The sequence below is a fragment of the Microbacterium sp. 22195 genome (assembly GCF_052056515.1).
Lineage (GTDB): Bacteria > Actinomycetota > Actinomycetes > Actinomycetales > Microbacteriaceae > Microbacterium.
The window spans coordinates 1-57671 of the sequence record NZ_JBQEPE010000008.1 but is presented as its reverse complement, the minus strand read 5'-3'; the positions used below and the strand labels follow the sequence as shown (position 1 = coordinate 57671).

Below are 57671 nucleotides of genomic sequence, written 5' to 3'. Positions count from 1 at the left end.
ACGTGTGGACCGCGAACGTTCCGGCCAAGTTCCTGCAGCACCACGAGATCACCCGCTGGACGGACGAGGCGATCGATCTCGAGGACGGCGTCCGGGTCACCGGCACGGATGCGGCGAGCCGGTCGATCACGGTCGACGGCGCCGAGGTGCTGCATGGTGCGAACTACCTGCTGCCGTGGGCCTCGAAGGACGGCGGCGAGGTCGACAAGCTCTACCACTACAACCCTGCGGGCGGCAGCACCACGTGGACCCTCACGAAGGAGTTCGCGGGCAACGCCACCATGCAGCTGTTCTCGCTCGGCGACGGCGGGCGCACCAAGGTCGCCGACGTCCCGGTCGTGGACGGCAAGGTCACGATCGACGCGAAGGCGGGGCAGCCCTACGTGCTGGCCGCGGGCGCCAAGGCCGATGCCGGCAGCAGCCTGCCCAAGAAGGTGCGCTTCGGTGAGAGCACCCCCGTGGTCGACCCCGGCTTCAACGAGACGACGCTCGCCGCCTGGAACCCGGCCGGTGAGGTCACGATCGAGCGCGACGGCCTCGGCCGTCGCTCGGCGAGGATCGGCGCAGGCGAGGCATCCCTCAGCCAGCGCCTCGGCGAGCTGCCCGCGGGCGAATACACCGCCAGCGCGTGGATCGGCATCGACAAGAACAAGACCCGAGACGTGAAGCTCGGCGTCCAGGTGCCCGGCGGCACGGATGCCGGGATCGCGATCGACTCGTCGAACGCGCAGAACTACGTGGCCGCCGACGAGTGGCACGGCACCACCATGCAGCGCCTGAAGGTGCCGTTCACCGTGCCCGCCGACGGGACCCGCCCCACGCTGACGTTCAGCGCCGGTGCCGGCGACGCCGCCGTGCGCATCGACGACGTGCGGATCATCAAGGCGGCCGCCCCGAAGCTCGGTGACGGCGTCATCGCCCGCGAGGACTTCGAGGACGTCGACGCCGGATGGGGGCCGTTCTACAAGGGCGCGGCCGGTGGCAGCACCGACCCGCGCACGCACATCGCCAAGCGCAACGACTACACCCAGAAGGGATGGAACGGCCGCAAGATCGACAACATCCTGAACGGCGAGTACTCCCTCATGGCGCACGACGAGAACTCCGGCATCGTGTACCGCACGTCCGAGTACTCCGTGCCGTTCCAGGCCGGGCACCGCTACCGCGTGTCGTTCGACCACCAGTCCACCAGCGCGGGCGAGTACGCCTGGGTCACGGGGTACGACGCGGCGAACGGTCCCCGGGTCACGCAGCGCACGTCGATCGGCGCGGTGCACGAGACCACGCGTTTCGAGCAGGTCATCGACGCCAGCGCCTGCGGCGACACCTTCGTGGGCCTCGAGCGCACCGGCGGCGGCAGCGCGGACATGATCCTGGACGACTTCCTGGTCGAGGACCTGGGAGCCTACGACGCGATCCCCGCCTGCGCGCAGGTGAGCGGAGAGCTCGGTGCGGACGTGATCCAGCAGGGTGAGGCCACGCCGTTCACGACCACCTTCATCTCGGACGAGGGCGCCCCGATCTCGGATCTCGCCGTGTCGCTTGAGCTGCCCGAGGGCTGGACGGCCGAGGCCGTGACCCCGGCGACGGCGGCGACGCTGCCCGCCAAGGGCACGCTCACCACGAACTGGAACCTGTACGCGCCGGCGGACGCCGACGGCTCGTACGACATCACGGTCAAGGGCGCGTACAGCACCACGGTCGAGCCGATCGGGACGCGGACGGCGACGGGCACGGTGACGGTCAAGACGCTGCCGGCTCCGCCGACGAAGACCGTCTACGCCAGCGACCACGACTGGGTCACCTCCAGCAACGGCTGGGGGCCGGTCGAGCGCGATCTGTCCAACGGCGAGCAGGGTCAGGGCGACGGCACGCCGCTGAAGCTCAACGGGGTCGTCTTCGCGAAGGGTCTCGGTGCGCACGCGCCGAGCAGCGTGAAGTACTTCCTCGGCGGCAACTGCAGCGCCTTCACCGCGAAGGTCGGCGTCGACGACGTGCAGACGTCACGTGGATCGGTCGTGTTCTCGGTGAAGGTCGACGGCAGGACCGTCGTCACCTCGCCGCTGATGAAGCCGACCAGCGAGACGTTCGATCTCACCGCCGACGTGACCGGTGGCCAGTTCGTCGAGCTCGTCGTCGGTGACGGCGGCGACGGCAACGGCAACGACCACGCCGACTGGGCGGACGCCACGTTCACCTGCGCGCCGTGACGGTGGCCCGACGGGGCAGGTGAGTCGTGGGGAGCGGATGCTGCGGATGCAGCATCCGCTCCTTCACGTCACGCGCGCGGCGCGGCGGTGGACGAGCGGATGATGAGCTCCGGATGCAGGTCGGGCACGTCCTCGAGGTCGCGGCCCTCGATGTGCGCGATGAGGCGCGACGCGGCGGCGCGGCCCATGCCTTCGAAGGGCTGCCGCACGGTCGTCAGCGCCGGCGAGGCGAAGGCGGCCAGTGCGATGTCGTCGACGCTGACCACCGAGACGTCCTCGGGGACCCGTCTGCCGGCCTCGTGCAGCGCGCGGATCAGGCCGAAGGCCATCTCGTCGCTGGAGACGAACACGGCGGTGGCATCCGGGATCGCGGCGATGGTGCGCCCGGCGCGATAGCCGGACTCGGGCGTCCAGTCGCCGGGGATCACCGGCGGCGGGGTGATGCCGCGCTCCATGAGCACCTGCTCCCACGTCTCGCGGCGCTGGCGGGATTCGAGCCAGTAGTCGTCGGCGGGCACGTGCCACACGGTGGAGTGCCCGAGGTCGAGCAGATGCTCGACGGCCAGCCGTGCGATCGCGTGCTGGTCGACGATGAGCGGTGCGTCCATGTCGAGCGAGGCGCGCTCGGTGCGTGTCGAGGGGGTGCGCTCCGTGCGCATGCGCATCGCCGGGGAGTTCAGCTCGACCGGCAGGCCGAGCACGATGCCCTCGGCACCCTGCCGCTCCAGCCGGTCGAAGGCCTGCACGAACGCGTCGGTGGAGGCGTGGTCGGGGACGGCCGCCATCGTGACCGTGTAGCCGTTCGCCGCGGCGGCCTGCTCCACGCCGGCCCCGAGCGCGGCGGAGGAGTACCGGTCCGTCGAGACGAGGATCATGCCGAGGATGCGGGTGCGGCCCGAGGCCAGTGACGCGGCGGCGGCATGGATGCGGTAGCCGAGGGTCTCGACCGCCGCGTGCACGCGCCGTGCGGTCTCGGGGCGCACGTTCTGCTGGCCGGAGAGCACGCGCGAGACGGTCTGCGCGCTCACCCCGGCGGCACGTGCGACGTCGAGCTGATTCGGGGCCCGATCGGGGCTCGGGCGTCGTGGTGACATGGAACGATGGTAGCGGCACAACCGCATGATCCTGCGGTAGTTCTCGGGTTCGAATGGGATAGTGTGAACGCAAACATCCGCATCTCGGGAGACGTATGACCAGCTTCGCCGCACCCTCGCTCACCTGGCGCGACGGCCGCCTCTTCCGCGACGGCGAACCGCACCGCATCCTCTCCGGCGCGGTGCACTACTTCCGCATCCACCCCGACCAGTGGGAGGACCGGCTGCGTCGTCTGGCGGCGATGGGCGCGAACACCGTCGACACGTACATCGCGTGGAACTTCCACGAGCGCGTCGAGGGCGAGTTCGACTTCACCGGCTGGCGCGACGTCGCGCGCTTCATCCGCATCGCCGGCGAGGTCGGCCTCGACGTCTACGTCCGCCCCAGCCCGTACATCTGCGCGGAGTGGTCCAACGGCGGCATCCCGTTCTGGCTGTCCGGTCGGGTGCGCGCGCTGCGCTCGTCGGATGCAGGCTTCCTCGCCGCCGCGGATGCCTGGTTCGACGCGCTCATCCCTCAGCTGGAACCGCTGCAGGCCGTGCACGGCGGGCCGATCCGCCTGATCCAGGTGGAGAACGAGTACGGCTCCTACGGCAGCGACCAGGCGTACCTCGCGCACCAGCGCGACGCGCTGGTCTCGCGCGGGATGGTCGAGATGCTCACCACTGCCGACGGCACCACCGCCGACATGGTGCGCAACGGCAGCATCCCGGGAGTGATGGGCACCTTCACCTTCGGCACCGGCGTCCCCCTCGCGCAGGAGCTGCGCCGCGACGATCACCACCTGATGTGCAGCGAGCTGTGGGGCGGCTGGTTCGACCACTGGGGCGAGCAGCACCACGTGCGCTCGGCCGCGAGCATGATCGGCACCGTGCAGGAGCTGCTCGACGCGGGCGGGTCGGTCAGCGTCTACATGGCGCACGGCGGCACGAACTTCGGGCTGTGGGCCGGCGCCAACCACGACGGGGTGATCCAGCCCACCATCACGTCGTACGACTCGGATGCCCCGATCGGCGAGGACGGCTCCCTGAACGACAAGTTCCACGCGCTGCGCGCCGCGTTCGCCCCGGTCCAGGCGGGCGGGCTTCCTGAGCTTCCGGATGCCCCGGAGCATCAGCCCGCCGCATCCGCCCCGCTCGTGCCGACCGCCTCGCTGCTGGAGGTCGTGCGCGCACAGCCGGTCGTCGCGACCGCGCCCCAGCCGCTCACGTACGAGGAGCTGGGCGCGGAGGACGGCCTGGTCGCCTATGAGTCGGATGTCGTGTTCGAGGCCGACACGGTGCTCACGCTGCGTGAGCTGCGCGATCGCGCCACGGTGTTCCTCGACGACGTGCGCCTCGGCACGATCGAGCACGACGGCGAGCAGAGCCTCGCGCTGCCCTCGGCGGGTGGCGCCGGGCGGCTCACGATCGTCGTCGAGAGCCTCGGGCGCATCAACTACGGCCCGCTCACGGGGGAGCGCAAGGGCATCCTCGGCGGCGTGCTGATCGGCCGCCGGTTCCAGCACGGCTGGGAGCACCGGATGCTGCCGCGCGACGTGGTCCCGGGGCGTTCCCTCCCGGTTCCTGAGCGAGCGAAGCGCCCTTCGTCTCGCTTCGCTCGCTCAGGAACCGACGAAGGGCGCGACGGCCTGGCCACGGCATCCCTCACCGTCTCCCGACCGCTCGACGCGTGGATCGCACTGCCCGGCTCCGCGAAGGGCATGGTGTGGCTGAACGGCTTCCTGCTCGGACGGTACTGGGAGCGCGGCCCGCAGGTCACGCTGTACGCCCCCGGGCCGCTGTGGCGTGAGGGCGAGAACGAGATCGTCGTGCTCGAGACCGACCGCCTCGGTGCCGCCGTCGAGATCCGCGAGAGCGCCGACTACGGCCCGCGCGAGGAGTTCGTCGGGTCATGAGCGCCGTACTGCGACCGACCCCCGCACAGCTGGCGTGGCAGCGTGCGGGAGTCGGGATGTTCCTGCACTTCGGGCTGAACACCTTCGCAGGCCTGGAGTGGAGCGACGGCACGCTCGACCCCGCGATCTTCGACCCGACGGATCTGGACGCCGGCCAGTGGGTGGACACGGCGGTGGAGCTCGGCGCGGCGTACGTGGTGCTCACGGCGAAGCACCACGACGGCTTCTGCCTGTGGCCCACCGCGACCACGGACTACTCCGTCGCGTCATCACCCTGGCGGGACGGACGCGGCGACGTGGTGGCGGAGGTCGCCGACGCGTGCCGGCGGCGCGGCATCGGCTTCGGCGTCTACCTGTCGCCATGGGATCGGCATGCGCCGGAGTATCCGGACGCGGCCGCCTACGACGACCTGTACGCCGCTCAGCTGACCGAGCTGAAGACGGGATACGGTGCGCTGACCGAGGTGTGGTTCGACGGCGCCGGATCCGATGGTCGCACCTACGACTGGGCGCGGTACATGCGGGTTGTGCACGAGCACCAGCCCGACGCGATGATCTTCAACATGGGTGAGCCGACCATCCGCTGGGTCGGCAACGAGGACGGCCTCGCGTCCGACCCGGTCGAGTACGTCACCGACCGCATGGCTCTGAACCAGTACGTGACCGGCAGCGATCAGCTGGCCGAGCACGTGTACGCGCCCCCGGAGTGCGACGTGTCGATCCGGCGCGGATGGTTCTGGCATCCGGACGACGCACCCAAGAGCGTCGCGCACCTGATGGCGATCCATCTGCAGTCCGTCGGCCTGGGTGCGAACCTGCTGCTGAATCTGCCGCCGGACATCTCCGGTCGGATCGACGCGGCCGACGTGGATCGGGGCCGCGAGTTCCGTGCCGAGCTCGACCGCCGCTTCGCCCATCCGGTGCACGCGGCTCTGGTCCAGCAGGAGCGCGGATGCTGGATCGCGACGCTTCCGGAATCGATCGAGGTCGGCCAGATCGAGCTGCGCGAAGCCGTCGAGAACGGCCAGCGCATCACCCGGCATGAGGTCGTCGAGGGCGGGCGCGAGCTCGTCGCCGGCGGCACGGTCGGCATCCGCCGCATCCATCGGGTCGCTCCCGCGACGCTGTCGAGTTTCGAGATCCGCACCGACGAGGACGCCGAACTGCTCGCGGTGATCGTCTACCCCGCGGACGCCACCCTGATCACTCCCGAACTGCCCGACGGCTACGAGGCCTCGACCGAGCCGCCTGAGTGAGCCACGCGCCCCGGATCCCCCCGAACTCGCCGGTCTGAGGCGCCCGGCTCGCAGGAATAGGGAATCCTCCCGATGCCCGCCCTCCCCCTTACCGAGGAGTGTAGGGATGCATCGAAAGGGGACATCCCATGAATCTGGACACCTTCGGAACCTACCGGGTCGCCGTGTTCGAGCTCGAGCGCGCGACCGAGCTGGCGGAGCGTCAGCGCATGATCGCGGAGCGCACGGGCGTCGTCGCGAAGGACGGCGTCTGGCGGCGGATGATGCGGCGGCTCGCCGCGCATCGCACCGCGGCCTCGACCGCCGACTGCCCGGCCGGCGCCCGCTGCGCGCTCGCCGACGCCTGACGCGAGGCGCGCGTGACCCTCGCAGCAGGTGCCCCGTCCCCGACCTCCCCCGCCCCGGCCGCGCGGAAGGTCGTCGGGCGAGGCGCACGGCCGGCATCCGCCGCACCGGCCCCCGACGTCGGTGGTGGATGGCACGATGAAGGCATGTCCCTCATCGCCTCGACCGCCGAGATGGTGGGTCGCGACGCCGAGCTCGAACTGCTCGGCGCCGCGCTGCGTCGTGCCATGGCGGGGGAGACCTCCGCCGTGCTGGTCGCGGGCGAGGCCGGCATCGGCAAGTCGCGGCTGCTGCGCGAGTTCCGCGCACGCACGGGCGATGATGCGCTGATGCTCGCCGGATGGTGCCTGGACTACGGGTCCACTCCGGCTCCCTATGGTCCGCTGCCTGCGATCCTGCGCGCCGCGCTGGCGGCTCTCGGCGACGACGCGGCGCAGGCCGCCGGTCCCGGCAGGGATGCACTGCGGGTGCTGCTGCCCGAGCTCGGCCCGGCGCCGGCCGATCGCACCTCGGGCGCCGAGGGTCTGCGCGAGGCGATCGCCAATGTGCTCGAGGCGGCCGCCGCGCGGCATCCGCTCGTCATCGTCGTCGAGGACCTGCACTGGGCCGACGACGCCACCCTCACCGCACTCGCCTTCCTGCTGCGCGCTCTCGCCGGCCACCGCATCCTGTTCGTGTTCACCTGCCGGGTGGACGAGGTGCGCCGCGGCGGCTCGGTGCGCACGTTCCTGGTCGAGGCGGAGCGCGCGCGGCTGCTGGAGCGCATCGAGGTGCAGCGCCTGGACCCGGTCCAGGTGCGCGCTCTCGTCGAGGCGCTGAACGGCCCCACTGACGATGCCGGCTTCGCCCGGCTGCTGGAGCGCTCCGAGGGCGTGCCGTTCTTCATCGAGGAGCTCTCCTGCGAGGCATCCGGCCCCCTGCCCGACTCCCTTCGCGACGTGCTGCTGGTGCGCTTCGACGCCCTCGGCGAGGACGCCAGGCGCGTGGTGCGGGTGATCTCCGCGTCGGATGCCGTGGTCGACCACGATCTGCTGACGGAGCTCGCCGGGCTCGACGACGACCGGCTCGACGCGGGCATCCGTGCCGCCGTCGGCGCAGCGATCCTCGCCGTGCGCAGCGACCGGGGCTACGGCTTCCGGCACGCGCTGCTGCGCGAGGCCGTGCACGACGACCTGCTGCCGGGTGAGCGCTCTCGACTGCACCGCGCCTATGCCGAGGCGCTGGAGCGGCGCGCGGAGCGAGGGGAGTGCGGCCTGGAGGCGGCGCTCGCGTTCCACTGGCATCAGGCGCACGACGCGCGTCGCGCACTCGGCGCGGCCATCGCCGCGGCGGAGCGGGCGCGCGCGAGCTTCGCCTTCTCGAGCGCGGTCCGCTTCGGCGAGCTCGCGCTGGAGCTGTGGGACCAGGTGCCGGATGCCGAGGAGGTCGCCGGCCGGTCGCACCTCGAGCTGCTCAAGGGTCTCGGATCCCTGCTGCGCAACGCAGGACACGACGAGCGGGCGATCGCGGTCGTGAATCTCGCCCTCGACGAGGTCGACGACACCACGCCGCCGATCGTGCGCGTGAAGCTCCTTCGCGACAAGGCGCTGTACGTGCAGAACAGCGGGCGCCCCGGCGCTGCCGGTCTCGTGCGCCAGGCGCTGGCGGCGATGGACGACGGAGTCGACGACGAGCGGCTTCGCGCCGTGCTGCTGAACCTGCTCGCGGGGCGGCTCATGGTCGAGGGGGACCTGGCGGCGGCGGTGGACGCCGGCGAGCAGGCGCTGCGGATCGGGCGCGAAGGCAGCTTCGAGAACGTGATCTCGGTGGCGGCGAACCTGATCGCCAGCAGCCGGCTGCATCTCGGTGAGGTCGACCGGGGGCTGGAGCTGTACGAGCTGTCGTGGGAGCACGCCCGCGACACCGACGCCAAGCTGCGCTACTGGGTCAACCACTCCGACTCGCTGAGCACGCTCGGGCGCTACCGTGAGGCGCTGAGCGCCGCGGAGCGCGGGGTCGAGCACGCCCGCGAACTCGGGCTGGAGCGCTCCAGCGGGTCGATCCTCACCGAGAACATGGTCGAGCCGCTGCTGGAACTGGGTGAGGTCGACCGTGCCGAGGAGCTGCTGTCGAAGGACCTCACGCTGCGCAGCTTCCGCATCTTCCGGGTGTACACCACGGCATCCCGCATCCGGGCACTGGTCTGGCGGGGCCGGATCGACGAGGCGAGCGCCCTGCTCGAGGAGTGGCGTCCGACGTTCCTGGCGGCGGCCGAGGTGGAGCGCCAGGTCTGGTACTCGATCATCGACGTCGAGATGGCGATCGGACTCGCCTCGGGCCGGCTCTCCGACGCCGCGCAGGCCCTCGAGCGGATGCTGGACCACGAGACCCCGCGACTCGCTCACAGCGCGCGGCGGCTGCTGGACGGGGCGCTGATCGTCGCGGGGATGCGCGCGGCCGGCGATGCCGCCAGGGCGAGCGCCCTCGCCGAGCGGATCCGCGAGGCGTGGTCGGAGCACCATGCGTACTTCGAGGACTGGGGCGTGCTGGTCGAGGGGCTGCTGAACGGTGACGCGGTCTCGCTGCGCGAGGCGATCGCGGTGGCGGATCGCATCGACGGGCCCGTGATGTTCCGCTCGGCGCTGCGGCTCGAGCTGGCGCGGGCTCTCGTCGCCGTGCAGGGCGATCGGGGCGAGGCCGCCGCGGCGCTGACCGAGGCGGCGTGCATCGCCGAGCGCACCGGGCATGCCCGGCTGCGGCGGGAGGCGAGGGAGTTCGCGGAGGCCAGCAGGCTGGGCGCCTCGCCGGCCCGGGGCGACGGATCGGAGCTCACCGAGCGGGAGCAGCAGGTGCTCGAGCTGATCGCCGAGGGCCTGAGCAACCGGCAGATCGCCGAGCGACTGTTCATCAGCATCAAGACCGTGAGCGTGCACGTCTCTGCAGTGCTCCGCAAGCTCGGCGCGTCCAGCCGCACCGAGGCCGCGGCCCGCCACCGCGCCTGAGCGCGCTCGAAGAATCTCAGGGCCACGGGAATACCCCCTGGGGGTATTTGGTAGTACTCTGATGGAAGTACCCTGCGGGGGTACTCGAGACACAGAGGAGACGCCATGACCACCACCGAGTTCCAGGTGACCGGAATGACCTGCGGACACTGCGAGATGTCCGTCCGCGAAGAGGTTGCGAAGATCGCCGGTGTCGACAGCATCGACGTGAGCGCCCAGACCGGCCGCCTGGTCGTCAGCTCGGCATCCGCTGTCGACTCCGACGCCGTGATCGCGGCCGTCGACGAGGCCGGCTACCGCGCCGTCGCCGCCTGACGTCCTTCCGAACGACACCTTCAGCCGATCCAGCCCCGACCCGAGGAGCATGACATGACCATCGCAGAGCCGTCCCGCATCGATCTCGAGATCGGCGGAATGACCTGTGCGTCCTGTGCCATGCGCATCGAGAAGAAGCTGAACAGGCTCGACGGTGTGACCGCCACCGTCAACTACGCGACCGAGAAGGCGCAGGTCGTGGTCGACGGGCCGCTCGACCCGACCCTGCTGATCACGGCCGTCGAGAACGCCGGCTACACGGCATCTGTGCCCGTGCCGCCCGCCGATGCGGACGGCGCGGGCACCGAACCGGACGCCGAGGGCCCCGAGCTGCGCGCGCTGCGACACCGCCTGATCGGGTCGGTCGTGCTGAGCGTGCCGGTGATCCTGCTCGCGATGATCCCCGCGCTGCAGTTCACCTACTGGCAGTGGGCGTCGCTGGCGCTCGCCGCACCGGTGATCGTGTGGGCGGCCTGGCCGTTCCACCGGGCCGCGTGGGTGAACCTGCGCCACGGCGCGGCCACCATGGACACACTGATCAGCCTCGGCACCTCGGCCGCGTTCCTGTGGTCGCTGTACGCACTGTTCCTCGGCACCGCCGGGATGCCCGGCATGACGCACGGGTTCTCGTTCGCGCTCGAGCGCACCGACGGAGCAGGGAGCATCTACCTCGAGGTCGCCTCGGGCGTGACGATGTTCGTGCTCGCCGGGCGCTACTTCGAGAAGCGGGCCAAGCGCCAGGCGGGGGCGGCGCTGCGGGCGCTGATGGAGCTCGGGGCGAAGGACGTCGCGGTGCTCCGCCCCTCGCCGGGCTCAGGAACCCAGGTCGAACGCCGCATCCCGATCGCCGAGCTGCGGGTCGGCGACGAGTTCGTCGTCCGTCCCGGCGAGAAGGTCGCGACGGACGGCGTGGTCGTCTCCGGGACGTCGGCGGTGGACCAGTCGATGATCACCGGCGAGTCCGTCCCGGTCGAGGTGTCGGCGGGGGATGCCGTGACCGGCGCCACCGTGAACGCCGGCGGGCGCATCGTCGTGCGAGCCACCCGGGTCGGCGCCGACACGCAGCTGGCCCAGATGGCGCGTCTCGTCGAGGACGCGCAGACCGGCAAGGCCGAGGTGCAGCGCCTGGCAGACCGGATCTCGGGGATCTTCGTGCCCATCGTCATCGGCATCGCCCTGGTGACGCTCGCCGCCTGGCTGCTGCTGGGCTTCCCCGCATCCATGGCCTTCACCGCCGCGGTCGCGGTGCTCATCATCGCCTGCCCGTGTGCTCTGGGCCTGGCGACGCCCACGGCGCTGCTGGTCGGCACGGGTCGCGGCGCGCAGCTGGGCATCCTGATCAAGGGCCCGGAGGTGCTCGAGTCCACCCGCCGCGTCGACACGATCGTCCTCGACAAGACCGGAACGGTCACCGAGGGACGCATGTCCGTCGTCTCCGTCATGCCCGAGCAGGGCACGGTTGCCGCGGAGCTGCTGCGGCTGGCCGGGGCGATCGAGCACGCCAGCGAGCACCCGATCGCCCGGGCGATCGCATCCGCCGCGACCGACGAGGCGGACGCCGAGCTCCCGGCCGTCGAGTCGTTCCAGAATCACGAGGGTCGCGGGGTCACCGGCGTCGTCGAAGGACACGCCATGCTCGTCGGGCGTCTGTCGCTGCTGGAGGACTGGTCCGTGCATCCGTCCGCCGAGCTGCTGTCGGCGAAGGCGGATGCCGAGTCCGCAGGGCAGACCGCGATCCTGGTCGCCTGGGACGGTGCGCCTCGCGGCATGATCGTCGTCGCCGACGAGGTCAAGGCGACCAGCGCCGAGGCGGTCGCGCAGCTGAAGGCGCTCGGGCTGACGCCCGTGCTGCTGACCGGCGACAATCAGGCCGCCGCCCGCCACATCGCCGCACAGGTCGGCATCGACGAGGTGATCGCCGAGGTGCTGCCGGCCGACAAGGTCGCCGTCGTGGCGCGGCTGCAGGCCGAGGGCCGCGTCGTCGCGATGGTCGGCGACGGCGTCAACGACGCCCCCGCCCTCGCTCAGGCCGATCTGGGCATGGCGATGGGCACGGGCACGGATGCGGCGATCCAGGCATCCGACATCACTCTCGTGCGGGGGGACCTGCGCGCGGCATCCGACGCCATCCGCCTCTCGCGCCGCACGCTCGGCACCATCAAGGACAACCTGTTCTGGGCGTTCGCGTACAACACCGCGGCGATCCCGCTCGCGGCGCTGGGCCTGCTGAACCCGATGCTCGCAGGAGCCGCGATGGCCTTCTCGAGCGTGTTCGTCGTGGGCAATAGCCTGCGTCTGCGCTCCTTCCGCTGAACGGCGTCACCGAGAGGACGACGCAGAAGGGGGGCGGGCCGCGATCGCGACCCGCCCCCTTTTCGTGCGCCCGAGCGTCAGAGCGAGTTGAGCATCTTCCGCATCTCGGCGATCTCGGCCGTCTGATCGTCGACCACGCGCTGCGCGAGGTCCAGGGCATCCCGAGCCTTCCCGGCGGCCAGCTCCTTCCGGGCCATCTCGACGGCGCCCTCGTGGTGCATGATCATCTGCTCCAGGAACAGGCGAGACGCGGTGACGCCGTCGGCGTCCTCGAGCGCCGCGAGGTCGTCGGGCGACATCATCCCGCCGCCGTGGTCCATGCCGCCCATGTCGGGGGCCTGCCCCCACCCGGTCAGCCACTCCCGCATGGTGTCGATCTCGGGCTGCTGGGCGCTCTTGATCCGTTCGGCCAGTTCGGCCACCTGCGGGGCGGTGCCGTCCTTCCCGAGCACGATGTCGGACATCTCGACGGCCTGCTGGTGGTGGGCGATCATGTTCATCGCGAAGTCGATGTCGGCCTGGGCTGCGGCGGTGGAGCCGCTGGGGCTGCTCGGCGCGGGTGAGGCGCTCGAGGAGCTGTGATCCATCCCGCTCATGTCGGACGGAGCCGAGCATCCGGCCAGTGTGAGGGCCGTGGCGAGCGTGATGGTGCTGATGGTGAGTGTGCGGATTCGCATCTGAGTCTCCTTGGTATCTGTCGTCTGGGTCGTGGGGATGACGCCGCGGGCGGCGTCCATACCGGACTCAGGTCCGACTGATGCAGAGCGCGATGTGCGAGGGCGGACGGCGAGGCGCCGTCCGGGATGCGGATGCCCTGCTGCGGGCCGCCCAGCGGATGCCGCGCAGCACGCGCTGCACGCGCGAGGGGCGGATCGCGAGCAGCAGTCCCGCGAGCAGGGCGAGCACGCACGTCATGAGCATGCCGGGGTGCGAGGGTTCGGGCTGTGCCGCGGACGAGAGGCCCGGCGCGGTGGATCGGGGCTCGCCGTGCGCCGCCGCACTCAGGGTCGAGCCGTGGGCGGAGTCGTCGGACTCGATGGTGTGGGAGACGAGGCCCGGACCGTGCCCCACCGGGTCGGCGCTGAAGGTGTGCATCCCGAGCAGGCCGAGGATCACGCCCAGCGCGATCGCCAGCAGCAGGGGCATGCCGGTGCTGCGCTGCATGTTCCACCGCCCCTTCTCGACATCTTCGGAGTCCTTGTCGGGAATACCCCCTGGGGGTATCTTGGTTGGAAGACATCAGAAGCCGGTACCCCCGGCACCGGATGCCGAGGAGGCCCCGATGGACCCGCACAACCACGCAGAGCATATGCGTCGCACCCCCGTTCGGGAGGAGAACTCCGCGATGGGGGAAGCCTCCCAGCACGAGAGTCCTGCCATGTCGGAGAACCTCTCCGGTCATGGTGCGCACGCGGGGCACGCGGGCCATGGTGCGCACGCGGAGCACGACGCGCACGCGGGCCACGGCGACCACGCAGCTCACGCAGAGCACAGCGACCACGCAGCTCACGCAGGCCACGGCGACCACTCCGGGCACGGGGGACACGCAGGCCACGGCGACCATGTCGGCCAGTTCCGCCGGCTCTTCTGGATCAACCTGCTGATCGCCGTCCCCGTGGTCGCCTCGAGCGGCATGTTCGCGATGATCCTCGGCTACGAGGTCCCCGGCTGGGCTCGCTGGATCGCCCCGATCCTCGGCACGGTCATGTACGTCTGGGGCGGGCGGCCGTTCCTCACCGGCGCGGTCTCCGAGCTCAGGTCGCGCAAGCCCGGCATGATGCTGCTGATCGGCCTGGCGATCACCGTGGCATTCCTCGCCTCGTGGGGAGCGAGCCTGGGCATCCTGCACCATGAGCTCGAGTTCTGGTGGGAGCTCGCCCTGCTGATCGTGATCATGCTGCTCGGGCACTGGCTGGAGATGCGCTCGCTCGCGCAGACCACCTCGGCCCTCGACTCCCTCGCAGCCCTGCTGCCCGACGAGGCCGAGCGGGTGGACGGCGACGACATCACCGTCGTGAGCCCGGCCGACCTGCGCGTGGGCGACATCGTGCGGGTGCGCCCGGGCGGCAGCATCCCGGCCGACGGGGTGATCGTGGACGGTCGCGCCGACATGGACGAGTCCATGCTCACCGGCGAGTCCCGCACAGTCAGCCGCACCACCGGCGACCCCGTCACGGCAGGCACGGTCGCGACCGATTCCGGGCTGCGCGTCGAGGTGACCGCCACCGGCGACGACACCGCACTCGCCGGGATCCGCAAGCTCGTCGCCGACGCGCAGGCATCCAGTTCCCGCGCCCAGCGGCTGGCCGACCGGGCCGCCGCCTGGCTGTTCTGGTTCGCGCTGGGTGCCGCCGTGATCACCGCGCTGGTCTGGACGTTCGTCGGACTGCCGGACGAGGCCGTCATCCGCACCATCACGGTGCTCGTGATCGCCTGCCCCCACGCGCTGGGCCTGGCGATCCCGCTGGTCGTCTCGATCGCGACCGAGCGCGCAGCGCGCGCCGGAGTGCTCGTGAAGGACCGTCTCGCGCTGGAGACCATGCGCGACATCGATGCCGTGCTGTTCGACAAGACCGGCACGCTCACCAAGGGCGAGCCCACCGTGACGGGCGTCGCTCCGGTCGAGGGATGGTCGGACGACGACGTGCTGGCGCTCGCCGCCGCCGCGGAGGCCGACAGCGAGCATCCGCTGGCCAGGGCGATCGTGCGCGCGGCATCCGCCCTGACCGTCGCCGGCGCGACCGGCTTCACGTCCTCGCCCGCCGTCGGCGTCACCGCCACGGTCGACGGGCACGAGATCCGCGTCGGCGGACCCCGGCTGCTGGAGGAGGTCGGTGCCGAGGAGGTGCCGGATGCCGCCGGCTGGCGCACCGAGGGCGCGATCATCCTGCATGTCGTGCGCGACGGGCGGGTGATCGGCGGGCTGAGGCTCGCGGACGAGATCCGCGCCGAGTCGCGCGAGGCGGTGGCCGCGCTCCGTCGGCGGGGCGTCGAGGTGGTCATGATCACCGGTGATGCCGAGGCCGTGGCGCGCTCGGTCGCCGGGGAACTGGGCATCGAGCGGGTGTTCGCGGGCGTGCGGCCCGAGGACAAGTCCGCCAAGGTCGCCGAGCTGCAGCGCGAGGGCAAGAAGGTCGCGATGGTCGGCGACGGCGTCAACGACGCCCCGGCGCTCGCGCAGGCCGACGTCGGCATCGCGATCGGTGCAGGCACGGACGTGGCGATCGCCTCGGCCGGGGTCATCCTGGCATCCGACGACCCGCGCTCGGTGGTCTCGGTGATCGAGCTGTCGCAGGCGAGCTACCGCAAGATGAAGCAGAACCTGTGGTGGGCCGCCGGCTACAACCTGATGTCGGTGCCGCTCGCGGCCGGCGTGCTCGCTCCGATCGGGTTCGTGCTGCCGATGTCGGTCGGCGCCGTGCTGATGAGCCTGTCCACGATCGTCGTGGCGCTCAACGCCCAGGCGCTGCGCCGCCTCGACCTGCGCCCCGAACGGGTCGTCGCCCGCTGACGCGGCGGCTCGGCCTGGTCCAGGTATCGACTTCTGCCGGAACCCCGTTCCCGGGTATCAGCTTCTGCCGTTATTCAGGGCGGAGATTCGACCGATCTTGATACCTGGACAGTGATTCCGTCCACCCGTCGGCCTGTCGCAGAGCCGGCCGGCCTGCCGCGGGCTGTGGTCGTCAGCGGCGGCCCGGCCACTCCTCGGCGAGCAGCCCGTAGTTCATGCCGTCCATCCACTCGCCCGAGCGGTGCAGTGCGGTCTTCCGGCTGAACTCCTCGCGGCGCATGCCGAGGCGCTCCATCAGCCGCCACGACGGCTCGTTGGCCGCGAAGCACCCGGCGTGCACGCGGCGCAGCCCGAGCGTTCCGAAGCAGAGGCCGATCACCGCGCGGACTGCTTCGGAGGCGTACCCGCGCCCGGCGTATGCAGGCGCGAGCACCCAGCCGAGCTCCGCCTCGGTGCCCGCCGCCTGCTCGGCGACCTCGGCCTGCGCCCACGCGTCTCCCACCTTGACCATCAGGTCGCCGATGATCGCGGGTGCGCCGCCGGTGGCATCCGCGAGTTCGATCACGAACGTGATCGCGCGTCGCCCGGGATCGGAGTACGTCTCGCCGAACGCCTCTCGGGTGTCCGGCGCGCGACCGAGCCACCTGTTCACCTCGGGAAGCCGGCGGAACTCCCAGACCGCGTCGAGGTCCGCGTCCTCCAGCGGCCGGATCCGCAGCCGCTCCGTCAGGATCGGCCAGTCGACACTGCTGAGTGAAGCCATTCCGTCAGCGTAGCGCCGGCCCTCTGCCGACCCGACCGCTCCGGGTCGCACTTCGTCGCGCCATTCGAGCACACGAGACCTTCGGGTCGCATTTCGTCACGCTCTGCGGCGCCCAGAACGGGACGAACTGCGACGTGAACCGGGGCGGGATGCCGAGAACGGGACGAACCGCGACCTGGCCGGTGGCCGGATGCCGGTGGGCGGATGCCGGGAGCGGATGCTGGACCCGGATGCGGCGGCTCCGCCTCAGGGCAGCTGCCCGGCGGCGCGCGCCAGCCGCACGGCCTCGACCCGGTTCGCCGCGCCGAGCTTGCGGGATGCCGTGCGCAGGTAGCTTTTCACGGTCTCGGCGCCGAGGTTCAGGCGCGTGCCGACCTCGCTGTTGCCGCAGCCCATGGCGACCAGGGCCAGCACGTCCACCTCGCGCGCCGAAAGCCGCGCCCCCGAGGACGAGCGCGGATGGGTCATGCGCTCGAGGATCGCGTCCAGCCGCGCCCGGATGCCGGCATCCTCGACGTCCTGCGCCAGCTCGCGCAGCTCGGCGAACGCGACGCGCACGTCCTCCCACTCGCGATCGGGGGCCGAGCGCTCGCCCGCGCGCATCCTCTCCGCAGTATCCGCCACCTCCGCGCGCTGCGCCAGCGCCTCCTCCACGGCCAGGTCGTAGCCGAACCCGTCGGCCACGCGCTTCATCGCCGCGGACGCCTCGGGAGTGAGCGTCGCGGCATCCCGCGTGGCCCCGTAGATCACCCCGCGCACATCGCCCTTCACGATCACCGGGAAGGCGCTGACGGTGCGCATCCGCTCGGCCGCCACGGCGGCGTCGTAGGTGTGCGTGATGTGGCCGTCGCTGAGGTAGTCGCGCACCGTCGCCGCACGAGCGGATGCCATCACCAGCCCGCCCAGGCCGTGACCGGTGCGGATCACCAGGCCGTTCAGCCGATCGGTGCGACCGCCGAGCGTGTGCGAGATGGCGAAGTGGTTGGCGCGCGGGCGCGCGATGCCGCCGAACACGATGTCCAGCTCGCTGCGGTCGCGCAGCGCGTGGAATGAGGATCCGAACAACGGCATCCTGCACCTCCTGCCGGGCGGTGCCACGGTGCCGCCGCCCGCCATAGAACCTACACCGCCGCCGGAGCTCAGCGCCCGGCCCCCTTCGTCTCGTCGCTGCGCTCCTCGTTCAGGAGCAGCAGCTGCACCGCCATCTCCCGCATCTCGACCTTGCGCACCTTGCCGGTGATCGTGATGGGGAACGCGTCGACCAGGTGCACGTACTTCGGGATCTTGAAGTGCGCCAGTTTCCCGGTCGCGAACGTCCGCACGTCCTCGGCCGTCAGCGCGGAAGCGCCGGGTCGAAGCACGATCCAGGCCATCAGCTCCTCGCCGTACTGCTCGTCGGGCACGCCGATCACCTGCACGTCCTGCACGTCGGGGTGCGAGTACAGGAACTCCTCGATCTCGCGCGGGTAGATGTTCTCTCCGCCGCGGATCACCATGTCCTTGATGCGGCCGACGACCTGCAGGCGACCGTCGGCGTCCATGGTCGCCATGTCGCCGGTGTGCATCCAACGTCCTGCGTCGATGGCCTCGGCGGTCTTCGCCGGCTCGTTCCAGTAGCCGAGCATCACCGAGTAGCCGCGCGTGCACAGCTCCCCCGGGACGCCCAGAGGCACCACCTGGCCGTCCTCGTCGATGATCTTCACCTCGACGTGCGGCATCACCTGCCCGACGGTCTGCGTGCGGGCGGCGACGTCGTCGTCCATCTTCGTCATGGTCGACACCGGTGAGGTCTCGGTCATCCCGTAGCAGATGGCCACCTCGCTCATGCCCATCTCGTTCATGGTGCGCTCCATGATCTCCACCGGGCACGGCGAGCCGGCCATGATCCCGGTGCGCAGCGACGACAGGTCGAACTCCGTGAACCGCGGGTGTGACAGCTCGGCGATGAACATGGTCGGCACGCCGTACAGCGACGTGATGCGCTCGTCCTGCACGACCTGCAGCGTGATCTCGGGGTCGAAGCCCGGCGCCGGCAGCACCGCGGCGGCGCCGTGCGAGTGCGCCCCGAGGATGCCCATCACCATGCCGAAGCAGTGGTACAGCGGCACCGGCAGCGCCACGCGGTCCTGCTCGGTGTACGCGATGCCCTCGCCCACGAAGAAACCGTTGTTGAGGATGTTGTGGTGCGTCAGCGTCGCGCCCTTCGGGAACCCGGTGGTGCCCGACGTGTACTGGATGTTGATCGGGTCGTCGAAGGCCAGGGCATCCGTGTCCTGGAATTCCGGCGCGGCATCGATCAGCCGAGCCCAGCGGTCGGTGCCGATGAACAGCGTCTTCTCATAGCCGATCTCGGCGAGCATCTCGGCGTACTTCGAGGTGCGGTACTCGACCGCGCTGACGATCAGCGCCATCTCGGACTGCTCGATCACGTACTTCACCTCGTGGGTGCGATACGCGGGGTTGACGTTCACCAGGATGGCGCCGATCAGCGCGGTGGCGTACTGCGTCAGCACCCATTCGGCGCAGTTCGGCGCCCAGATGCCGACCCGGTCGCCCTTGCGGATGCCGAGCCCGCGCAGCGCGGAGGCCAGGCGCTCGCTGTCGTGCAGCAGCTGCGTGAAGGTCCACCGGCGACCGGACGCCGAGTCGACCAGGGCCTCGCGCTCGCCGAAGCGGGCCGTCGTTTCGCGCAGCATCCCGCCGATGGTCTGGCCGAGAAGCGGGGTCGTGCTGGTTCCGGATGCATAGGAAGCGCCGTTGCTCATCGCATCAGGATGCTCCCCGGCCGGCGACCCGGCCACCCCCGTACGGGGGTGATCAGCGCACCAGCCGGTAGCCCATCCCCTGCTCGGTGAGCAGGTGCACCGGATGCGCGGGATCCGCCTCGAGCTTCTTGCGCAGCTGCGACATGTACAGCCGCAGGTAGCCGGTGTCGGCGACCTGATCCGATCCCCACAGCTCGCGCAGCAGCTCCTGCCGGGTGACGAGCGCCTCTGGATGCCGGGCGAGGTGCTCCAGCATCCGCCATTCCGTCGGCGTCAGGTGCACGCGCGTGCCGGCGCGGGTGACCGACTTGACGGACAGGTCGACGACCACGTCGCCGAACGCGACGGTCGCCTCGCCGGACTCGGCCGCGGCGCGGCGGGACAGCGCGCGCAGCCGGGCGAGCAGCTCGTCGATCTGGAACGGCTTGGTCACGTAGTCGTCTGCGCCGGCATCCAGCGCCTCCACCTTGTCGGCTGATCCGGTGCGACCCGAGACGACGATGATCGGGATGGCGGTCCATCCGCGCAGCGCCTGGATCACCTGCACCCCGTCGAGGTGCGGCATCCCCAGGTCCAGCAGCACGATGTCGGGGTGGGTCTGCGCGGCCGCGGCGATGGCGCCGGGCCCGTCGACGGCGGCGACCACCTCGTACCCGTGCGCGGCGAGTGTGATCCGCAGCGCACGCACCATCTGCGGGTCGTCGTCGGCGACCAGCAGCTTCACGAGACGACCTCGGCGTCGGATGCCGCGACCGGCAGGGCGATGACCATCGTCAGCCCTCCTCCCGGCGTGTCCTCGGGGGTCAGCGTACCGCCCATGCCCTCGGTGAATCCGCGGGAGAGCGCCAGGCCCAGGCCGAGCCCGATCGTGTTGTCGGAGTCACCCAGCCGCTGGAACGGGGCGAACATGCTCTCCTGCCGGTCGGCGGCGACACCGGGGCCGCGATCGACGATGCGGATCTCGGCGACCGCACCCAGCCGGCTGGTGGTCACCAGCATCCGCGTCCCCTCGGGGGAGTGCCGGCGCGCGTTCGCGATCACGTTCACCAGCACGCGCTGCAGCAGCACCGGGTCGGCGAGCAGAGGCGGCAGGTCGGGGTCGAGGTTCAGATCGATCTCCGACGGCCCCGAGCCCAGTTCGTCGATCGCGGAGAGCACGGCATCGGCGGCATCGACGGGGCTGAGCGAGACGGCCAGCACGCCCGCCTCGACGCGACTGACGTCGAGCAGGTCGGTGACCAGACGTGTCAGCACGGACAGGCTCTCGTCCGCGGTGGCGAGCAGCTCGCCGCGGTCGGCCTCGCTGAGCCGCCCGGCGCCGCGCAGCCCGCCGATCGCGGCCATCGCGGCGGCCAGCGGGCGACGCAGATCGTGGCTGATCGCCGAGAGCAGCGCCGCTCGCACCTGATCGGTGGCGGCCAGAACCTCGGCGTGGCGGGCTGCCGCCGTCAGCTCGGTGTGCTCGATCGCCGCGGCCAGCTGGGCCACGATCGCGTCCAGCAGCCGGCGAGCCGGCGCATCGAGCTCGTCGCCGTGGAGCTCCAGCGTCGCCCGCGGTCCGCCCTGCTGCTCTCCGACCGGCACGAGCAACGGCTCCCGGTCCGGCAGCGGCTCGCCGTCCGTGGCGAGCACGGACCCGTCCGGTGCGATCAGCCGCACCCCGCTCAGCCCGAACGCCTCGCGGGCCCGGCTCACCAGCGCCAGCGGAGCGCTCTCCCCACGCACCACGCTGCCGGCGACGGTGGCCAGCAGCTCCGCCTCTGCCGACGCCCGCCGCGCCGCACGGGCCCGCCGCGCGGCCTGATCGACGACGATGCTGACCAGAACGGCGATGATCACGTACAGCACGAGCGCCAGCGCGTGCAGGGGCTCGGCGATGGTGATCGTGAACAGCGGCACCACGAACAGGTAGTCCAGGGTCAGGCCCGAGAGCACAGCCGCGAACAGTGCGGGTCTCAGCCCGCCGATCAGGGCGACGATCACCACCAGCAGCTGGTAGGCCAGCACGTCGGAGGTGATCGACTCCTCCGTCCGCAGCGAGAAAAGCAGCCACGACAGCAGCGGTCCGCCGACGAGGGCGACCACCCAGCCGAGCACCTGGCGGCGCCACCCCAGCGCGCCGCCCGAGACGCGGGGCAGCGTGAGCCGGCCCCCGGCCGCGGAGTGGCTGACGATGTGCACGTCGATGTCGCCGGAGCTGCGGATGATGCCGGCGCCGATCCCCGGCCCGGTGAGCGCGGCGGAGAGCCGGCTGCGTCTGCTCACCCCGATCACCAGCTGCGTCGCGTCGACGGACTGCGCGAATTCGACCAGGGTGGCCGGGATGTCATCGCCGACCACCTGATGGAAGCTCCCGCCCAGGGAGGCGACGAGCTGCTGCTGCGCGCTGAGCGCGCCGGGGGTCACCGTGCGCAGGCCGTCCTGCGCCGACACGTGCACGGCCATCAGCTCGCCGCCCGCCGAGCGCGCCGCGATCCGGGCCCCGCGCCGGATCAGCGTCTCGCCCTCCGGCCCGCCGGTGAGAGCCACGACCACGCGCTCCCTGGTCTGCCAGGCAGAGTCGATGCCGTGCGCCTCGCGGTAGCTGCGCAGCGCACTGTCGACCTCGTCGGCCAGCCACAGCAGCGCCAGTTCGCGCAGCGCCGTGAGGTTGCCCAGCCGGAAGTAGTTCGAGAGCGCGGCATCCACCCGTTCCGCCGGATACACCTGGCCGGCCGAGAGTCGGTCGCGCAGCGACTGCGGGGCCAGATCCACGACCTCGATGTCGTCGGCGGCGCGCACCACGGCATCCGGCACGGTCTCCTGCTGCGCCACCCCGGTGATCTTCTCGACCACGTCGTTCAGCGACTCGATGTGCTGCACGTTCACGGTCGTCAGCACGTCGATGCCCGCATCCAGCAGCTCCTCCACGTCCTGCCAGCGCTTGGCGTTGCGGGAGCCGGGGGCGTTGGTGTGCGCGAGCTCGTCGATCAGCGCCACCTCGGGCGCGCGCGCCAGCACGGCGTCGACGTCGAGGTCGGTCAGCTCGACGTCGCGATGGCGGATGCTGCGCCGGGGCACGGTCTCCAGGCCCGCCACCTGCCCCGCGGTCGCGGAGCGGCCATGGGTCTCGACGACCCCGATAACGACGTCGCGGCCGGCTGCGGCGAGCTGGTGCGCCTCGGCGAGCATCTCGTAGGTCTTGCCGACACCGGGCGCTGCACCCAGCAGCACCCGCAGCCGCCCGCGTGCCATCAGCCCTCCTCGCCGCTCGAGAGCCGGTCGAGGGCGAGGTTCAGCTCCAGCACGTTCACGCGCGGCTCGCCCAGGAATCCGAGGTCCCGTCCTTGGATCCTAGACTCCACGAGCGCGTGCACGGCGGCGTCGGACAGTCCGCGCGCGTCGGCGACGCGTCGCACCTGCAGCAGCGCGTACTCCGGGCTGATCTGCGGGTCCAGGCCCGAGGCGGATGCCGTGAGAGCATCCGGCGGGATCAGCGACGGGTCGACGCCCTCGAACGCGGCGATCGCGGCCCGCCGCTGCCGGATCTGCGCCAGCAGGTCGGGGTTGGAGGGGCCGAGGTTGCTGCCGCCGGACGCCATCGCGTCATAGCCGTCCTGGCCGGATGCCGAGGGCCGGGACTGGAAGTACTGCGGCAGCGGAGTGCCGTCCTCGGCGGTGAAGGCCTGCCCGATCAGAGAGCTGCCCACGGCCTTCCCGTCCGCGGTCAGCATCGAGCCGTTCGCCTGGGCGGGGAACGCGAGCTGCCCGATCCCGGTCACGGCGAGGGGATACAGGATGCCGAGCAGGGCGGTGAACACGAGCACGGCGCGCACGGCGACGAGCGCGGTGCGACCGGTGGTGCGGAGATTCGACATGGGGGTCCTTTCCGAGCCCGGTCAGAAGCCGGGGATGAGGCTCACGACGAGGTCGATGAGCTTGATGCCGATGAACGGGGCGATCACGCCGCCCAGGCCGTAGATCAGCAGGTTGCGCTGCAGCATCCGCGCCGCGCCGGCCGGACGATAGGTCACGCCGCGCAGCGCGAGCGGGATGAGGAACACGATCACGATCGCGTTGAAGACGATGGCGCTGAGCACGGCGGATGCCGGGGAGTGCAGCTGCATGACGTTCAGCACGCCCAGACCCGGGAACGCCGTCATGAACATGGCCGGGATGATCGCGAAGTACTTGGCGATGTCGTTCGCGAGCGAGAACGTGGTGAGCGCACCGCGGGTGATGAGCAGCTGCTTGCCGATGCGCACGATGTCGATCAGCTTGGTCGGGTCGGAGTCGAGGTCGACCATGTTGCCGGCCTCCTTCGCCGCCGAGGTGCCGGTGTTCATCGCCACGCCCACGTCGGCCTGCGCCAGCGCGGGGGCGTCGTTGGTGCCGTCGCCGGTCATCGCGACCATCCGGCCGCCCTCCTGCTCGCGGCGGATCAGGGCGAGCTTGTCCTCGGGGGTCGCCTCCGCGAGGAAGTCGTCGACTCCGGCCTCCTTCGCGATCGCCGCCGCGGTGAGGGGGTTGTCGCCGGTGATCATCACGGTGCGGATGCCCATCGCGCGCAGTTCGTCGAACCGCTCGCGCAGGCCGTCCTTGACGATGTCCTTCAGGTGGACGACGCCGAGGATCCTGGCCGCGGGGGCCGCCGGGTCCGTCGAGGGGCCGGACGCCGCGACCACGAGAGGCGTGCCGCCGGACGCCGCGATCTCATCGGCGTACCGGGCGGCCTCGGCGGAGGCATCCGCGGCATCCGCTCCCTGCGAATCCAGCCAGGCGCGGATGGCGGAGCCGGCGCCCTTGCGGATGACCGTGCCGTCGGGGAGGTCGATCCCGCTCATCCGGGTCTGCGCCGTGAACGGCACCGACACCGCGCCCTCCGGCGAGGTGACCCGGATGCCGCGGGCGGCCGCCAGTTCCACGATGGACGCGCCCTCGGGCGTCGGGTCGGCGAGCGACGACAGCGCGGCCGCGCGCAGCAGCTCGGCCGCGTCCGTGCCCGCGACGGGGCGCACGTCATCCGCGCGGCGGTTGCCGTACGTGATCGTGCCGGTCTTGTCGAGCAGCAGGGTGGACACGTCTCCGGCGGCCTCGACCGCGCGTCCCGACATCGCCAGCACGTTGCGCTGCACCAGCCGGTCCATGCCGGCGATGCCGATGGCGCTGAGCAGGGCGCCGATCGTGGTCGGGATCAGGCACACGAGCAGCGCGATCAGCACGGGGATGCCGACTGGCGAGGCGACGTAGCCGGCGAGCGGGTTCAGCGCCAGCACCACCACGAGGAACACGATCGACAGGCTCGCGAGCAGGATGTTCAGCGCGATCTCGTTGGGCGTGCGCTGCCGGTTCGCGCCCTCGACGAGCGCGATCATCCGGTCGACGAACGTCTCGCCCGGTTTCGAGGTGATGCGCACCACGATCCGGTCGGAGAGCACCCGGGTGCCGCCGGTGACGGCGCTGCGGTCGCCACCGGACTCGCGGATGACGGGCGCGCTCTCGCCCGTGATCGCCGACTCGTCGACGGTCGCGATGCCGGCCACGATGTCGCCGTCTCCGGGGATCGGCTCGCCGGCCGCGACGATCACGACGTCGCCGAGGCGCAGTTCGGACGAGGCGACGTCCTCGGTGGAGGCGTGCTCGGCCAGCGGATCGGCGGGGTCGTACGCCGTCACGCGCCGAGCCGTGGTGGTGGTCCGGGTGCGACGCAGGCTCGCGGCCTGCGCCTTGCCCCGTCCCTCGGCCACGGACTCGGCGAGGTTGGCGAACAGCACGGTCAGCCACAGCCAGACGGCGATCGCCCAGGTGAAGCCCGCCGGGATGCCGGGCGTCGGCGCCTGCAGGAAGGGCTCCGCGATCGCCAGTGCGGTGGTGAAGGCGGCGCCCGCCCAGACCAGCAGGATCACGGGGTTGCGCAGAAGCCGCGCGGGGTTGAGCCGGCCCAGCGCACCGGGGACGGCGGCGACCAGCTGGCGCCAGCCGAACGCGCGCGGGGGCGCGGCGGGCGCATCGTGATGATGCGCTTCGTCGGGGTGGTGGACGGGGGTGTCGGTGAGGGTCATGTCAGACCAGTCCTTCGGCGAGCGGCCCGAGCGTGAGCACGGGGAAGTAGGTGAGGGCGGTGATGATGATCGCCACCGCCAGGAGGAGCCCGATGAACAGCGGGCGGTGCGTGGGAAGGGTGCCGGTGGTGGCCGGCACGCTCTGCTGCTGCGCGAGGGCGCCGGCGAGGGCGAGCACGAGCACGATCGGCAGGAAGCGTCCCAGCAGCATCACGACGCCCAGCGACGTGTTCAGCCACGGCGTGTTCGCGCCCAGACCCGCGAAAGCCGAGCCGTTGTTGTTCGCGGCCGAGGTGAAGGCGTACAGCACCTCGCTCAGTCCGTGCGCGCCCGGATTCAGGATGCTGGTCCTCACCACGTCCTCGCGGATGCCGGGGATCGCGAAGCTCAGCGCCGCGCCGCCCAGCACGAGCATCGGGACGACCAGGATGTACAGGCTCGCCAGGGTCATCTCCCGCTGTCCGATCCGCTTGCCCAGGTACTCGGGGGTGCGCCCCACCAGCAGACCGCCGACGAACACAGCGATCACGGCCAGCACGAGCATCCCGTAGAGTCCCGAACCGACGCCGCCGGGGGCGACCTCGCCGAGCATCATGTTCAGGAGTGGCATCATGCCGCCGAGCGGCGTGTACGAGTCGTGCATCGAGTCCACGGCGCCCGTCGACGTGAGCGTCGACGCGCTGCCGAACAGCGCGGAGCCGAGGATGCCGAAGCGCTGCTCCTTGCCCTCCATCGCCGCGCCCGCCAGCTGCGGGGCCGCGCCTCCGCCCGCGGACTCGAGCACCGACAGCAGCGTCGTCGAGGCGAGGAACAGCACGCCCATCACCGACGCGATCGCGTAGCCCTGGCGGTCGTCGCCGATGATCCGCCCGAAGGTGCGCGGCAGCGCGAACGGGATGGCGAGGAGCAGCAGGATCTCGAACAGGTTGGTCCACGGCGTCGGGTTCTCGAACGGGTGGGCTGAGTTCGCGTTGAAGAATCCGCCGCCGTTGGTGCCGAGCAGCTTGATGACCTCCTGCGAGGCGGTCGGTCCGCCCGGGATGCGCTGGATGCCGCCGGCCAGCGTGTGCACCTCGGTGACTCCGGTCAGGTTCTGGACCACGCCACCGGCGATCAGCGCGACCGCGCCGAGCACGGCGATCGGCAGCAGCAGCCGGACGGCGCCGCGGGTGGTGTCCACCCAGAAGTTGCCGATCGTGCCCGACCCGCGGCGCGCGAAGCCGCGCACCAGGGCGATCGCGACGGCGATGCCCACCGCCGCGGAGAGGAAGTTCTGCACGGCCAGACCCGCCGCCTGCACGATGAAGCCCACGGTCTGCTCCGGGGAGTACGACTGCCAGTTCGTGTTGGCCACGAACGAGGCCGCCGTGTTGAACGCCAGGCCCGGTGGCACGGGAGGCAGCCCGAGCGAGTACGGCAGCAGCGACTGCATCCGCTGCAGCAGGTACACCGCCAGCATCCCGCCGGCCGAGAACAGCAGCAGCCCGCGGGCGTAGGCGCGCCAGGTCTGCTCCGACTCGGGGTCGACGCCGAACAGCCGGTACAGCCCGCGCTCGACGCGCAGGTGCCGGGGGCTGGTGTAGACGAGCGCCATGGCATCGCCCAGCGGGCGGTACAGCAGCACCAGGATGAGCACCAGCGTGGCACCCTGCAGGATGCCGGCCCAGAGGTCGTTCATCAGAACCTCCCCGGGCGCACGAGGGCGACGAGCAGATAGCCGATGGCCGCGACGGCGAGGACCGCCGCGGCGATGCCGAAGGCGGTCATCCCCTGCTCCTCTCCACCCGTCGCTTCGCGCCGGGCGGAGCCTCGGGAGCAGGGGGCCCGGACTCCACCCCCTTGGCGATCAGGCCGATGAGGACGAAGACCAGCGCGGTGAGCGCGAGGTAGATGAGATCGAGCACGTTCCGATCCCACTCCGATCAGCGGGGGCCGGACGCGATCCTCACGGAATCCCTACGGCGCCGCCGCGGATCCATGCGCCGTGCTCACGGTCGGGTCGGCTCAGCCCTTGTCCGGGGGACCGGCGGGCCGGTGCACGCGGCGTTCGCCGTTCTGCTGGTCGCCGCCGTACAGGGCGAACGGCCGGCCGGCGCGCTCCTGGCCCGGAAGCGGCCGCGAACGGCGCCCGTAGATGAGCTCGGAGGAGTCGAGCAGCCACGGGACGAGCGTGATCGAGACGCCGTGCACGAGCATCAGCTGGTTGGCCATCCGGCGGGAGCGCCGGTTGTGCAGCACTTTCTCCCACCAGTGGCCCACGATGTACTGCGGCAGGTAGACCGTGACCACTGCGGGACCGTGCTTCTCGCGGTACTTGCGGATGTACTGCTCGACCGGCTGCGCGAAGGTGCGGTACGGGGAGTCCACGATCACCAGCGGCACCGGGATCTTGTAGTCCTGCCACTGCCGCTGCAGCACCTGGCCGTCCTCGGGCGTGAGGGCGACGTGCAGCGCGATCGTCTTCTCGTGGCGTGCGGCGATCGCGTAGTCCAGTGCCTTGATGACCGGCTTCTGCATCCGGTTCACCAGCACGATCGCGACGTCGCCGCGCGACCCGAAGTGGGTCGTGTCCTCGATCGCGATCTCCTTCTCGACATCGCGGTAGTACCGCTTGACGCCCAGCATCAGCAGAGCGAGCACGGGGATGGCGAAGAACACCATCCAGGCGCCGTGGGTGAACTTCGTGATGGTCACGATGATGAGCACGCTCACCGTCATCACGGCACCGAGGGAGTTGATGGACAGGCTGACGATGGCCGAGCGCCGCTCCGCGGCCACCTCGCTCAGGGGCCGGTGATGCGTCTCGCGCAGCACGCGCCTCCAGTGCCGCACCATGCCGATCTGACCCAGCGAGAATGACACGAACACGCCGATGATGTACAGCTGGATGAGGTTGGTGAGGTTCGCCTGGAACACCACCAGTACGACGACCGCGGCCAGGCCCAGCAGGATCATGCCGTTGGAGAACACCAGCCGGTCGCCGCGGGTGTTCAGCGCCTTCGGGGCGTAGCCCTCGCGCGCCAGCACCGAGCCCAGCAGCGGGAAGCCGTTGAACGCCGTGTTGGCGGCCAGCAGCAGCACGCACGCGGTGGCGGCCTGGATGATGAAGAACGGGATGCTGCCGGCGCCGAACGTCGCCGAAGCGACCTGCGCCATCAGGCTCGGCTGCGGGTTGGAGCAGTCGAAGCCGACCAGGTCGCAGGCGTTCTCGGCGTACTTGACGCCCGAGATCAGCGCCAGCGCGGTGAGGCCGGAGAACAGCAGGGCGGCGATCGACCCCATCATCGCCAGGGTGGTCTTGGCGTTCCGGATCTTCGGGACGCGGAACGCCGGCACGCCGTTCGACACGGCCTCCACGCCCGTGAGGGCGGAGCATCCGCTCGAGAACGCACGCAGGATCAGCAGCACCATCGCCGCCTGGCTGAGGCTCTCGGCCTGCACGGTGTACGCCGCGCTCGCCGCCACGGGGGCGTCGCCGAGCAGCATCCGCACCAGTCCGGTTCCGATCATCACGATCACCGAGCCGATGAACACGTACGTCGGGATCGCGAAGACGGTGGATGCCTCGCGCACGCCGCGCAGGTTGACGATGACGATCAGGATCACGAAGCCGACCGCCAGCTCCACGCGCCACGGGTTCAGACCGGGCACCGCCGAGATGATGTTGTCGACGCCGGAGGCGATCGACACGGAGACGGTGAGGACGTAGTCGACGAGCAGCGCGGCTGCGACGATCACCGACGGCACCTCGCCGAGGTTCTTCTGCGTCACCTCGAAGTCGCCGCCGCCGGAGGGGTACGCCTTGATGATCTGGCGGTAGCTGAGCACGACCACGATCAGCAGCAGCACGACGGCCGCCGCGACCCACGGGCTGAGCGTCAGGAACGCCGTCCCGCCGATCAGCATGATCATCAGCATCTCCTGCGGCCCGTAGGCCACCGAGCTCAGCGCGTCGGACGCGAAGATCGGCAGGGCCATGCGCTTCGGGAGCAGCTGGTCGTTGACCTGCTCGGTCGTCAGCGGGTCGCCGAGAAGGATGCGTTTGGCGAGTTGCGGGGCATCCGTGTTCTCGCGTGCGTCGTGTGCCACGACGGGCGAGATTACGCCTGCGCGGGCGGCGGTGCAACACGGCGCCCGTAGACTTTATTCCGATGAGCCAGCAGGTGATGTCCGGAGCGATCGCGATCGGCATCGGCATACTGGTCGGGATCGGCCTCTTCGTGCCGTTCGTGGCCATCAGCTACCGCCGTCGCGGGCGTCTGAGTCCGGTGCGACTGCTGATGTGGCTGGCCGTACTCATCTACTTCTGGGCGATCTGGACGTACACGCTGCTGCCGCTTCCCGAGCCTTCGTCCATCCGGTGCGTCGGGGCGATCACCGACCCCATGTCGGTGGTGCGGGACGTGCAGCAGGCGCTCGCCGCGCCGGGCAACCCGCTCACGCATCCGGGCATCCTGCAGCTCGCGTTCAACGTGCTGCTGTTCGTGCCGCTGGGCTTCTTCCTGCGGGTGCTGGGCGGACGCGGGATCGTCACGGCCCTGCTCGTGGGCCTGGGCCTGTCGCTGTTCATCGAGACGACGCAGCTGACCGGGGTATGGGGCGTGTATCCGTGCGCGTACCGGTTCTTCGACGTCGGCGACCTGATGACCAACACGACGGGCGCCCTGGTCGGCTCGGCGTTCGGGCTCGTCGTGCCCCGGGCGCACCGTGGTCTGTCCCGTGCGGCGGATGCCGGGATGCCGCGCCCCGTCACCCGTGGGCGCCGTGCCCTGGCGATGATCTGCGACGGACTCGGCTTCTTCCTGGTCTCGGCGACGCTCGGCGTGGGGATGCAGCTGTTCCTGGAGTACGTGGTGCGCGATCGTGCGGCGGTGCTGGACGGGACCCTGTCGGAGCTGGTCGGCACGGGCGGTGCGGGGGCGTTCTGGCTCGCGACCATCCTGATGACCGGTCGCTCGGTCGGAGACCTCGCCGTGGAGCTGCGCTATGACGGAGCGCGGATGCCCCAGCCGGTCGCGCGTCTGCTGCGCTGGGTCGGCGGGGTGGCCGGGCTGTCGACGATCGGGTTGATCGGCGGGATCGTGGCGCCCCTGACGAGCCTCGCGATGCTCGTCGCGTGCATGATGTTCTTCTTCACCCGTCAGGGCCGCGGACTGCCGGGCATCCTCTCCGGTCAGCAGCTGACCGACGCCCGCTCCCCGCGCTGACATCCCGAGCCCCCTCGCCGTTCGTCGAGAGCACGGGATCTCGCCGAGTGCACGAGAAGTTCACGTGAAGAACCCGTGCAGTCGGGGAGATGTCGTGCAGTCGCGGCGATCGGCGTGGTCGGCGCGGTCGGATGCGGGCGGGTCAGGAGGCCTCGGCGCGGCCGCGGCGCCAGTAACCCATGAACGCGATCGAGTGACGGTCGATGCCGAGGTCCCGCACCAGGTGGCGACGCAGCGCTGTGATCGTGCCGGCTTCGCCGGCCAGCCAGGCGTACTCGCCGCCCGACGCCGCCTCGGGAACCTCCCAGAGGATCTCGTCGGATGCCTCGGGCCTGTCGTCCTCGTCGAGTCCGCGGACCGGCTCCGCGCCGGGAGCGGATGCCGGTGATGCGCTGCGCCGCCGTCCCCAGGCGTGCACGGCTGCGCTCAGCCGCACGCCGTGCGCGGTCGACCCGCGGCCCAGCCAGCTCACCCGAACCCCGTCCGGGGCGGCCAGGGGGAGGGCATCCGCTTCGGACGGCACCTCGATGCACACCTCGCCGGTGATGTGTGCGGGCAGCGATTCGACGATGGAGCAGATCGCGGGCATGGCGGTCTCGTCGCCGGCGATCAGCACGGAGGTCGCGTCTCCCGGCTTCCATTCGATGCCCCCGCCCTTCTCGTCGGAGCGCGAGTCCGGTCCGACGACGAACAGCGGATCGCCGACCTGTGCACCGGTCGCCCAGGCGGATGCCGGGCCCTCGGTGCCGTGCAGCACGAAGTCGACATCGATCTCGCGGTCGGCGGGACGCGGGGAGCGGATCGTGTAGGTGCGGATCGGATTGCGCTCCTCATCGGGGAGTTCGCGCCAGGGCCGGTACCACTCGGTCATGCTCTGGGTCTCGTCGAACTGGCCGACATCGGTGATCGTGCCGTCTGCGAAGGGGATGATCAGCTTGATGCGCTGATCCAGGCCGTCAGTGCCGAAATGCGCCAGGTCGTCGCCGGTCAGGGTGATGCGCGCGAAGCTCGGTGTCAGCTTCTCGATGCGGGCGACGGTGGTGCGGAAGGTCCGGTATGGGTGGTGGCTCACCACTTCAGCATAGGTTAGGCTCTCCTAACGTGACCAATCCGAAGGAAGCATCCGAGGCCCGCACGGACGAGCTGCACGGCGAATCGCTCGCCCTCAGCTACGGCCGCAACCGGGTGGTGCACGAGGTGTCGCTGCACCTGCGCCCCGGTGTCGTCACCGCTTTGATCGGCCCCAACGGCAGCGGCAAGTCCACGGCGCTGCGCGCCCTCGCCCGGCTGCACAGGGTCGACGAGGGGATCGTCCGCGTGGTCGACGAGCGGGGTGAGCGGGACGCGGCGGCGCTCTCGGCCAGGGAGTTCGCCCGCACGGTCGCGATGCTCTCGCAGTCCCGCCCGCACCCCTCCGGACTCGAGGTGCGTGACGTCGTCGCCTACGGCCGGCATCCGCATCGCCGGAGGTTCGCGGGCATGACCGACGCCGACCGTGATGCCGTCGCGCAGGCCCTCGAGCTCACCGGTCTCGACCACATGGCGCAGCGCGCCGTCGACGAGCTCTCCGGCGGGGAGCTGCAGCGCGTCTGGCTCGCCACCGCTCTCGCGCAGGACACCGGCATCCTGCTGCTGGACGAGCCCACCAACCATCTCGACCTGCGCTATCAGGTCGAGACCCTCGACCTGATCTGCGACCTGGCCGACCGCGGCACCGCCGTGGGTGTGGTGCTGCACGACCTGAGCCATGCGGCATCCGTGGCCGACGAGGTCGTGCTCATGCACCGCGGCCGTGTGCACGCCTCGGGACTCCCGCACGACGTGTTCACATCCGAGAACCTCACCGAGGTGTACGGACTGCCCATCGACGCCGACCACGACCCGCGCACCGGACGGGTGCGCGTCACGCCGCGCGGCAGGCATCACGACCGCGCCCGCCGCGGCCTCGCCGCGCTCTCGGCCTGATTTCCCGCCGCGGCCTCGCCGCGCACCCTCCCCATACCCGATTCCCCGACCCCGACCCCGACATCCCGGAGCCATCCTGATGAACAAGCCCCTCGCCGCCCTCGCCACGCTCGGCGCCCTGACCCTCGCGCTCACCGCCTGCGGCACCACCACGGCGGCCCCCGCACCGACCGACGCGAAGACCTCCACGGCGAGCGGCGTCGGCTGCGCCGACGACAGCACCTCCACGTCCACCAAGCCGGTCGAGCTGACCGACGCACTGGGCCGCACCGTCAAGCTGGACAAGCCGGCCGCGAAGGTCGCCGTGCTCGAATGGCAGCAGATCGAGGACGTGCTCTCGCTGTGCCTCACGCCCGTCGCGGTCGCCGACGCCGACGGCTACCGCACCTGGGACACCGCCGAGGAGCTGCCAAAGGACGTCAAGAGCGTCGGCACCCGTCAGGAGCCCAACCTCGACGCGCTGTTCGCCACCGAGCCCGACCTCGTGATCGTCGAGGCGGGCACCCGGGACGACGCGATCATCACGCAACTGGAGAAGTACGGCGTCCCGGTGCTCAGCACCACCGGCGCCGATGCGAAGGACCCGATCAAGCAGATGCTCGCGACCTTCGACCTGATCGCGCAGGCGACTGGCCGCACCGAGCGCGCCGACGTCGTGAAGGACGAGTTCGAGAAGAAGCTCGCCGAGGGCGAGAAGGCCGTCGCGGGCGCCTCCCTGGAGGGCGCGCCCTTCGTGTTCTTCGACGGCTGGGTCGACGGCGGCAACGTGTCCCTGCGGCCGTTCGGACAGGGCTCGCTGATCGGCGAGCTCGGCGAGCGGCTCGGACTCGAGAACGCCTGGACCGGCGAGGTCGACCCGGCCTACGGTCTGGGCCAGACCGACATCGAGGGCATGACCACGATCGGCGACGCCATGCTGCTGCACACCGGAACCGCCGACCCCGACTCGGAGAGCTTCATCGACGCGGCGGCCAAGAACCCCGCCTGGGCCTCGATCCCCGCCGTGAAGGACGGCCGCATCCACGCGTTCCCCGCGGGCATCTGGACCTTCGGCGGACCGCGCTCGGCCGAGCAGATCGTCGACGCGTACGTCGCCGTCATCACCAAGTGACGTGTTCCACTCCGGGGGCCGACACGCCAGATCACGGACGTTCTCGCTGGAATCGTCCGGAAAGTGGCGTGTCGGCCCCCGATCTGTGTCGGGAGCATCCGGGCCATGCGGAAGGTGAGACGGGTCGATGAGCAGTAGGGATGCGATCGTCGCGGAGCTGCCGGCGACGGATGCCGGGGGCGTGACGCCCCGGCGCGGGGCGCTCCCCGCGGCGGGGGTGCTCCTCGTGCTGCTCGTCGTTCTGGTCGCGGTGTCGCTGTGGCATCTCACGCAGGGCACGAGCGGGGCCGTGCTCGCGGATGCCGATGTGCTGTTCGGCTCGCGGATGCCGCGGCTGGCGGCGGGAATCGCTGTGGGGGCCGCCCTCGGGGTCGCAGGGCTCCTGATGCAGTCGCTCGCGCGCAACCCGCTGGCCTCACCGGACACGCTCGGCGTGACCGCCGGCTCGTACTTCGCGGTCACCGCGGTGACCGCGTTCGGGGTGAGCATCCCGTTCTGGGCATCCGGCATCGTCGCCTTCGCCGGCGGGCTCGCCGCCGCCGGCATCGTGCTCGGCCTGGCGGGCGGCGCCGCATCGTCGACCACCCGTCTGGTGCTCGCGGGGTCCGCGCTCGCCATGGCCCTGCAGGCCGGCACGTCGACGCTGCTGGTGCTGTTCGAGGAGGAGACCAAGGGGCTGTTCGCGTGGGGGAGCGGCAGCCTGTCCCAGCTGGGCATCCAGGCCTTCCTGCGTGCGGCACCGGTGATCGTGGTCGCCATCGCGCTGGCGCTGGTGCTGACGCGGCGCCTGGACGTGCTCGCGCTCGGCGACGACACGGCCTCCTCCCTGGGCGTCCCGATCCGCTCCACGCGGGTGATGGGCATCCTGCTCTCCGTGCTGCTGACCGCAGCCGCGGTCACGCTGGCCGGCCCCATCGGCTTCGTCGGCCTCTGCGCGCCCGTGCTCGCCCGGCTGCTGTCCCGGGTGTTCCCCCTGCTCACCAAGCACCTGCTGCTCATCCCGGCGACCGGATTCATCGGCGCGATCGTCGTGATCGGCGCCGATGCCGTGCTCCGCGCGATCATCGGCGCCGAGGGCGCGATCGCTGTGCCCACCGGCGTCGCGACCACCCTCCTCGGCGCGATCGTGCTGATCGCGATGGCCCGCCGCCTGCGCGACGCCGGCCCCACGCGCCGCCCGCCCAGCATCCGCTTCGGGGTGCGCAGCACCCGCCGCTTCGCCGTCGTGCTCGCCGTCGGGGTCGCGCTGCTCGCCGCCGTGATCCTGATCGGGATGCTGGTGGGCGCCACGCCGCTGCTCACAGGGGACATCCTGCTGTGGATGCAGCACCAGGCGCCGCCTCTGGTCTCGTTCGCCCTCGACGAGCGCTCGCCGCGGGTGATCGCCGCCGTGGTCGCCGGCGCGGCTCTCGCGCTGGCCGGCACCATCACGCAGGCCGTCAGCCGCAACCCGCTCGCCGAGCCGGGGCTGCTCGGAATCACCGGCGGTGCAGGACTGGGGGCCGTGCTCGTGGTCACCAGCGTCGCGGCCTCCACCTTCGGCATGATCGCCGCCGCGATCGCCGGCGCGCTGCTCGCCTTCCTGCTCGTGTACGCGCTGTCGTGGCGGGGCGGCCTCAGCGCGGACAGGTTCATCCTCATCGGCATCGGCGTCTCCTACGGAGCGACGGCGCTGACCACGTTCGTGCTGCTGCGCTCCAACCCATGGGACACCCCGAAGATCTACACGTGGCTGTCCGGCACCACCTACGGGCGGCTGTGGGAGCAGGTGATCCCGCTGGCGATCGTCCTGGCCGTCGCGCTGCCGTTCGTGATCGCCCAGCGTCGCGAGCTCGACATCGTGGCGATGGACGAGGACACTCCCCGGCTGGTCGGCGTGCGACTCGAACGCGCTCGCCTCGGACTGCTGGGTGCGGCAGCCCTGCTGGCGGCGCTCAGCGTCTCGGCGGTCGGCGTGGTCGGCTTCGTGGGTCTGGTCGCACCGCACGCCGCCCGCGCTCTGGTGGGGGCGAAGCACAGTCGCGTGATCCCGGTGTCGGTCGTGCTCGGTGCAGTGCTCGTGGGCACGGCGGATGCCATCGGGCGCACCGTGCTCGCGCCGGCGCAGCTGCCCGCCGGACTGGTCGTGGCGCTGATCGGCGCTCCGTACTTCGTCTGGCTGCTCTGGCGCTCACGCGACGCGTAGGACCGGCTCAGCGCGGATCGGCTCCTTCGATCCGCATAGGGTGCTCACAGCATCCCCTTGTCGTCCTCCTGCATCCCTCATGGGTCGGGCCGCTTGTCTCGGAACGTGGGCGGCCCGCCCGACGAGAGGACGAGATCATGAGCACCGAGACCACCGACCCGCGCTGGCTGGACGAGAACGGCTACGAGATCGACGAGGACCATCGCGGACTCGTCTACGACATCCGCACCCTGATCGACCGCCGTCGGATGCTGGGCATCTTCGGCGGCATCGCGGCGACGACGCTGCTCGCGGCCTGCGCGCCGACCACGTCCGCGTCCACCGGGTCGGACGGTCCGTCCGGCGCTGCGCCGCAGGGCGGGCCGGGTGGCGCTCCGGCGGCCGCCGACAACAGCGACCTGCTCGAGGGCGAGGTCCCGAACGAGACCGCCGGGCCCTATCCCGGCGACGGGTCCAACGGCGTGAACGTGCTCGACGACTCCGGCATCGTGCGCGGCGACATCCGCTCCAGCTTCGGCTCCTCGACGACCACGGCGAAGGGCGTGCCGCTCGAGATCGTGCTGACCGTCCGCGACGCGGCCACAGGGAAGGCGATGACCGGTGCAGGCGTGTACCTCTGGCACTGCGACCGTGACGGGAACTACTCGCTCTACTCGGACGCCGCGAAGGACGAGAACTATCTGCGCGGCGTGCAGGAGACCGACGACACCGGCACCGTGCGCTTCACGTCGATCTATCCCGCCTGCTACTCGGGCCGGTGGCCGCACATCCACTTCGAGGTCTACCAGGACGTGGCCACCGCCGTCGCCACCGGGCCGATCGTGAAGACCTCGCAGATCGCGCTCCCGGAGGAGACCAACGCGAAGGTATACGCCACGACCGGCTACGAGAAGAGCGTGAGCAACGCCGCGCGGGTCACGCTGAAGAGCGACAACGTGTTCGGCGACGACGGCGGCGTCCTGCAGGTCGCGACCATGACCGGCAGCATCGGGAAGGGCTACACGGCGGCGCTGTCGATCGCGGTCTGATCGGGGAGACCGCGCGGAAATGCGATTACCGCGCATTCTCAGCAATCTCCTAGAATGTCGGGGGCGTCGGAGGGCGGCGCCGCACACGACCCGCGTTCTGCGGGCTGAGGGGGGAATCTCATTCTCATGACTGCAATCGCAACCCGCGCGCGTCTGACGGTGGTCGCCGTCATCGCGGGCCTGATGATGATCATCGGGGCCGCAGCGCCCGCGATGGCCGACACCACGGATGACCTGACCAAGGTCGATGCTGCGCTGAGCACCGCCGCCGAGGAGTTCGGCGCGGTCTACTCCGACCAGTCCGCACCGCTCGAGGACATCGCCACCGCCTCGAAGAAGTTCCAGGCAGCCGCCGAGACCGCCAAGAGCGAATTCACCAAGGTCGCGCAGAAGGCCGACAGCGGCAGCGCCGCGTTCGCCAAGGAGTTCGCTGGGGAGGCGGGCGACATGGCCGCCGCCGCCGGCGCGCTCGCCGACGCGATCAGCGCGCAGGACCAGAGCGCCGCGCAGCAGGCCGACACCGACCTCGGTGCCGCGGTCGACGCTTACAGCGCGACGGTCGACAAGTACAACGAGTACCTGAAGAACCAGCCCACCTCGAACCCCACGCTCATGGTGTGGCTGATCCTGCTCATCGTCGCCATCGTCATCCTGGTGCTCGCGCTGGTCTTCGCGCTGCTCACCCGCAAGCAGCAGGGTCTGCTGGAGCCGAAGGTCGACAAGAAGGGCAAGGTCTCCCAGTCGTCGCTGAAGAAGATGCGCTGGATGGTCGTGCTGTGGGCCGCCGTGTTCGTGGTCGGCGCCGCGATCCCGTTCTTCCAGGTGCTGTTCGCCAAGCCCGACGCCAACGGCGAGTTCCGCTACACGGTGTTCTGGTACCCGCTCGCGGCAGGTGTCATCCTCACCGTGGTCAGCGTGATCCAGTACTTCGTCGCCGCCTCCAAGGTGAAGAAGCAGGGTTCCGCCGCGGCCTACGACGCGAACGACCCGTCGACGCACGGCGCCCTCGCGCAGAGCCTCAACTACCAGCCGGTTCCGCCGGTGGACGGTGCGGCTCCGCAGTACGCTCCGGTCGCCCCGCAGGCGGATGCCGCCGCGCAGGGCGCCCCGGTTCCGCCGGCCGCTCCGGTCGCCGAGGCTCCGGTCGCTCCTGAGGCTCCCTCGGCCCCCGCCGAGGCGGCTCCGGCTGCTCCTGAGGCTCCCGCCGACCCGGCTGCGCCGAAGGCCTGACGCACTGCTCCGGATGCCGGGGACGCCGCTGACGCGGCATCCCCGGCATCCGTCGTCTCCGGCAGCATCCAGCCCATTCCGAACCGCACGGCGTAACGTCGGAAGCATGAGCACGGTGCCTGTCGACGATGCCGCGATCGCCCAGGCGAAGCAGCTGCGGGATCAGTTCCAGCGCTTCCTCCGCGAGTACGAGTTCGGCATGCGCGAGGTCGAGACGAAGATCTCGATCCTGCGCGACGAGTTCACCCATATGCACGCCTACAACCCGATCGAGCACGTCTCGAGCCGGCTGAAGTCACCGGACGGCATCGTCGAGAAGGTGGCCCGCAAGGGCATCGATCCCGACTTCGACGTCATCCGCCGGGAGATCACCGACATCGCCGGCGTGCGGGTGACCTGCAGCTTCGTCACAGACGTGTACCGCCTGTTCGAGCTGTTCACCCGCCAGGACGACATCACCGTGCTGATGGTGAAGGACTACATCGCCGAGCCCAAGCCCAACGGATACCGCAGCCTGCACGCCATCGTCGAGGTGCCCGTCTTCCTGTCCACGGGGGCCATCCCCGTGCCCGTCGAAGTGCAGTTCCGCACCATCGCGATGGACTTCTGGGCGAGCCTGGAGCACAAGATCCACTACAAGTTCGACGGACGAGTGCCCGCCCACCTGGTGCAGAGCCTCACCGAGGCCGCGGATGCCGCCGGCGAGCTCGACCTGCGCATGGAGCGCCTGCACCGTGAGGCGCTCGAGATCAATCACCGCGTGATCGAGGCCTGACGCCGCCTCAGCCGAGGAACTCCCGCGCTGCGGTCACCAGGGCCTTCACGCCCACCTCGATGGTCGGGTGGATCACCGGGGCGAAGAACGGCGAGTGGTTGGTCGGGATGTCGTGGTCGACCGAGCCGTTCTGCAGGGCCGCCGCGAAGGCGGCCGGATCCACGCCGCCCCAGAACCAGAACACCAGCGGCACTCCGGCATCCCGTGCGAACCAGGACACGTCCTCGCTGCCGGTGATCAGGCCGGTGTCGATCACGGCCTGCTCGCCGAACGCCGCCTGGAACGCCGCGGTCGCCCGCGCCGTGGCATCCGCGTCGTTGATCGTCGCCGGAAGCGTGTGCAGCGTCGAGATCTCGGGGTCGCGCTCGGCGCCGGATGCCGCGGCCTCGGCGCGGATCACGCGCTCGACCTTCTTCAGCACCTTCTCACGGGCCGCATCGTCGGGGTAGCGCAGGCTGAGCTCCAGCGTGGCCTCCGCCGGGATGATGTTGTTCTTCGTGCCGGCGTGCACGGCGCCCACGGTGACGACCGCCATCCCCGTCGGGTCGACCTCGCGCGAGACGATCGTCTGCAGGCGCATGATCGTCGCGGCCGCCATCACGACCGGGTCGATCGTGGAATCCGGCCGCGAGCCGTGCCCGCCCTGGCCGTGAAGCACGACGTGCAGACCGTCGGATGCTGACATCTGCGGACCGGGGCGCAGGCCGACCGCGCCCGCCGGCAGCGGCCCGACGTGCTGGCCGAGCACGATGTCCGGCTTCGGGAACCGGTCCAGTGCGCCGTCGTCGAGCATCGCTCGCGCACCGGCGCCCAGCTCCTCTGCTGGCTGGATCACGACGACCAGCGTGCCCTGCCACTGATCCCGCTCCGAGACCAGCTGCTCGACCGCGCCGATCATGGCGGTCACGTGCATGTCGTGGCCGCAGGCGTGCATCACCCCGACCTCGTTGCCGTCGGGATCGACGCCCGTCGCCTTCGAGGCGTAGGGAAGGCCGGTCTCCTCGGTGACCGGCAGGGCGTCCATGTCGGCACGGGCCCAGACGGTAGGACCGTCGCCGTTGGCGAGCACGCCCACGATGCCCGTTCCTCCGACGCCCTCGTGCACCTCCAGTCCGAGGTCGCGCAGTTGGCCGGCGGCGATGCCGGCCGTGCGGGTCTCCTGAAACGAGAGCTCAGGGTGCTGATGCAGGTCGATGTACAGCGCTTCGAGGTCGATGCTCATGACGCTGAGCCTAGCCATCCGTGCCGTTCGGCAGCACTGCTCCCCGCCGGTGCCCCGCAGGGGGCGGCAGGTCCGCGTGGTACGGTTGCATGTCCTCCGATCCGGAGGCCCCGGTGATCTCTCACCTCGGCGACCGTCACCATCGCCCCTCTCCATTTCGCACGCGGACACGCGCGTGCGACCGCAACGTTCATCCGCTCCCATCCGGGAGGCGCGATCCGCGTCCCACGGCATTCCGCCGGGACGCACCCGGCCGTCACGGCGGCCGTTTCAACAGGAAGAAGAAAGCACATGGCCACTGGCACTGTGAAATGGTTCAACTCGGAGAAGGGGTTCGGCTTCATCGCGCCGGACGACGGCTCCGCCGACCTCTTCGCGCACTTCTCGGCGATCGCTTCGTCGGGCTACAAGGAACTCACCGAGAACCAGAAGGTGGAGTTCGAGGCTGAGCGCGGCCCCAAGGGCATGCAGGCGATGAACATCCGCCCGCTCTGACCCGAGCATCACGAACCGGCCCGCGAGATCTCGCGGGCCGGTTCTGCTTCTCCGGTGCGTTTCGGCCGGGATCGACGCGGGCTCGCTGCGGCGCCCCTACGGCTCCGTTCGGCGGTCAGCCGATCCTCTCGATCAGCGTCTGCACGGTGTCGCCGTAGTTCATCCGGATGACGGGAAGCCTGAGCTTGTCCGTGCCGGGCGTCACGAAGCCCCACGCGGTGGTGCGGCCGAAGGTGAACCCCGCCCTGGTCACGCCCTCCTCGGCGGTCTCGTTCACGTGCCCGTACGGGTACGCGACGACCTCCTTCACGCCGAGGATCTGCGCCGAGCGCTCCAGATCGGCGGCGATCTGATCAGCCGTCCAGTTCACCATCCGCCCCTTGCCGTTCGCGCCGGCCTCGTGCATGTCGTCGGTGTGCGAGCGCTGCAGCACGTAGGGCGAGGGCGGACCGTCGTGGCGGAACTTCGTGATGACGAACGAGGTGGTCAGGACGCGGTGCTGGGTGACGACGGGGACGGCCAGCTCCAGCCAGGTGTGATCGGCGTCGTCGTCCGTGACGATCACCGAGCGCGGCGGCAGGTACAGGGCTCCGTCGATGAACGCGTCGAGCTCATCCCAGGTGGGCAGGTAGAACCGCGTCTGCTCGATGTGGGCCATCTGCGCCTCGAAGTCACCGATGTACGCGTAGTTGCCGCGCAGCCAGCCCTTCTCGCCCTCGGGCCTGGTCGTGAACTGGTGGTACATCAGGATCGGCACGCGCGTGTGCGCGGCGGCGACCTGCTCGGGCGTGGCCCATCCGGCGTACAGGGTCTGCCGCCGATCGGCGCAGCTCGCGAGCCGCGCGCCGTTGACGCGGGCGGTGGCCGTCAGGGCGCCGGCATCCGACTCCGTCGCATACCAGCCCCCGAAGACCGCGCCTTCTCGTCTGGGGATCGGCAGCCCGGTGTACAGCGCGCCCTGGGTCTGCAGCATCGGAGGCAGTGCGATGCCGGGGCCGCGGAAGTCGACCGCGCAGGCGAGCGGGTCGGCGGTGGTCGCCAGCAGCTGCTCGACGGGCGTGAGCGGCGTCGGACTCGGGGTGGGGGAGGCGGATGCCGTGGGCTCCGGCTCCGCCGGAGGGGCGCTCGAGAGGAGCCCGGGCATGACGGACAGCCCGACCACGCCCGTGCCGATGGCCACCGCCGTGCCGATCACCGCGACGAGCATCCCCCGTCGGCGTCCCCAGAACCCCACGGGACGAGCATAGGGCCGCTGGGGCATGCCCTCCCGCCGTGCCGGTGCCGAACTCTGGAAGGATGGATCGGTGACGAAGGATGAGACCCGCCCCGCCGGATTCGGCGCCCTGCTCTGGCTGGCGATGGCGACGTTCTCGATGGGCATCGACGGCTACGTGCTGGCGGGGCTCCTCCCGCAGATCGCGAAGGACCTCGACGTCTCCGAGCCCGCCGCCGGACAGCTCGTCGCGGTGTTCGCACTCACCGCCGCGCTGGCGGGTCCCGTGCTCAGCGCGCTCACCGGCGGCTGGGAGCGCAAGGGGATCATCTCCGCGTCGCTGGCCGTGTTCGTCGTGGGCAATCTCGTGATCGCACTGTCCGTGAACTACGTCATGGCGATGGGCGGCCGCATCCTCTCCGCGATCGGCGGCTCGCTGCTGAGCGCAGTGGTGAGCGCCTACGTGCTGGCCAAGACCGCACCTGAGCGCCGCGGACGCGCGCTGTCTTTCGTGCTGGGCGGCTTCCTCGCAGCGACCGCCCTGGGCGTGCCGATCGGACTCGTCATCGGCCAGGAGGACTGGCGGCTGCCGCTGTACCTGGTCACCGGGGTCGGCGCCGTCGCGCTGATCGGCATCCTGGTGAACGTTCCGAGACTGCACCTGCCAGCGCTGTCGCTGCGCGAGACGCTGAAGCCGCTGGCCCGTCCGGCCCTGGTGGGCTCGATCCTCGTGGCCACCGGGATCATGTGCGCGAGCTACCTGTGCTTCACCTACGCCACCCTGATCTTCGGGCCGCGGGTCGGCGAGGGGCCCGCGATCATCGCGGCCATGTTCGGCTACGGGGTCGTCAGCCTGTTCGGCAACATCGTCTCGGGGCGCGCCACCGACCGGTTCGATCCCGTGCACGTGATCTCGCTGATCGTCGGCATTCTGATCGCGGTCGCCCTGCTCGGCACCGCGGGGCTGCTGCTCCCGGGTGCGGCCGGCGCCGTCGCGGCGTTCGCCTGGTTCTTCTGCTGCGCGTTCTTCAACGGCGGGTCCGGCGTCGCCCTGCAGTCCCGGCTGGGTGACCTCGCCCCCGACGCGATGTCGCTGGTGCTGGCGCTGAACGGCAGCGGCATGCAGCTCGGCTCGGCGCTGGGAGGCATGCTGGGCGGCGCGCTGCTGGCGTCCGGACTTCCCGCCGACGGGCTGGTGCCGGCATCCGCCGTGGTGCTCGCCGCCACGATGATCCTGCACCTGATCGTGTCGCGGGCGAAGCCCGCGGCGCGCACGGCCTGATCAGCGGCGGTAGGACTCCAGCGGCGGTCCGGGGTTCAGCACGCTGTTGACGATCGCGGTGATCGCGAACTCGCTCGACTCGCCGAGGTCGACGATCTCGGGATGCAGCAGCCATTGCAGCTGCAGGCCGTCCATGACGGCGAGGATGGCGGCGGAGGCGTGGGCGATCGTGCCGGTGTCGGTGACGCCCTCGGCCCTGCACAGCACCTCGAAGGCCTCGGTGACCTCGCGGCGCAGCGTGATGTACCGGTCCTCGAAGTACTCCCGTCCCGGATGCCCGTCGGTCACCGACTCGGAGGACAGCACGGTGTAGGCCTGCACGATGCCCGGCCGTCGCACGTTCGCGAATGCGGTGCGGACGAGGTGCAGGAACAGCTCGAGTCCGCCCGGGATGTGCTTGTCGTCCAGGTCGGCGACGTCGGCCTGGTCGCGATACGCCAGCACCTCGAGCAGCAGCCGCTGCTTGGAGCCGAAGTGGTGCAGCACGCCGGCGTGGGTCAGCCCGACCTGCTCGGCCACGTCCGCGAGGGTGCCGTTGGTCGAGCCCTTGCTCCCGAAGATCTCGACGGCCGCGTTCAGGATCTCGATGCGCTTGTGCTGCGCCGCCCGGGTGCGGGGCGTGTCCTGTGTGGCCTTCGGCACGATGTCCTCCTCAGGGCGAGTGTAACGGTCTGATAATGCTCCCTTGAAAGCTTACTTACTAGTAGGTAACCTACCGTCTATTCACTTTCTCGCCAGTAAGTGAAACCCGGAGAGCGAGCGCAGACGCTCGCCCCTCGCACCAGGACACCGTGCCCTAGGAGAAGCAATGAAGCTCAAGAAGTACTTGATCGCAGGCACTGCGATCGCCGCACTGAGTGCGCTCGCCCTGACCGGATGCTCGTCGAGCGGCTCGACCGGATCCAGCGGCGGCGGCACCTCGCTGACCGTCGCGAAGCCGGACGGCTCCGGGGTGCTCTCGACCCAGATCAACAACCCGTTCATCGGCACCGGCTCCGGAATGTCGCTGGCGTACGACCGGATGATCTACGAGCCGCTCGCGATGGTCAACCCGGTCGGCAAGAACGAGACCACGCCGTGGCTCGCCTCGAAGGTGGAGTGGAACAGCGACTACACGCAGCTCACGGTCACCCCGCGCAAGGACGTGAAATGGAACGACGGCAAGCTGTTCACCGCCGACGACATCGTCTTCACCTTCACCCTCATCAAGGACACCCCCGCCCTCGACCTCGGCGGTCTGAAGCTGAGCGGCATCGAGAAGGACGGCGACGACGTCGTGATGACGTTCAGCGAGTCGAAGTTCGTCAAGCAGGGCGACGTCCTCCAGGTGCCGATCGTTCCCGAGCACCAGTGGAAGAGCATCGCCGACCCGACCAAGGATCCGGTCAAGGATGCCATCGGCACGGGGCCCTACACGATCAAGAGCTTCTCGTCGCAGGGCGTCGTGCTCAGCGCCCGCAACGACTACTGGGGCGGCAAGGTCCCGGTGGCCACCCTCAAGTACCTCGAGTACAACGACAACACCGGCCTGCTCCGCGCGCTGCAGAGCAAGGAGGCCGACTGGGCGCAGATCTTCATCACCGACTACCAGACCAACTTCGTCGACAAGGATCCGAAGCACAACGTCTTCTGGGGCGCCAACGTCCTGAGCCCCGACATGATCCTGGTCAACACCACGAAGGCGCCGTTCAACGATGTCGCGTTCCGCAAGGCCGTCAACATGGTCGTCGACCGCAAGGCGCACGCCGAGAAGGCGCGCAGCAACGCCGGTCCGGAGCTGAAGAACGTCACCGGCATCCCGCAGCCCACCGGTGACCAGTACATCGCCCCCGAGTACAAGGACAAGAACTTCACCGTCGACGTCGACGGCGCCAAGAAGATCCTCACCGACGCCGGCTACACCTGGAAGAACGACGCCCTGATCGATCCGTCCGGCAACCCGGTCTCCTTCACCCTGCAGGACCCGCAGGGATGGAACGACTACGTCACCGGCATCCAGCTCGTCGCGACCCAGGTCAAGAGCACCCTCGGCGCCGACGCGAAGGTCGCGACGCCCGACGCAGACACCTGGTTCAGCAACATGGCGACCGGGAACTTCGATGCGGCACTGCACTGGTCGGGCTCCGGATCCAACCCGTGGCACATCTACGACGACGTCATGAACGGCGCCTATCTCGAGCAGGCGTCGGGCGGCAAGGTCTCCGACAACTTCGGCCGCTATGACAACCCGGAGGCGACCGCCCTGCTCAAGCAGTACGCCCAGGCATCCGACGACGCAGCCCGCACCGACGCGCTCAACAAGATCCAGAAGATCTTCGTCGAGGACGTCCCGGCCATCCCGATCGGCACCCACCCCCAGCTGGCGGAGTACAACACCCGCACGTTCACGGGCTGGCCGAGCGAGAGCGACCAGTACGCGACCGCCGACCCGACGCAGCCGTCCGCCGTCCAGGTGCTGATGAACCTGAAGCCGGTCAAGTAGTCGTCATCGCAGGTCCGGGGCGGGCTCTCCCGCCCCGGACCTGCACCGAGCCGAAGGGCCTCCTCATGACAGATCCCCTCCTCTCGATACGCGACTTCTCGGTCGTGTACGACGTCGATCCGCCGGTCGAGGCGGTCAAGCACGTCACGCTCGACATCCGCCGCGGCGAGATCATCGGTCTCGCCGGCGAGAGCGGGAGCGGCAAGACCACGCTCGCGTACGGGGTGCAGAGACTCCTCAAGCCCCCGGCCGTGATCACCAGCGGCAGCGTCGTCTTCCACGACGAGGACGGCGCGGACATCGACCTGCACGCGCTCGACGTGGAGCAGATGCGGCGCTTCCGCTGGGACAAGATCTCGATGGTGTTCCAGGGCGCCATGAACGCCCTCAATCCCGTGGCCACCATCGGCTCGCAGCTCGACGACGTGTTCGTGGTGCACCGGCCCCGCATGGGCCGTCGTGAGCGCCGTGAGGCCGTGGACGAGCTGCTCGAGATCGTGAAGGTGGGCGCTCAGCGCGCGCGGTCGTACCCGCACGAGCTCTCCGGCGGCATGCGCCAGCGCGTCATGATCGCGATGGCCCTCGCCCTGCGACCGCAGCTGATGGTCATGGACGAGCCCACGACGGCGCTGGACGTGCTGGTGCAGCGGGAGATCCTCAAGCAGATCTCTCAGCTGCGCCACGAGTTCGGCTTCTCGGTGGTGTTCATCACCCACGACCTGCCTCTGCTGCTGGAGATCAGCGACCGCATCGCCGTGATGCGCGAGGGCGAGATCGTCGAGCTCTCGGACGCGAGGGAGCTGTGGACGGACCCCCGGCACGAGTACACGCAGAACCTGCTGCGCTCGTTCCCCCGCCTCACCGGCGAGAGAGGAGTGGTGACGCGATGACGACCCTCGAGTTCAAGAACGTCACGAAGATCTACAACGTCCGAGGATCGGGACAGATCAGGGCGCTCGACGATGTGAGCTTCACGCTCCGCTCGCATCAGACGATCGGACTGGTCGGACAGTCCGGCAGCGGCAAGTCGACGATCGCGAAGATCCTCACGCAGCTCGAGACGCCCACGCACGGCGAGGTGCTGCTCGACGGCACGCCCATCCCGCGCGGCGGGCGGGGGCTGCGCAAGTACCGGCAGCAGCTGCGCATGGTGTTCCAGGACCCGTTCGCCTCGCTGAACCCGTACCACTCCATCCGCCACCACGTCGAGCGTCCCCTGCGCCTTGACAAGGTCGTCCCGTCCGGCGAGATCGACGCCGAAGTGCGCCGGCTGCTGGAGCGCGTGAAGCTCGATCCGGATGCCGTGATGGAGCGACGCCCGCATGAGCTGTCCGGCGGGCAGCGCCAGCGGGTGGCGATCGCCCGTGCGCTGGCATCGCGGCCCGCGCTGCTGGTCGCCGACGAGCCGGTGTCGATGCTGGACGTGTCCCTGCGGCTCGGCGTGCTCAATCTGCTCGCGGATCTGCAGCGCGAGCAGGGGCTCGGCGTGCTCTACATCACGCACGACCTCGCCACGGCCCGGCACTTCAGCGACGAGATCATGGTGCTCAACCAGGGCAGGGCGGTCGAGTACGGGCCCGCGGACGACGTGATCCTGAACCCGACGGACCCCTACACACGCGAGCTGCGCGCCGCATCCCCCGATCCGGAGGAGTTCTTCCGGACCGCCGCGACACAGGCAGGAGGCGCGCGATGAGCGCGGAGCAGACATCGGCGGAAGCGGTGGACCGGGCATCCGCGGAACAGCACGCCGCCGCTGGGACGACCGACCCGACGCTGGTCGGGACGACCGCGACGAAGGCCGAGCACGGCGGCATCCGCGTGCCCTGGCGGTTCATCGGCAGTCGCGTCGCGTTCTACGCGTTCACGGCGTGGGCGGCGATCACCATCAACTTCTTCCTCCCGCGGCTGATGAAGGGCGACGCGGTCGACGCCTACATGGCGCGCAGCCAGGGACAGCTCACCCCGGATGCCGAGAAGGCGCTGCGCATCCTGTTCGGCCTGGACAAGTCCATCCCGCTCTGGCAGCAGTACCTCACCTACTGGGGCAACCTGCTGCACGGCGACCTGGGCGTCTCGATCTCCACGGGCATGGCGCCGGTGGGTGAGGCGATCGCCGCGGCATTGCCGTGGACGCTCGGACTGGTGGGCGTGGCGACCGTGATCTCGTTCATCATCGGTACCGTGCTCGGCGCCGTGATCGGCTGGAGACGGGGCGGCAGGCTCGACTCGCTGGTGCCGATCACCACGTTCCTCGGCACCGTGCCCTACTTCTGGCTCGGCCTGATCTTCATCGCGGTGTTCGCCACCGTGCTCGGATGGTTCCCCGCGGGGCACGCGTACGAGGTGGGCGTCGAGCCGGGCTGGAACGGAGAGTTCATCTCGCAGGTCGTCTCGCACGCCGTGCTCCCCGTGATCACGATCGTGCTCGTCTCCCTGGGCGGCTGGGTGCTCGGGATGCGCAACATGATGCTCACGGTGCTCGACGAGGACTACGTCACCGTCGCGCAGGCGAAGGGCATGCCCGACAAGCGCGTGCTGTGGCGCTATGCCGCTCGCAACGCCGTGCTGCCCCAGATCCAGAGCTTCGCCCTGGCCCTCGGGTTCATCGTCGGCGGCACGATCGTGATGGAGATGGTGTTCTCCTACCCGGGCATCGGTCTGCTGCTGCTCAGCGCGACCAACGCCAAGGACTTCGCCCTGATGCAGGGGATCTTCCTGGTGCTGGTCCTCGCCGTGCTGATCGCCAACATCCTCGCCGACATCGCCTACGCGATCCTCGACCCGCGCACCCGGCAGACGGAGGCCTGATCATGACCGCTCCCACGCAGAACCTGATCGCCCAGCAGGCGTTCACCGCGCCCCCGGCGCCCCGGCGGAAGACGTTCTGGAGTCAGCTGGGCGCATCGATGGCGATGTTCAGCAACGCCAAGTCGGCCACGGGGCTCGTCATCCTCGGGATCTTCACGCTGGTCGCGATCCTCGCGCCGCTGATCGCCCCGTACGACCCGACCGCGCAGCACCTCGACCAGACGCTGCAGCCGCCGTCGTTCCAGCACCTGCTGGGGACGACGCACATCGGCGAGGACGTCTTCAGCCAGATGGTCTACGGCACGCGCGGCGTGCTCGTGGTCGGATTCCTGGCGACGATCATGGCCACGGTGGTCGCGATCGTCGTCGGGGTGACGGCGGGATACCTGCGCGGCTGGAAGAGCGAGTCGCTGTCGGCGCTGTCCAACGTGTTCCTGGTCATCCCGGGACTGCCGCTGATGATCATCATCGCCTCGCAGTTCGCCGACCCGCCGCTGTGGGTCATCGCGGCCGTGCTGGGCCTGACCGGGTGGGCGTGGGGCGCCCGGGTGCTGCGTGCGCAGACCATGTCGCTGCGCAACCGCGACTTCATCCAGGCCGCCAGGGCCAACGGCGAGCCGCTGCACCGCATCATCCTGGTGGAGATGCTGCCGAACCTCATGGCGATCATCGCCTCCAGCTTCGTCGGGACCATGACCGCCGCGGTGCTGGGGCTGACGACGCTCGCCTTCATCGGGGTGATCCCCGTGTCGAACCTGAACTGGGGCACCATCCTGTTCTGGGCGCAGCAGAACAACGCGTTCCCGGACTACTGGTGGTGGTACGTCCCCGCCGGCCTGTGCATCGCGCTGGTCGGCGTCGCCCTGGCGCTGATCAACTTCGGCATCGACGAGTACGTCAACCCGCGGCTCCGCTCCGCGGGGGAGCGGGCTCGCGCCATGAGGAAGAAGGGCCTGGATCTGAACGCCGCCGTCACCTCGGTGCGGACGCAGCCGGCATCCACCCGGACCGACGAGGCCGGCGCGCAGCCCGGCGAGAACCACGCGAAGGAACCGGTACGTTGACCTCCCACCCCTATCAGGACGCCGCTCTGCCGACCGCCGATCGTGTGGAGGATCTGCTCAACAGGATGACCCTCGAGGAGAAGGTCGGGCAGATGCTGCAGCTGGACGCCCGCGAGGAACTGGACGACGCGGTGCGTTCCCGCCACGCGGGATCGATCCTGCACACCTCTCCGGAGCGGATCCTGCTGGCGAACGAACTCGTCGCGCAGACCCGGCTCCGCATCCCGCTGCTGGTGGCGGAGGACTGCATCCACGGTCACTCGTTCTGGCCGGGCGCGACGATCTACCCCACGCAGCTCGGCATGGCGGCGTCCTGGGACGCCGATCTGCTCGAGCGCGTCGCGAGGGCCACCGCCGAGGAGGTCGCGGTCACGGGCATCCACTGGACCTTCTCCCCGGTGCTGTGCATCGCCCGCGATCTGCGATGGGGGCGGGTGAACGAGACCTTCGGCGAGGATCCGTACCTGATCGGCGAGCTGGCATCGGCGATGGTGCGCGGCTACCAGGGGGACGGCCTCTCGGATCGCACGGCGGTCCTGGCCACGGCCAAGCACTTCGCCGGCTACTCCGAGACCCAGGGCGGGAGGGATGCCAGCGAGGCCGACATCTCGCCCCGCAAGCTCCGCTCGTGGTTCCTGCCTCCGTTCGAGCGAGTCGCCCGGGAGGGCTGCCGCACGTTCATGCTCGGCTACCAGACCACGGACGGCGTGCCGATCACGCTGAACGAGTGGCTGCTCACCGACGTCCTCAAGGGCGAGTGGGGCTACACCGGCACGCTGGTCACCGACTGGGACAACGTCGGGCGCATGGTGTGGGAGCAGCATGTGCAGCCCGACTACGCGCACGCCGCCGCGGCCGCGACGAAGGCCGGCAACGACATGATCATGACGACGCCCGGGTTCTTCGAAGGCGCGCTCGCCGCGGTGGAGCAGGGGCTGATCGCGGCGGACGCCTTCGACGACGCCGTGCGCCGCATCCTGACTCTCAAGTTCGACCTCGGACTGTTCGAGGACCCGCGGATGCCGTCCGAGCACCTCGACACGGTGGTCGGCAGCCGGGCGCACGCCGACCTGAACCTCGAGGTGGCGCGGCGCTCGCTCGTCCTGCTCGAGAACGACGGGACTCTACCTCTTCTGCCGGTTGCGCCTGGTGGGCCTCTCCTGCCGGCTGCCGAGCCGCTGCGGGTCGCCGTGGTCGGTCCGCTCGCCGACGATGCGCAGACCCAGCTCGGCGACTGGGCCGGCGGCTCGGGGCAGGCAGGCTGGCTGGACGGGCAGCCGCGGGAGATGATCATCACTGTGCTCGACGGGCTCCTCGCTGTCGACGGCCTCGCCGTGCATCACGCGCGCGGCGCGGACATCCTCACGCTGGTTGACGACCCGCTCGGTGCGAGGTTCCCAGACGGACAGCCGCGCCCGCCGCTGGTGGTGCCGACGCCGCCGGATCAGCGGCTGATCGCCGAGGCCGTCCGGGAGGCGGAGGCCGCGGATGTCGTCGTCGCCGTCGTCGGCGACCGGATCGAGCTGGTGGGCGAGGGGCGATCCACGGCGACGCTCGAGCTCATCGGCGGGCAGAACGCGCTGCTGGACGCGCTGATCGCCACCGGGAGACCGGTGGTGATCGTGCTGCTCGCCTCCAAGCCGCTGGTGCTGCCGGCATCCGCCTCTCGGGCCGCCGCCGTGATCTGGGCGGCGAACCCCGGGATGCAGGGCGGCCGCGCGATCGCCGAGCTGATCACCGGTGCCATCGAGCCCTCGGGACGGCTTCCCATCTCGTTCGCGCGTCACGTCGGCCAGCAGCCGACGTACTACAACCAGATCCGCGGCCAGCACGGCCACCGCTACGCCGACCTGACCCAGTCGCCCGCCTGGGCCTTCGGCGAGGGGCTGTCGTACACGACCGTCGAGTACTCAGCGCTGACCGTGCTCTCGGCCTCGGTCTGCGCCGACGGCACGATCGCCGCGGACGTGACGGTGACCAACACGGGCTCGCGGCCGGTGCTGGAGACCGTGCAGGTCTATGTGCGCGACGCCGTGACCAGCGTCAGCTGGGCGGACAAGGAGCTGAAGACCCACCGGCAGGTGCCGTTGGCGCCGGGTGAGTCCCAGCGCGTGCGCATCGAACTGCCCGTCGCGGACTGCACGATCGTCGATGCCAGCGGTCGCCGGATCGTCGAGCCCGGCGACTTCGAGCTGCTGGTCGGCCCGTCGTCCCGCGACGAGGCGCTGCTGCGGGCCGAGTTCACCGTGCGCTGACCCCGCGCGGTCATCGCCGCGCGCCGCGACGCGCTCTCGCATGCTGTGCACTTGGCGCGGGAATGTGCGCTTCGCGCGGACGGATGCTGTGATTCGGTCCGCGGGAAGGGCACATCTCCGCGCGAAGTGCTCGGCGCGGTCGCGCGAGCGCGTGCGTCGCCGCACGCAGGACCAGCCCGCGACTACACCCGCGCGGTCGTGCCGCGGACGATCAGCTCGTACGGCAGCTCGCCGCCGGGGGCATCCGCACCGCCCTCCAGCTGCGCGAGGATCGCCTGCGCGGCGCGCTCGCCCTGCGCCATCGGGAACTGGTCGACGGTCGTGAGCTGGAAGAACTCGCCCAGCTCGTGCCCGTCGATCCCGACGATCGAGAGGTCCTGCGGCACCCGGAAGCCCAGATCGCGGGCGGCGAGGATCGCGCCGATCGCCATCTCGTCGGATGCTGCGAAGATCGCCGTCGGACGAGGGCCGGGGCGCCCCAGCAGCTGCTTGGCCGCGCGGAAGCCGCCGTCGACGGTGAAGTCCGCGGGCTCCAGGAAGGCGTGGTTCGGCGTGATCCCGGCATCCGTCAGCGCCTGCTCGAAGCCGAGGCGGCGCTGGGTCGGGATGTGGAAGTCGATGTCGAACTCCGGGTTCGCGCCGATGTGCGCGATGTCGCGGTGGCCGAGGCCGATCAGGTGATCGGTCGCCAGGCGCGCGACCGCGGTGTCGTCGACGGTGAGCGTGCGCAGCCGCGGGTTCGGGCCGCCGATCGCGATCACCGGCAGCCCCAGGTCGAGCAGCTGGCCGGTCTCGTCGTCGTCGAGCTCGATGGACACGGCGACGACCGCGTCCACGCGCTGGCGACGCAGGAACGTGGAGAACACCTCGTGCCGGACCGCGGCGTCGGCCGTGATGTTGTAGAGCGTGATGTCGTAGCCGGCGCGCATCAGGGCGCTCGTCGCGCCGGAGAGCACTGTGCTGAAGAACCAGCGGTCCAGGAACGGGACGATCACGCCGACGTTCTGGGTGCGGCCGGATGCCAGGCTCGACGCCCGCGACGACACGACGTACCCGAGCGTCTCGGCAGCGACGTGCACGCGATCGCGCGCGCCGGCGGACACGTGCCCGCGTCCGCTGAGCGCCCGCGACACGGTCGCGGTCGACACTCCCGCGAGCTTCGCGACCTCGTCGATGCTCACCATGGCGTCACTCCTGCTCTTCTCGGGCCGCGGGACCGGCCTTGCGGCGTGAGACGGCCGCCGCGAAGGCCGGTCGTCTCATGCCGCAAGGCAAGTCTCGCGCACTGGATCAGGCCCGGGTGAACCAGGCTGCGGTGTTCGGAGGCAGGGCGGTGCCGGCGAACGGCTCGGACTGGATCACGAACGTCACGCCCTCGCCGAGCTCGATCGGCTCGGAGCCCAGGTTCGCCACCACGTGCAGGTCGCCGCGGTGGAACGCCACGGCGGCGGCATCCACGTCGTCCCACACCAGCGAGCCGGAGCCGAGCCCGCGCGCACGGCGCTCTGCGAGCAGCGCCTTGTACAGGTTCAGGGTCGAGGTCGGGTCCTGCTCCTCGGCATCCCGGGCGAAGCCCGCCCACTCGGCCGGCTGCGGCAGCCAGGATGCGCCGGTGTCGTTGAACCCGAACGCCTTGCCCGACGCCGTCCACGGCAGGGGCACGCGGCAGCCGTCGCGGCCGTAGCGCTCGCCGTTCGTGCGGAACCAGGTGGGGTCCTGGCGGAACTCGTCCGGGATCTCCATCGCCTCGGGAAGGCCCAACTCCTCGCCCTGGTAGACGTACGCCGAACCGGGGAGGGAGAGCATGACGGTGGTCGCGGCGCGCCCGCGGGAGAGTCCGATGGCCGGGTCGGGCTTGCCCTTCGACTTCGGCCCGATGCCGTCGCCCTGCGGGCTGTCGGCGGTCAGGGCCAGGCGCGAGGCGTGCCGGATCACGTCGTGGTTCGACAGCACCCAGGTGCTTGGAGCGCCCACCTCGCCGAAGGCGTCGAGGGAGTCCCGGATGACGGCGCGCAGCGCCGCGGCATCCCACTCCGACATCAGGTACGGGAAGTTGAAGGTCTGGTGCATCTCGTCGGGGCGCACCCAGAGCGCGGTCTTCTTCAGAGTGGGCAGCCAGGCCTCTCCGCACAGTGCGCGGTCGCCGTCGTACTCCGCCATCACCTTGTGCCAGTCGCGGTAGATGTCGTGCACCTCGTCCTGGCCCCAGTACGGCACGTTCTCCTCGCCGCCGCCCATGGAGTCCGCGTCGGCCACGGGCGCGTAGTCCGGAAGGCCGGCCTCCTTGACCATGCCGTGCGCGACGTCGACGCGGAAGCCGTCGACGCCGCGGTCGAGCCAGAAGCGCAGGATGCTGCGGAACTCCTCGCGCACCTCCTCGTTGGTCCAGTCGAAGTCGGGCTGGCTGGCGTCGAAGATGTGCAGGTACCACTGTCCGGGCGTGCCGTCGGCCTCGGTCACCCGCTCCCACATACCGCCGCCGAACACGCTCTCCCAGTTGTTCGGGGGCAGCTCGCCGTTCTCGCCTCGTCCGTCACGGAACACGTAGCGGGCGCGCTCGGGGCTGCCGGGTGCGGCCTTGAGGGCCTGCTGGAACCAGACGTGCTGGTCGCTGGAGTGGTTGGGGACGAGATCGACGATCACCCGGATGCCGCGGGCGTGCGCCGCGTCGAGCATGGCGTCGAAGTCGGCGAGCGTGCCGAACAGCGGGTCGACGTCGCGGTAGTCGGCCACGTCGTAGCCGGCGTCCTTCTGCGGGCTGGTCATGAACGGGCTCAGCCAGATCGCGTCGACGCCGAGGCTCTTCAGGTCGTCGAGTCGCGCGGTGATGCCCGGCAGGTCGCCGATGCCGTCGCCCGAGGCGTCGGCGAAGGAGCGCGGATAGATCTGGTAGATGACGGCCGTGCGCCACCATTCGGAACCGGGGGATGCGACCTGCTCGAGCTGTGCCATGCGAACAGGCTACTGGAAGCGCTTACAGTTCCGGAAGTGCGGGGATCGAATCGGTTCGATTCGGGCGTGGCGGGCGGGAGAGGTGTAAATCGGGTGCTCGCCCTCGCGCAGCTCTGAAGGAAGGACGCGGTTCTGAAGGAAGCTCGGCGCCCGCGCATCCTTCAGAACCGAGAGTGTCCTTCAGAAGAGAGCGGATGCTGCGCCTGCGCGCCGCTGCGGATGCCGCGCTCTGCCCTCATGCGCGCCCGCGCGGGGCATCCGGCCGCGGCTCAGGCCGAGCGCCGCGCAGCCTCCAGCGCCGTGCCGTGCTGCACGGCCGCGGCGTCCATCAGCTCGCGCAGCTGCCCGGCGGTGACGTTCGCGCCGAAGGTCGGGTATCCGGGCTGCAGTACGACGCCGTTCGCAAGCGGGCCGGCGAGCACCGGATCGAAGCCCAGAGCGTCCACCAGGGCTGACACCGTCGCCACGTCGTCCGCATCGTCACCGGCCACCGCGATGGCCTTGCGGCCCTGCGCGCCTGCGGGACGGGACTCGTCCTCGAGGTCGTGGTAGCCCATGTGGTTCAGCGCCTTCACCACGCGGGCGCCCGCGAGGTGCTCCTGCACGAGCTCGCTGGTCGAGGTGCGGGGATCGTCCAGGTCGTCGCGGATGCCGTCGGTCTCCCACCAGTAGTTCATCGTGTCGATCACGAGCTTGCCGCGCAGCAGGTCGGCGTCGAGGGTGTCGTGCTTGCCGAGCGGCAGGGCGAGCACCACGATGTCGGCTTCGCGGATCGCGTCGGCGGCGTGCACGGCGGTCGCACCAGGCACCAGGACCTCCACGGTCAGTGCGATGCGCTCGGGGTCGCGCGAGCCGGCGATCAGCACGCGGTGGCCGGCCGCCACGGCGAGGCGGGCGAGCGCGGTGCCGACCTTGCCGGCGCCGAGGATGCCGATGGTGGTCATGGACTTCTCCTGGGGGTTCGTGGTCTCAGGCATGGACGGCCTTGCCATCCTTGGTGATCTGGGCGACCTGGCGGCGGGTCGGGTACCAGCTCCCCGGGTCCTCGGCGAGGAGCTCGCGGACCCGGGGCACCACCCTCTCGCCGAGCAGGCGGATGCTGTTCTCCCGCGCCTCGCGCGGCAGGTGCGTCAGGTCGTACTTCAGGTCGAAGCGGGAGAGGTGGTTGTCGCGAAACGCCTTCGCCATCTTCTGTGCGACGGTCTCGGGTGAGCCGACGTACAGTGCGCCGGAGTCGACCTCCTCCGCGTAGCGCTCGGGCGTCGGCGGGTAGAAGCCGCGCTCCTTGCTGAGCTGCTGCACCATCGGCTCCCAGTACTGCCAGTGCGTGTTCCTCGCCTCGTCGTCCGAGTCTGCGATCAGTCCGATGGAGTGCTGCGCGACCGGCAGCTCCCGGTGGCCGTACTTGGCGAGGGCGCGCAGGTACAGCTCCACGTGGCCGGCGAAGCGCTCGGGGCGCCCGCCGATGATGGCCATCATCAGGGGCAGGCCGTAACGGGCGGCGCGGATCACGGAGTCAGGGCTGCCGCCGATGCCGATCCAGGTGGGGATGCCGCCCTCCGGCATCCGGGGATGCAGTCGCACGTCCTCCAGCGGGGTGCGGTACTTGCCCGACCAGGTCACGCGATCCTCGCGCATCAGGCGCATGAACAGCTCGAGCTTCTCCTCGAAGATCTCCTCGTACTCGGCGATGTCGTAGCCGAACAGGGGGAAGGACTCGATGGCGGATGCCCGGCCGAGGACCATCTCGGTGCGGCCACCGGAGACGCCGTCGACGGTGGCGAACTGCTGGTAGAGCCGCACCGGGTCCTGCGTGGACAGCACCGTGACGGAGGTGCCGAGGTGGATGCGGGAGGTCGCCTGCGCTGCGGCGGCCAGCACCACCGGAGTCGCCGAGTCGACCGAGCCCTCCTTGTAGTGCTCGCCGATGCTGAAGACGTCCAGGCCCACGGACTCGGCCAGCTGCGCCTCCTCGACCAGCAGCCGCAGGGACTCGGCATCCGACATCACCCGACCGGCCTCGGTGGCGACGTCCCCGAAGGAGTTCAGCCCGAACTCGATGTCCTCGACCGAGGCGCTCATGGTGTGCCGACCTTCCTGTGCGACGTCCTATTGGTTGACGTGTCAATCGGCTCAACCGTATGGTGAGCCTATCCATTCCCGAGGAGGACGGATGCCTGCGGACAGGACGAGGAGCACGCCCACCCCTGCGCAGCTGCGCGTGTGGCGCGAGTACATCGAGACCGCCGACGCGCTGCGGCGCACCCTGGACGGCAGGATGCTGTCGGAGTCGGGGATGTCATCCGGGGACTACAGCGTGCTGCTGGCCCTGAGTGAGGCGCCGCGACGCACGCTCCGCTCGGCGCAGCTGGCGGAGGCCGTGGGATGGGAGCGCAGCAGGCTGTCCCATCACCTGAGGAGGATGGAGCGCCGCGGCCTCATCACGAGGGACGCGAGCGAGGCGGAGGCGCGCGGCGTGGAGGTGACGATCACCGCGGTGGGCCTGGAGCTGTTCCGCGCCGGCTCGGTCCCGCACCTGCGCGCGGTCAAGGAGCTGTTCGTCGACGTGCTCTCCCCGCAGCAGCTCGATGACGCGGGCGGGATCGCGGCTGCGCTGCGCCGGAAAGCGGGCGACACGCCCGGGCTCCGCAGCTGATTTGCCGGGTGCCCGGGATCCACGTAAATTATTACTTGTTCGCCCCAAGCGGTTGAGCGGAAGGCCTGAAGGCCTGGCTCCCCTCCAAGCAGCGAACGGAAATCCTCAACTTCCACTGACGGCTTCGCTGGTGTAAGATGGAGGTTCCGGCTCCGGAACGACTGGTCAACAGTCCTGGATCTGCCGGGTATGATTGTGAAGTTGCCCTGCGCTTCTCGCCCTGATGGGGTGGGTGTGTGGGTGCGT

46 protein-coding genes (1 of these 46 running past the window's edge) are annotated in these 57671 nt (G+C 70.4%); 24 read left to right on the top strand and 22 right to left on the bottom strand.

Features of this window, described 5'->3' with window-relative positions:
- On the top strand, positions 1-2210 hold the 3' portion of the coding sequence (locus ACTJJ4_RS17480; RefSeq protein ID WP_440944500.1) for an endo-alpha-N-acetylgalactosaminidase family protein. The gene continues 1654 nt to the left of window position 1, outside the view; only the last 2210 of its 3864 coding nucleotides appear in the window; the start codon falls outside the window, past its left edge; its stop codon occupies positions 2208-2210.
- Between the two features lie 68 nt (positions 2211-2278).
- Here the strand turns inward: ACTJJ4_RS17480 and ACTJJ4_RS17475 are convergent, their stop codons facing one another.
- The gene (locus ACTJJ4_RS17475) at positions 2279-3304 is read right to left on the bottom strand and encodes a LacI family DNA-binding transcriptional regulator (protein ID WP_440944499.1); all 1026 of its coding nucleotides are present in this window, start codon (positions 3302-3304) and stop codon (positions 2279-2281) included.
- 95 nt (positions 3305-3399) lie between these two features.
- On the opposite strand from ACTJJ4_RS17475, the gene ACTJJ4_RS17470 reads away from it, so the two are divergent.
- The 6 genes from ACTJJ4_RS17470 to ACTJJ4_RS17445 all read left to right on the top strand — a co-directional run bounded on the left by ACTJJ4_RS17470 (position 3400) and on the right by ACTJJ4_RS17445 (position 12412).
- Positions 3400-5202 carry a glycoside hydrolase family 35 protein gene (locus ACTJJ4_RS17470; RefSeq protein ID WP_440944498.1) on the top strand — a complete coding sequence of 601 codons (1803 nt, stop codon included), beginning with the start codon at positions 3400-3402 and terminating at the stop codon, positions 5200-5202.
- On the top strand, positions 5199-6458 hold the full coding sequence (locus ACTJJ4_RS17465; protein ID WP_440944497.1) for an alpha-L-fucosidase: 1260 nt from the start codon (positions 5199-5201) through the stop codon (positions 6456-6458). The genes ACTJJ4_RS17470 and ACTJJ4_RS17465 overlap by 4 nt, the downstream gene beginning before the upstream one ends.
- Before the next feature lie 128 nt (positions 6459-6586).
- A complete protein-coding gene (locus ACTJJ4_RS17460; RefSeq protein ID WP_440944496.1) occupies positions 6587-6805 on the top strand; it encodes a hypothetical protein in 219 nt (72 codons plus the stop codon).
- 144 nt (positions 6806-6949) lie between these two features.
- Positions 6950-9784 carry a helix-turn-helix transcriptional regulator gene (locus ACTJJ4_RS17455; RefSeq protein ID WP_440944495.1) on the top strand — a complete coding sequence of 945 codons (2835 nt, stop codon included), beginning with the start codon at positions 6950-6952 and terminating at the stop codon, positions 9782-9784.
- A 105-nt stretch (positions 9785-9889) separates the two neighbouring features.
- Positions 9890-10099: a heavy-metal-associated domain-containing protein gene (locus ACTJJ4_RS17450; RefSeq protein WP_285631751.1), complete on the top strand. Its 210-nt coding sequence runs from the start codon at positions 9890-9892 to the stop codon at positions 10097-10099.
- A 54-nt stretch (positions 10100-10153) separates the two neighbouring features.
- Positions 10154-12412, top strand: coding sequence for a heavy metal translocating P-type ATPase (locus ACTJJ4_RS17445; protein ID WP_440944494.1), 2259 nt, complete (start codon positions 10154-10156; stop codon positions 12410-12412).
- Between the two features lie 77 nt (positions 12413-12489).
- Here the strand turns inward: ACTJJ4_RS17445 and ACTJJ4_RS17440 are convergent, their stop codons facing one another.
- Together ACTJJ4_RS17440 and ACTJJ4_RS17435 are read right to left on the bottom strand one after the other, a co-directional pair.
- Complete coding sequence (locus ACTJJ4_RS17440) at positions 12490-13089, bottom strand: DUF305 domain-containing protein (protein ID WP_440944493.1); 600 nt, start codon at positions 13087-13089, stop codon at positions 12490-12492.
- Positions 13090-13156: 67 nt separating this feature from the next.
- On the bottom strand, positions 13157-13576 hold the full coding sequence (locus tag ACTJJ4_RS17435; protein WP_440944492.1) for a DUF6153 family protein: 420 nt from the start codon (positions 13574-13576) through the stop codon (positions 13157-13159).
- 214 nt (positions 13577-13790) lie between these two features.
- Here ACTJJ4_RS17435 and ACTJJ4_RS17430 point away from each other — a divergent pair, with 214 nt between their 5' ends.
- Positions 13791-15923 carry a copper-translocating P-type ATPase gene (locus ACTJJ4_RS17430; protein ID WP_440944491.1) on the top strand — a complete coding sequence of 711 codons (2133 nt, stop codon included), beginning with the start codon at positions 13791-13793 and terminating at the stop codon, positions 15921-15923.
- A gap of 172 nt (positions 15924-16095) precedes the next feature.
- Here the strand turns inward: ACTJJ4_RS17430 and ACTJJ4_RS17425 are convergent, their stop codons facing one another.
- The 11 genes from ACTJJ4_RS17425 to ACTJJ4_RS17375 all read right to left on the bottom strand — a co-directional run bounded on the left by ACTJJ4_RS17425 (position 16096) and on the right by ACTJJ4_RS17375 (position 29581).
- Positions 16096-16686 carry a GNAT family N-acetyltransferase gene (locus ACTJJ4_RS17425; protein ID WP_440944490.1) on the bottom strand — a complete coding sequence of 197 codons (591 nt, stop codon included), beginning with the start codon at positions 16684-16686 and terminating at the stop codon, positions 16096-16098.
- Positions 16687-16932: 246 nt separating this feature from the next.
- On the bottom strand, positions 16933-17757 hold the full coding sequence (locus ACTJJ4_RS17420) for a LuxR C-terminal-related transcriptional regulator (RefSeq protein WP_440944489.1): 825 nt from the start codon (positions 17755-17757) through the stop codon (positions 16933-16935).
- Between the two features lie 68 nt (positions 17758-17825).
- Positions 17826-19451, bottom strand: coding sequence for an AMP-binding protein (locus ACTJJ4_RS17415; RefSeq protein WP_440944488.1), 1626 nt, complete (start codon positions 19449-19451; stop codon positions 17826-17828).
- 52 nt (positions 19452-19503) lie between these two features.
- Complete coding sequence (locus tag ACTJJ4_RS17410; RefSeq protein WP_292699102.1) at positions 19504-20175, bottom strand: response regulator; 672 nt, start codon at positions 20173-20175, stop codon at positions 19504-19506.
- Positions 20172-22685 carry a DUF4118 domain-containing protein gene (locus ACTJJ4_RS17405; protein WP_440944487.1) on the bottom strand — a complete coding sequence of 838 codons (2514 nt, stop codon included), beginning with the start codon at positions 22683-22685 and terminating at the stop codon, positions 20172-20174. Before ACTJJ4_RS17405 ends, ACTJJ4_RS17410 begins: the two co-directional genes overlap by 4 nt.
- Positions 22685-23308, bottom strand: a complete 624-nt coding sequence (gene kdpC, locus ACTJJ4_RS17400) for a potassium-transporting ATPase subunit KdpC (RefSeq protein ID WP_440944486.1) — start codon at positions 23306-23308, stop codon at positions 22685-22687. Before kdpC ends, ACTJJ4_RS17405 begins: the two co-directional genes overlap by 1 nt.
- A gap of 21 nt (positions 23309-23329) precedes the next feature.
- Complete coding sequence (gene kdpB / locus ACTJJ4_RS17395; RefSeq protein WP_440944485.1) at positions 23330-25492, bottom strand: potassium-transporting ATPase subunit KdpB; 2163 nt, start codon at positions 25490-25492, stop codon at positions 23330-23332.
- A gap of 1 nt (position 25493) precedes the next feature.
- Positions 25494-27170: a potassium-transporting ATPase subunit KdpA gene (gene kdpA, locus ACTJJ4_RS17390; protein WP_440944484.1), complete on the bottom strand. Its 1677-nt coding sequence runs from the start codon at positions 27168-27170 to the stop codon at positions 25494-25496.
- On the bottom strand, positions 27170-27259 hold the full coding sequence (locus ACTJJ4_RS17385; RefSeq protein ID WP_440944483.1) for a potassium-transporting ATPase subunit F: 90 nt from the start codon (positions 27257-27259) through the stop codon (positions 27170-27172). Before ACTJJ4_RS17385 ends, kdpA begins: the two co-directional genes overlap by 1 nt.
- Positions 27256-27396 carry a hypothetical protein gene (locus ACTJJ4_RS17380; protein WP_440944482.1) on the bottom strand — a complete coding sequence of 47 codons (141 nt, stop codon included), beginning with the start codon at positions 27394-27396 and terminating at the stop codon, positions 27256-27258. Before ACTJJ4_RS17380 ends, ACTJJ4_RS17385 begins: the two co-directional genes overlap by 4 nt.
- A gap of 100 nt (positions 27397-27496) precedes the next feature.
- Positions 27497-29581, bottom strand: a complete 2085-nt coding sequence (locus ACTJJ4_RS17375) for an APC family permease (protein ID WP_440944481.1) — start codon at positions 29579-29581, stop codon at positions 27497-27499.
- Positions 29582-29643: 62 nt separating this feature from the next.
- Between ACTJJ4_RS17375 and ACTJJ4_RS17370 the strand changes: the two genes are divergently transcribed.
- A complete protein-coding gene (locus ACTJJ4_RS17370) occupies positions 29644-30699 on the top strand; it encodes a VanZ family protein (RefSeq protein ID WP_440944480.1) in 1056 nt (351 codons plus the stop codon).
- Positions 30700-30841: 142 nt separating this feature from the next.
- Here the strand turns inward: ACTJJ4_RS17370 and ACTJJ4_RS17365 are convergent, their stop codons facing one another.
- Entirely contained in the window at positions 30842-31771 is a 930-nt protein-coding gene (locus tag ACTJJ4_RS17365) for a siderophore-interacting protein (protein WP_440944479.1), read from the bottom strand.
- Between the two features lie 29 nt (positions 31772-31800).
- Here ACTJJ4_RS17365 and ACTJJ4_RS17360 point away from each other — a divergent pair, with 29 nt between their 5' ends.
- From ACTJJ4_RS17360 to ACTJJ4_RS17335, 6 genes are all read left to right on the top strand, one after another.
- Positions 31801-32664 (top strand): ABC transporter ATP-binding protein, encoded by an 864-nt coding sequence (locus ACTJJ4_RS17360; RefSeq protein ID WP_440944478.1) that lies wholly within the window; start codon positions 31801-31803, stop codon positions 32662-32664.
- A 79-nt stretch (positions 32665-32743) separates the two neighbouring features.
- Entirely contained in the window at positions 32744-33775 is a 1032-nt protein-coding gene (locus ACTJJ4_RS17355; protein WP_440944477.1) for an ABC transporter substrate-binding protein, read from the top strand.
- 127 nt (positions 33776-33902) lie between these two features.
- Positions 33903-35960, top strand: a complete 2058-nt coding sequence (locus ACTJJ4_RS17350; protein ID WP_440944476.1) for an iron ABC transporter permease — start codon at positions 33903-33905, stop codon at positions 35958-35960.
- 137 nt (positions 35961-36097) lie between these two features.
- Positions 36098-36988, top strand: coding sequence for an intradiol ring-cleavage dioxygenase (locus tag ACTJJ4_RS17345; protein WP_440944475.1), 891 nt, complete (start codon positions 36098-36100; stop codon positions 36986-36988).
- 126 nt (positions 36989-37114) lie between these two features.
- The gene (locus tag ACTJJ4_RS17340) at positions 37115-38218 is read left to right on the top strand and encodes a hypothetical protein (protein WP_440944474.1); all 1104 of its coding nucleotides are present in this window, start codon (positions 37115-37117) and stop codon (positions 38216-38218) included.
- 106 nt (positions 38219-38324) lie between these two features.
- On the top strand, positions 38325-38993 hold the full coding sequence (locus tag ACTJJ4_RS17335; RefSeq protein ID WP_292699072.1) for a GTP pyrophosphokinase: 669 nt from the start codon (positions 38325-38327) through the stop codon (positions 38991-38993).
- A gap of 7 nt (positions 38994-39000) precedes the next feature.
- Here ACTJJ4_RS17335 and ACTJJ4_RS17330 read toward each other — a convergent pair whose 3' ends face one another.
- The gene (locus ACTJJ4_RS17330; RefSeq protein WP_440944473.1) at positions 39001-40215 is read right to left on the bottom strand and encodes an amidohydrolase; all 1215 of its coding nucleotides are present in this window, start codon (positions 40213-40215) and stop codon (positions 39001-39003) included.
- Positions 40216-40506: 291 nt separating this feature from the next.
- Between ACTJJ4_RS17330 and ACTJJ4_RS17325 the strand changes: the two genes are divergently transcribed.
- Complete coding sequence (locus tag ACTJJ4_RS17325) at positions 40507-40710, top strand: cold-shock protein (RefSeq protein ID WP_285631824.1); 204 nt, start codon at positions 40507-40509, stop codon at positions 40708-40710.
- 115 nt (positions 40711-40825) lie between these two features.
- On the opposite strand, the gene ACTJJ4_RS17320 is transcribed toward ACTJJ4_RS17325, so the two are convergent.
- Positions 40826-41944, bottom strand: coding sequence for a polysaccharide deacetylase family protein (locus ACTJJ4_RS17320; RefSeq protein WP_440944472.1), 1119 nt, complete (start codon positions 41942-41944; stop codon positions 40826-40828).
- Positions 41945-42014: 70 nt separating this feature from the next.
- Between ACTJJ4_RS17320 and ACTJJ4_RS17315 the strand changes: the two genes are divergently transcribed.
- A complete protein-coding gene (locus tag ACTJJ4_RS17315) occupies positions 42015-43205 on the top strand; it encodes an MFS transporter (protein ID WP_440944471.1) in 1191 nt (396 codons plus the stop codon).
- On the opposite strand, the gene ACTJJ4_RS17310 is transcribed toward ACTJJ4_RS17315, so the two are convergent.
- Complete coding sequence (locus ACTJJ4_RS17310; protein ID WP_440944470.1) at positions 43206-43847, bottom strand: TetR/AcrR family transcriptional regulator; 642 nt, start codon at positions 43845-43847, stop codon at positions 43206-43208.
- 166 nt (positions 43848-44013) lie between these two features.
- On the opposite strand from ACTJJ4_RS17310, the gene ACTJJ4_RS17305 reads away from it, so the two are divergent.
- The 6 genes from ACTJJ4_RS17305 to ACTJJ4_RS17280 all read left to right on the top strand — a co-directional run bounded on the left by ACTJJ4_RS17305 (position 44014) and on the right by ACTJJ4_RS17280 (position 51817).
- Positions 44014-45687, top strand: a complete 1674-nt coding sequence (locus tag ACTJJ4_RS17305) for an ABC transporter substrate-binding protein (RefSeq protein WP_440944469.1) — start codon at positions 44014-44016, stop codon at positions 45685-45687.
- A 65-nt stretch (positions 45688-45752) separates the two neighbouring features.
- Positions 45753-46577, top strand: a complete 825-nt coding sequence (locus ACTJJ4_RS17300; protein WP_440944468.1) for an ABC transporter ATP-binding protein — start codon at positions 45753-45755, stop codon at positions 46575-46577.
- Positions 46574-47383, top strand: a complete 810-nt coding sequence (locus ACTJJ4_RS17295) for an ABC transporter ATP-binding protein (protein WP_440944467.1) — start codon at positions 46574-46576, stop codon at positions 47381-47383. The genes ACTJJ4_RS17300 and ACTJJ4_RS17295 overlap by 4 nt, the downstream gene beginning before the upstream one ends.
- Positions 47380-48498, top strand: coding sequence for an ABC transporter permease (locus ACTJJ4_RS17290; RefSeq protein WP_440944466.1), 1119 nt, complete (start codon positions 47380-47382; stop codon positions 48496-48498). Before ACTJJ4_RS17295 ends, ACTJJ4_RS17290 begins: the two co-directional genes overlap by 4 nt.
- Before the next feature lie 2 nt (positions 48499-48500).
- Complete coding sequence (locus ACTJJ4_RS17285; protein WP_440944465.1) at positions 48501-49562, top strand: ABC transporter permease; 1062 nt, start codon at positions 48501-48503, stop codon at positions 49560-49562.
- Positions 49559-51817 (top strand): glycoside hydrolase family 3 N-terminal domain-containing protein, encoded by a 2259-nt coding sequence (locus ACTJJ4_RS17280; protein WP_440944464.1) that lies wholly within the window; start codon positions 49559-49561, stop codon positions 51815-51817. Before ACTJJ4_RS17285 ends, ACTJJ4_RS17280 begins: the two co-directional genes overlap by 4 nt.
- A gap of 182 nt (positions 51818-51999) precedes the next feature.
- On the opposite strand, the gene ACTJJ4_RS17275 is transcribed toward ACTJJ4_RS17280, so the two are convergent.
- From ACTJJ4_RS17275 to ACTJJ4_RS17260, 4 genes are all read right to left on the bottom strand, one after another.
- Positions 52000-53001 carry a LacI family DNA-binding transcriptional regulator gene (locus tag ACTJJ4_RS17275; protein ID WP_440944463.1) on the bottom strand — a complete coding sequence of 334 codons (1002 nt, stop codon included), beginning with the start codon at positions 52999-53001 and terminating at the stop codon, positions 52000-52002.
- 106 nt (positions 53002-53107) lie between these two features.
- Positions 53108-54769 carry a glycoside hydrolase family 13 protein gene (locus ACTJJ4_RS17270; RefSeq protein WP_440944462.1) on the bottom strand — a complete coding sequence of 554 codons (1662 nt, stop codon included), beginning with the start codon at positions 54767-54769 and terminating at the stop codon, positions 53108-53110.
- A 269-nt stretch (positions 54770-55038) separates the two neighbouring features.
- Positions 55039-55746, bottom strand: a complete 708-nt coding sequence (locus ACTJJ4_RS17265; RefSeq protein WP_440944461.1) for an NADPH-dependent F420 reductase — start codon at positions 55744-55746, stop codon at positions 55039-55041.
- Positions 55739-56851 (bottom strand): LLM class flavin-dependent oxidoreductase, encoded by a 1113-nt coding sequence (locus ACTJJ4_RS17260; RefSeq protein WP_440944460.1) that lies wholly within the window; start codon positions 56849-56851, stop codon positions 55739-55741. The genes ACTJJ4_RS17265 and ACTJJ4_RS17260 overlap by 8 nt, the downstream gene beginning before the upstream one ends.
- Positions 56852-56942: 91 nt before the next feature.
- Between ACTJJ4_RS17260 and ACTJJ4_RS17255 the strand changes: the two genes are divergently transcribed.
- Entirely contained in the window at positions 56943-57425 is a 483-nt protein-coding gene (locus ACTJJ4_RS17255; RefSeq protein ID WP_440944459.1) for a MarR family winged helix-turn-helix transcriptional regulator, read from the top strand.
- Positions 57426-57671: the final 246 nt, after the last annotated feature.

Bases quoted from the DNA above. Each gene is read 5' to 3' on its own strand.
- ACTJJ4_RS17405 (WP_440944487.1), bottom strand. From the start codon at position 22,685: ATGGCACGCGGGCGGCTGCGGGTGCTGCTGGGTGCAGCGCCCGGTGTC.
- ACTJJ4_RS17425 (WP_440944490.1), bottom strand. From the start codon at position 16,686: ATGGCTTCACTCAGCAGTGTCGACTGGCCGATCCTGACGGAGCGGCTG.
- ACTJJ4_RS17415 (WP_440944488.1), bottom strand. From the start codon at position 19,451: ATGAGCAACGGCGCTTCCTATGCATCCGGAACCAGCACGACCCCGCTT.
- ACTJJ4_RS17460 (WP_440944496.1), top strand. From the start codon at position 6,587: ATGAATCTGGACACCTTCGGAACCTACCGGGTCGCCGTGTTCGAGCTC.
- ACTJJ4_RS17300 (WP_440944468.1), top strand. From the start codon at position 45,753: ATGACAGATCCCCTCCTCTCGATACGCGACTTCTCGGTCGTGTACGAC.
- ACTJJ4_RS17430 (WP_440944491.1), top strand. From the start codon at position 13,791: ATGTCGGAGAACCTCTCCGGTCATGGTGCGCACGCGGGGCACGCGGGC.
- kdpC (WP_440944486.1), bottom strand. From the start codon at position 23,308: ATGTCGAATCTCCGCACCACCGGTCGCACCGCGCTCGTCGCCGTGCGC.
- ACTJJ4_RS17370 (WP_440944480.1), top strand. From the start codon at position 29,644: ATGAGCCAGCAGGTGATGTCCGGAGCGATCGCGATCGGCATCGGCATA.
- ACTJJ4_RS17420 (WP_440944489.1), bottom strand. From the start codon at position 17,757: ATGCCGTTGTTCGGATCCTCATTCCACGCGCTGCGCGACCGCAGCGAG.
- kdpB (WP_440944485.1), bottom strand. From the start codon at position 25,492: ATGACCCTCACCGACACCCCCGTCCACCACCCCGACGAAGCGCATCAT.
- ACTJJ4_RS17255 (WP_440944459.1), top strand. From the start codon at position 56,943: ATGCCTGCGGACAGGACGAGGAGCACGCCCACCCCTGCGCAGCTGCGC.
- ACTJJ4_RS17350 (WP_440944476.1), top strand. From the start codon at position 33,903: ATGAGCAGTAGGGATGCGATCGTCGCGGAGCTGCCGGCGACGGATGCC.
- ACTJJ4_RS17435 (WP_440944492.1), bottom strand. From the start codon at position 13,576: ATGCAGCGCAGCACCGGCATGCCCCTGCTGCTGGCGATCGCGCTGGGC.
- ACTJJ4_RS17325 (WP_285631824.1), top strand. From the start codon at position 40,507: ATGGCCACTGGCACTGTGAAATGGTTCAACTCGGAGAAGGGGTTCGGC.
- ACTJJ4_RS17340 (WP_440944474.1), top strand. From the start codon at position 37,115: ATGACTGCAATCGCAACCCGCGCGCGTCTGACGGTGGTCGCCGTCATC.
- ACTJJ4_RS17285 (WP_440944465.1), top strand. From the start codon at position 48,501: ATGACCGCTCCCACGCAGAACCTGATCGCCCAGCAGGCGTTCACCGCG.
- ACTJJ4_RS17445 (WP_440944494.1), top strand. From the start codon at position 10,154: ATGACCATCGCAGAGCCGTCCCGCATCGATCTCGAGATCGGCGGAATG.
- ACTJJ4_RS17440 (WP_440944493.1), bottom strand. From the start codon at position 13,089: ATGCGAATCCGCACACTCACCATCAGCACCATCACGCTCGCCACGGCC.
- ACTJJ4_RS17260 (WP_440944460.1), bottom strand. From the start codon at position 56,851: ATGAGCGCCTCGGTCGAGGACATCGAGTTCGGGCTGAACTCCTTCGGG.
- ACTJJ4_RS17455 (WP_440944495.1), top strand. From the start codon at position 6,950: ATGTCCCTCATCGCCTCGACCGCCGAGATGGTGGGTCGCGACGCCGAG.
- ACTJJ4_RS17335 (WP_292699072.1), top strand. From the start codon at position 38,325: ATGAGCACGGTGCCTGTCGACGATGCCGCGATCGCCCAGGCGAAGCAG.
- ACTJJ4_RS17345 (WP_440944475.1), top strand. From the start codon at position 36,098: ATGAGCACCGAGACCACCGACCCGCGCTGGCTGGACGAGAACGGCTAC.
- ACTJJ4_RS17275 (WP_440944463.1), bottom strand. From the start codon at position 53,001: ATGGTGAGCATCGACGAGGTCGCGAAGCTCGCGGGAGTGTCGACCGCG.
- kdpA (WP_440944484.1), bottom strand. From the start codon at position 27,170: ATGAACGACCTCTGGGCCGGCATCCTGCAGGGTGCCACGCTGGTGCTC.
- ACTJJ4_RS17270 (WP_440944462.1), bottom strand. From the start codon at position 54,769: ATGGCACAGCTCGAGCAGGTCGCATCCCCCGGTTCCGAATGGTGGCGC.
- ACTJJ4_RS17475 (WP_440944499.1), bottom strand. From the start codon at position 3,304: ATGTCACCACGACGCCCGAGCCCCGATCGGGCCCCGAATCAGCTCGAC.
- ACTJJ4_RS17465 (WP_440944497.1), top strand. From the start codon at position 5,199: ATGAGCGCCGTACTGCGACCGACCCCCGCACAGCTGGCGTGGCAGCGT.
- ACTJJ4_RS17450 (WP_285631751.1), top strand. From the start codon at position 9,890: ATGACCACCACCGAGTTCCAGGTGACCGGAATGACCTGCGGACACTGC.
- ACTJJ4_RS17265 (WP_440944461.1), bottom strand. From the start codon at position 55,746: ATGCCTGAGACCACGAACCCCCAGGAGAAGTCCATGACCACCATCGGC.
- ACTJJ4_RS17305 (WP_440944469.1), top strand. From the start codon at position 44,014: ATGAAGCTCAAGAAGTACTTGATCGCAGGCACTGCGATCGCCGCACTG.
- ACTJJ4_RS17295 (WP_440944467.1), top strand. From the start codon at position 46,574: ATGACGACCCTCGAGTTCAAGAACGTCACGAAGATCTACAACGTCCGA.
- ACTJJ4_RS17355 (WP_440944477.1), top strand. From the start codon at position 32,744: ATGAACAAGCCCCTCGCCGCCCTCGCCACGCTCGGCGCCCTGACCCTC.
- ACTJJ4_RS17330 (WP_440944473.1), bottom strand. From the start codon at position 40,215: ATGAGCATCGACCTCGAAGCGCTGTACATCGACCTGCATCAGCACCCT.
- ACTJJ4_RS17385 (WP_440944483.1), bottom strand. From the start codon at position 27,259: ATGACCGCCTTCGGCATCGCCGCGGCGGTCCTCGCCGTCGCGGCCATC.
- ACTJJ4_RS17290 (WP_440944466.1), top strand. From the start codon at position 47,380: ATGAGCGCGGAGCAGACATCGGCGGAAGCGGTGGACCGGGCATCCGCG.
- ACTJJ4_RS17470 (WP_440944498.1), top strand. From the start codon at position 3,400: ATGACCAGCTTCGCCGCACCCTCGCTCACCTGGCGCGACGGCCGCCTC.